Genomic DNA, 57,671 nt, shown 5'->3' with positions numbered 1-57,671 from the left:
GGGTCGTCGGTCAGAAAGGATGAACATGGGCGCCGCGCAAGGCACTCGAGAACCCTTGGCGGTCATCGGAATCGGGTGCCGATTCCCAGGCGGCGCCAACACCCCGCAAGAATTCTGGAACCTGCTGTGCAGCGGCACCGACGCGACATGCGTCGTTCCCGAAACACGTTGGAATGCCGACAAATATCACGATCCGAATCCCAAGAAGGTCGGCAAGATGGTCACCCGCCGCGGCGGGTTCCTCAGCGAAATAGACAAATTCGACCCCCAGTTTTTCGGAATCTCGCCACGCGAGGCGAACCTGCTCGACCCGCAGCAACGTTTGATGCTGCAGACGACGTGGGAGGCGTTGGAAGATGGCGGGTTACCGTTAGACGACTTGGCCGGCACCGACGTCGGTGTTTTCATCGGCGGCTTCACGCTTGACTACCAGCTGTTGCAAAACCAGGGTCGCACCAGCCGTTACCGCTTCAAGACCCATTCCGCCACCGGCATGATGATGACGATGCTGGCCAACCGGATCTCGTTCACCTTCGACTTCCGCGGTCCGAGCATGACGGTGGATACCGCATGCTCAAGCTCGCTGGTCGCGGTACACCTTGCAGCGCAGAGCATCTGGAACGGCGAATGTGATCTCGCGCTGGCCGGCGGTGTCAACATCATGGTGGGTCCCAACACGGCCATCGCCGAATCCAAGAGCGGATTCCTCAGTCCCGACGGGCGCTGCAAGGCATTCGACGAGTCCGCTGACGGTTACGCGCGCGGCGAAGGCGGGGCCGTTGTCGTCATCAAACCACTAGATCGGGCGCTCCGCGACGGCGATGAGATATACGCCCAGATCCTGGGAACCGCGGTATCGCAGGACGGCCACACCGACAGCATCACGGTTCCCAGCGAAGAGGCGCAACAATCCGCGATCACGACGGCCTTGCGGCGTGCGGGCGTTCACCCCAACGAGATCGGGTACGTCGAGGCGCACGGCACCGGTACCCCGGTCGGCGACCCGGTCGAGATGCAGGCGTTGGCAAACGCGTTGGCCGCGGACCGGCCGGCGACGCGTCCTCTCCTGATCGGATCGGTCAAGACCAACATCGGGCATCTCGAGGCCGGTGCCGGCGTTGCCGGGTTGATCAAGAGTGCGCTGGTGCTCAAACACGGGTACATCCCGGCGAACCTGCACCTGAAGCATCCCAGCGGGCGGATCCCGCTGTCGCAGATGAAGATCGACATTCCACGCATCGGCCGCGAGTTTCCCGCATGCGAACGGCGTCTGGCGGGGGTCAACTCTTTCGGGTTCGGCGGCACCAACGCCCACGTTGTGCTGGCTGAGCCGCCGGCCCGCACCGGGACGACCGTCGATGCTGAGCACCCGCCGCTGGCTGTGCTGCCCATCTCGGCGCGCAACGAGGAAGCGCTGCTGGCGACGGCACAGAACCTGGCGCAGCACCTCAGCGCTCATCCCGATCTGACGCTGGCCGATCTCGGCTACACCCTGGGCCGACGCCGCTCGCATCTGAACTATCGGCGTGCTCTCATCGCCGACAGCATCGCTGACGCCCGAGATCAGCTGCAAACCCTCGCAGACGGCGGGCAGATCGCGTCCCACCGCGTCCTGCCCACCACGCCGAAACTGGCCTTCGTGTGCACCGGCATGGGCCCGCAGTGGTGGAGGATGTGCCGGGGGCTGTTCGACGTCTATCCGGCCTTCACCGAAAGCATCCTGCGCAGCGATCGCGAACTGTCCCGCTACACGGATTGGTCGCTGGTCGAGGAACTTCTATCCCACGAGTCCGGCTCCCGGATGGCGCAGACAGCGATAGCGCAGCCGGCCAACTTCGCCATCCAGGTGGCACTGGCGGCGCAATTGGGTCGGTGGGGCATCAGACCCGACGCGGTGATCGGGCACAGCGCAGGTGAAGTGGCCGCTCATCACCTCGCCGGACTGCTGACCTTCGAGGACGCCATCCAGGTGATCTATCACCGCAGTCGCCTTCAACAACGCACCACCGGACTCGGTCGCATGCTGGCCGTCGGTCTCGGCGCCGACGTGCTGCTACAGACGCTGGACGACAAGGCGCGCGATGAGATCGGGCGTCGGGTCTCCATCGCGGCGATCAACAGCCCGTCAGCGGTGACCCTCGCCGGTGACAGCGACGTCCTGGACGACATCGCCGGCCAGCTCGACGACGCGAAGGCATTCAACAGGTTCCTCAACGTCCAGGTGCCGTACCACACGCATTACATGGATGCGGTGAAAGACGACCTGTGCAGCGCGTTGCAGGGGCTCTCCTCGGATGCCGGGACCATCCCGCTGTACTCCACGGTCACCGGTGAACTGCTGGAGCGCTACGCGGCCGGCGCCTCCTACTGGTGGCAGAACACCCGCGCCACAGTGCTTTTCGAGCCCGCGGCGCGCCGCATGCTGGAGGACGGATACACGCACTTCGTCGAGCTGGGCCCGCACCCCGTGCTGGCGTCCTCGCTCATCGAGATCGCCGGGAGTCAGCACGGCGATCGCAAGATGGACATCGTCGTCATGGCCGCCCAGCGACGCGACGACGACGATTCCCGCACGCTGATGAATTGCGTTGGCGCGCTGCACTGTCACGGCCACCCGATCGCGTGGGAGGCGCTCTACCCGGGCGGGGGAGCGCGACTGCTCAAGCTGCCCAGCTACCCGTGGCAATCCAAACGCTACTGGAACGAAACCCAGGAAGCCGTGGAGGATCTGCACTACAACCCGATCCATCCGCTGCTGGGGCAACCGGTAAGCGCCGTGCACCCGACCTGGGAGGTCGAGTTGAGCACGCACCTGGCGCCCTTCCTCGCGGACCATCAGGTGCAGGGCAGCACGATCGTGCCCGGCGCGGTGTTCGTCGAAATGGCGTTGGCGGCGGCGACAGCAACCTATGGATCCTCGGAGCACTGTGTCGACAACCTGGTGCTCAAACGTGCCCTCATCCTCGACGAAACCTGCGATCCGGTTCTCCGCACTACGCTCAACCAGGACACCGGCGCCCTGGAATTCGCCGCGTTCACCGCGACAACCGATGGGGAGCTGCAGTGGGCGATCACGGCGACCGCGGAATTGAACACTCGCCCCAGAACGTCCGAGTCCGACCGCAGTGATTCCGCGCAAGACGCCGACCTTGTCACCACTCTCAGCGGGGAGGAATTCTACGACCGCACGCGCGCCATCGGGTTCGCATACGGTGAGGCATTTCAAGCCGTCACGAAACTCACTGCCGGCGATGGCTGGGCCGCCGCCGCGATCGCGATTCCGGCACCGATCACCGCAGAAGTCGACCGATACGGATTCCATCCCGCGCTCATCGACGCGGCGTTCCAGGCACTGTTCGGCGCCAACATCGTCGGGCAGGACGCCGACGAGAGTCCCTACCTTCCCACCAGAATCCGCCGCAGCGCCATCTACGGCTCACCGCGGGAAGACATGACCGCTCACGTGCGCGTTGTCTCGGCCACCAGGGAACGCATCGAAAGCGACATCACCATCATCGACGGCGTCGGCGAGCCGCTTGCCGTCTTCAGCGGCTTCACCGTGGAATCCCTCACCGCTTCGTCTCGCATGTCGCCCGAACGTATCGACAAGGGTCTCTACGAGATTGTTTGGCAGGCAATCGAAGACACCGGATACGAGCTGGAGAGCGCGGCCCCCGAGCGCGGTTGGCTGGTCCTGGTCGACGACTCCGGCGTCGGTGCCGCGGTCATAGAACAGCTCCGTGGCCATGGCCAACGGGCCTGGGCGGTCGAACGCCGATCCGGCGCTGCGCTGACCGAAATCGACGGCGGGTACGTGGTGGATCCGCGGCGTCCCGAACAGCTGCGCCAACTGCTCGCCGCACACCTGCAACGGGCCGGTGATGTCGCCGGGTTGGTCGACTGCTGGCCGCTGGACATCACCGGACAGTCCGAAATCGACTACAAGATTGGTCTTTTCGCGATTCTGCAGCTCGTCAAAGCCTTCGCCGATCAGGACACGGTGCGGCCCCGGTTGTACGTAGTGACCGGCAACGCGCAACCGGCGCCGGGGACTACGACGCTAGCCGTCGACCAGGCCCCGGTGTGGGGGCTCGGCCGTGTCATCGGGCACCAGGAATTCGCCGATCAGTGGGGCGGGCTGCTCGACATCGACGACGCCGACGACCACGTCCAGAACGCCGCGCGCATCTGCCGGCACCTTCTCACCGACGATTCTGAGGACCAGGTGGCGATACGCGGCGGCACCACCTACGTTCCCCGGCTTCGCCTGTGCAGCAGCCTGACCAAACCGTTCCCCACCAAACTCACCAGTGCTGCCACCTACGTCGTCACCGGCGGAGGCGGCGCCCTGGGCCGCATCGTGGCCACTTACCTCGCCGAACGCGGGGCGCGCCACATCGCGCTGCTGGGCCGAAGCGAGATCCCGCCGCGGGAGCACTGGCCCGAGCTGGCCCAGGGCAGCGCGCATTTCGCGACGGTGGACACCATCCGCACCATCGAACGCCTTGGCGCTCAGGTGATCACCGCCAGTGTCGACATCACCGACGCCGACCAGGTGCAGACGTGGCTGAGCAATCACACCCGAGCCGGCGGTCGACCGGTCCGCGGGATCATCCACGCAGCGGGCTCAGTTGACGATCAACTCCTGGTCAACATGAGCGAAGCCGATTTCGCCACGGTGCTGGCGCCGAAGATCACCGGTAGCCGTGTGCTGCACGAGACCTTCCAGGGCTGCGATCTGGAGTTCTTCGTCATGTTCGGTTCCGCTGGTTCGGTCATCGCCTCACCCGGACAGGGCAACTACGCTGCCGCGAACGCGTTCCTGGACGCGTTCGCGCACTATCGGCAGGCCCGGGGGCTGCCCGCGCTCACCATCGGATGGGGCCCCTGGTCGGTGGGGATGGTCGAGGAGCTCAAGCTGGAGAAGGTATATGCCCAGCGTGGAATCGAACTCATCACCCCCGCCGCCGGCGCGCGGATACTCGACCGGCTGATCAACCAGCGGACGCCCAACGTCGTGGCCATCACTGCCGATTGGAGGCGGGCCCGCAGCGTCGGGCTCGGTGCGGGGCTGCCGCCGATGTTCTCGGAACTGGGAACGGCCGAGACGGCGGCGGATCCGGCGGATTCGGAATCGTCGATACTCCAGTTTCTCTCCGGGATTCCCGAAGCCGACCGGCTCGACGCAGTCGCCGGCCACGTCCGTCAGATCGCTGCTGTCGTCTTCGATCTCGCCGTCGGCGAGATCGGTCCTGACGACACCCTCAACGACATCGGCTTGGATTCGATGATGGCCATGGACTTCAGGGTGCGGGTCAATTCGATGTTCGCGATCGACCTGCCGGTGCTCGAACTGCTGCGGGGGGTGAGCGTCAACTCCCTCGCCGCCCGAATACTGGCAGAGCTGCATTTGCCGGGTGCCGACGCCGACGCGGTCTCCGATCAGGAGGCAGAACCGAGTACCGCTGACGACGAAGTCGATCGACTCATCGACCAGCTGTCCGAGGCTGAACTGCGACAGCTCCTGGCCGAACTCGAAGGAGGCGAGCAGGAGGCCGGAGGGACGCAATCGTGAGTGCGGCTGCGGGCACGTCTACCGATCAGTCGTCCGCGGTGCGCGTCCGCGGTTTGTCCAAGGCATACGGGAATATTCAGGCGGTACGCGAGCTGGACCTCGATGTCGGGTACGGCGAGATCTTCGCAATCCTGGGACCCAACGGCGCGGGCAAGTCGACCACCATCGAAATCCTCGAAGGCCACCGTAAACGCGATGCCGGCGAGGTGGCGGTGCTGGGCGAAGATCCCGGAACCGCCGGCAGGTCCTGGCGCGCCAAGATCGGCATAGTGCTGCAGGAGGCCAGCGACTTCGGCATGCTGACCGTGTCCGAAACCATGCACATGTTCGCGAAATGCTATGGCGAAGCTCGAGTTCCGCAAGAGGTGCTCGAACTCGTCGGACTCGGTGCGGTGTCGGGTTCGAAAGTGCGGACGCTGTCCGGCGGGCAACGCCGTCGCCTCGACGTCGCCCTCGGCATCATCGCCATGCCTAGCATGCTTTTCCTCGACGAACCGACGACCGGTTTCGACCCGGAAGCCCGACGGCAGTTCTGGGACCTCATCAGACTGTTGGCCGGCGACGGCACGACCATCCTGCTCACCACCCATTACCTCGACGAAGCGGCCACCCTGGCCGACCGCGTGGCCGTCATCGCCGAAGGAAGAGTGGTCGCAGTCGATTCGCCGACGAAATTGACCGGTTACGTGAAGTCCGCGGCGACGGTCCGGTGGATGGAGGGCGACCGGGTCCACGTGGAGGAGACCGATCATCCGACCGAGCTGATCAGACAGCGGTCCCGGGACGGAGTGGAATTGAGTCAGCTGACCGTTACCCGGCCGACGCTGGAAGACGCGTACCTGCAATTGATCGGCCGGGCATGATGGCCGTCGACCACACCAGACGCACCCGACCGACGAGACACCGCGCCGCTGAGTCCGATTCAGCGCTGCCGTCACCCGTGCGCATCGGATTGTCGCGCGTTGTCCCCGAACTCAAGATGTTCTACCGTCGCCCCGAACAGGTGGCACTGACATTTTCGATGCCGGCTGTCATCTGTATCTTGTTGGGGTCCATCTTCTCCGCGAAGCTGCCGGACAGCGATACCAGCACCGGCGCCGTGATCGCCGCCAGCATGCTCGCCTACGGCATTCTCTCGACATCGTTCATCAACCTGGGCATCAGCATCGCGGCCGACCGCGACACCGGCGCCCTGCGACGGCTTCGCGGGACGCCGACGACCGCGTCGTCGTATTTCATCGGCAAGATTCTGCTGGTTGCCGTCGCCAGTCTCGCCGAGGCCGTGGTGCTGCTCTCGGTGGGAGTGCTGATCTTCAAACTGCGGCTGCCCACAACCGTTTTCGGCTGGTTCACGCTGACCTGGGTGTTCCTGCTGGGTATCGTCAGTTGCTCGTTGCTAGGCATCTTCATCAGCAACTTCGCCAGTAATGCGGTCTCGGCGGCCGTCCTCACCAACGGCCCGGCGGTCGGGCTGCAGTTCCTGTCCGGAACCTATGTGCCGCTGATGGTATTGCCGGCGTGGATGCTGACCATCGGATCTGTCTTTCCGGTGAAATGGATGGCGCAAGGCTTCCGGTCGGTGCTGTTGCCGCAAAACATGGTGGTGTTCGAACCTGCCGGCAGCTGGGAGCACTGGCAGACGTTCTTCATCCTGACGGCATGGAGTATCGGCGGGTTGATCGCCTGCCTCGCCGTTTTCCGATGGTCCGACAAGAACTGAGCCAAAGCGATACCATCCACCGCTGGGCAGCGCTCCTGGGGCGCACACGGGATGGTAGGAGTGGCAGCGATGTCGGTTGTGGTCGCCGAGTTGCACGTGATCGCCTCAGCGGCGTCGGATCTGAGCCGCATCGGCGCGACGATCAGCACGGCCAACGCGGCGGCGGTACTGCCGACCACCCAGATTGCCGCCGCGGCGGCTGACGAGGTCTCCGAGGCGGTAGCCGACCTGTTCGGAACGTTCGCCCGCGACTATCAGGCCCTGGCCACGCAAGTGGCCGCGTTCCACGACGGAGTGGTCCGGGGACTTAACTCGGCGGCACGGGCCTACACCGATACCGAGGTGGCCGGTGCGACCCGGCTGGCGGACGGCGGCACCTCGGCTGCGTCTGCTCCCACGCTGGCCAAGCCGGCCCTGTCGCTCTACGGGCCGACGGCCCTGATCATGGGTCCCACCGGGAATCCGGTGCCCTCGGGCCATTACCTGCGTCAGGTCTACAACCTCTACATCCGGCCGTTCTTCCCGGGCGCGACGCCCTTCGGCTTGACCACACCCGAACAGTTCCAACCGTTCAGCGGCATTCCCAGCCTGACCTTCGACGAATCGGTGGCCCGCGGAGCGTCCATCCTGCACGGCGCGATCATGGCCGAATACGGCGCGGGACGAGACGCCGTCGTGCTGGGCTTCTCGCAAAGCGCCTCGGTGGCCACCATGGAAATGCGTCACCTGGCCAGCCTGCCGCCCGACCTGCGCCCGGGTCCGGATCAGTTGTCGTTCGTGTTGCTGGGTAATCCCAACAACCCCAACGGGGGCATACTGGCCCGTTTTCCCGACGTGCACCTTCAGCCCCTCGGCCTGACCTTCTCCGGCGCCACACCAGACAGCATCTACCCGACGACCGTCTACACCCGGCAATACGACGGCTGGGCCGACTTTCCGCAATACCCACTCAACGTCGTGTCCTCCGCCAACGCGATTCTGGGCATCTTCTATTCGCACGGCACTTACCAGGAGCTGACGGCCGCGCAAATCGCCGCAGGCACCGTTGCGCCGGTGTCTCCGACGGCTACCGACCTCACGTACATCCTGATTCCCACCGAGAATCTGCCGCTGCTCCAGCCGTTGCGTGGGGTGGTGCCCGAACCGCTGCTGGACCTCGTTCAACCGAACCTGCGGGTGATCGTGGAGCTGGGCTACGACCGCACCGGTTACGCGGACGTGCACACGCCGGCCGGCCTGTTTCCGACACAGCTTGATCCGCTGGCGGTGATCGGCGACTTCGCCCGAGGCACGGAACAAGGAGTCAACGACGCCCTGTTCGGTGTAGGACTGCCGCAGCTACCGAATCTGCCTATTCCGGAGCATCTTTCGTCGCCGATCGCGATCAGGGTGCCGGCCATACCCACCGACTTCCCGGTGCCGCCGCAGCTGACGCACGCCGTCAGCACCCCCCTGAACGACCTGGATCGATGGGTCAGCACCGTCATCGACGATCAGATCGATCCCGTCATCACCTCCAGCATTTATCAGTTCGGTGATTCACTGTCGGACGAGGCGATCCGTCATGGCGCCCCCGCGGCCGTGGTCAATGCCATCGAAATTGGCCGGCTGATAGCACCGGTTCTGATCGCCGGACCCGGGTATTTCGTCACCTCGGATCTGCACTACTTCGCCACCGGCGTCGATCATCTGGCGGCCGGTGACCTCGGCGGCTTCAACCGGTACCTGCAACTCATTCCCGCGACCAACGCGATGTTCGGTGTCTTCGGCGTCGGGATCGGGGCGGTAGCGGTCGGGTCGGCGCTGATTGGTCGGCCGTTCCCGTTCACGTCCTGATCGAAGGTGATGCCAGAAATGAAGCCTTCCCGCCTACGCCGCGGGCTGCAAGACTCTCATCTGCCATGGAACAATCGATCGAGGTCAGGCCATTGAAGAAAGGTTCGCGTATGCGTCGCCGCTCCGGCTCATCCACCCGCTCTGATCACCACTCGGCATCGGCCTAATTGATCCAACAGGGAGTCGAAATGACATTCATGCTCGCTCGCCGTAGCGCTGCGATATTGGGTTGTGCTGCGGCGCTTGCCTTCCCGACGGCGATTGCCAGCGCCGACCCGCCTGACCCGCACCAGCCCGACATGACGAAAGGGTTCTGTCCCGGTGGGCGCTGGGGTTGGGGCAACTTGGCGGTATGCGACGGCGAGAAGTACCCCGACGGGTCGTACTGGCACCAGTGGATGAAGACCTGGATGGTCGGTCCGCAGTTCTACTACGACTGCGTCAGTGGCGATGAGCCGATGCCCGGTCCGCCGCCACCCGGCGGCTGCGGCGGAGCGATTCCGCCCGAGGGGGCCGCGCCGGCGAACTGACCGCCGCGGTTCACAACGACGGCAGCTGGTCGAGTTCGACGATTGACGGCAGCGGTCGCCGCGGGTCGTCAATCACCACCGTCAACAGCTTCTGCAGGCGTTGAACGATGAGTTCCACGGCTGCGGGTGAGAATACCGAAGTACGGTATTCAACGACCCCACTGATTCCGGCGGCTTCGCCGGTATCCGTGAAGTGCTCGGCCAGGGACAACAGAAAGTTCATCCGCGCGGTCCCGGTGTGTACGGGAATCGGGGTGATGTCCAAATCGCCGAGTATCAGCTCCGCGGGTTTGTTGTTCTGCCACGCCAGCATGACCTGCGTCAACGGCCCCGGCGGGAACGAACGGGCGGCGTTGATCCGGTCGACGAGCATCCCGTAAGGCATGTCCTGGTGGTCGAATGCTTGCAAGCTGTGGTGCCGCACCTGATCCAACACACGTGCGAAGTCCATGTCGTCGGCCAACTCGACGCGTAGCAACACGGTGTTGACGAAGATGCCGACCAGGTCGTCGAGCATCGGGTGGCGGCGCCCGGCGACGGCAATGCCCACGACAACGTCGCTGCTGGCGGCCAGTTGTGAGAGCAGCACGGTCAAGCCCGCTTGAACGACCATGAAGCTGGTGGCATGGTGCTCACGCGCCAGCCGGTTCACCTGGCGGTGCAACGTCGCGGGCCACTGTACGACCGCCGTATCGCCATGGTTGTCATACGAAGTGGGGCCGGCGTCGGCCAGGGACAACGCGGAGGGTGCGGGCATGTCCGCGAGCGTCTGTTCCCAGTACCGAAGTTCGGCGGCGATCACGCTGTCGTCGTCCGCCGGATCACCTAGATGTGCACGTTGCCACAGCGCGTAGTCGATGTACTGGATCGGCAACGGCTCCCAGAGCGGCGCCTGCCCGGCCCTTCTGCTGCGGTAGGCCACGCTGAGATCGGCGGCCAGCGGGGCCAGTGACCAGCCGTCGACCGCGATGTGGTGCAGCACGAGAGCCAGCACGTGTTCGTCATCGGACCGTCGGTAAAGCCGGGCCGACAGGGGCAGCTCGGCAGCGACGTCGAATTGGTGGCGGGCTTGCGAGGCAACGGCTTCGGTGATCCGGTCCGGCGTCCAGCTGGTGGCATCGATGACCTCCCAGCGCAATTCGGTCTCTTCCACCGGCAGGACCATCTGGTGCGGTACGCCGTCGACGGCTGGGTAGATGGTTCGCAACGGCTCGTGGCGATGCACCAGATCGGTCAAAGCCAGTGCCAGTGCCTGCGTATCGAATTGGCCCCGCAACTCGAAAACCCAGGGTATGTTGAACACCGCAGACGGCCCCTGCGCTTGGATGACACTCCACATGCGTTGTTGGGCAAGGGATAAGGGGACGGTTTTCGGCCGCTCAACCTGCGCAAGCGATATCGGCGCAGCGGTTCCCGTGTTGACGTGCGGCGTCAACTGGGCGACGGTCGGGGCGTCGAACAACACCCGCACGGACACGTCCGCGGCCAGGGCGGTGTTGACCGCCGAGACCACGCGCATCGCCAGCAATGAGTCGCCGCCGAGGTCGAAGAACGACTGGTCCGTACCGACGCGCTCCAGGCCGAGGACCCGCGCAAAGATCCCGGCGACGATTTCCTCTACCGGCGTTGCCGGCGGCCGGTACCCGGCGGTGGTGTATTCGGGAACGGGCAGGGCGGCGACGTCGAGTTTGCCGTTGACGGTCAGCGGCAACTTGCTGAGCGCCATCACGGCCGCCGGAAGCATGTAATCGGGTAGATGGTCCCGGAGTCCGGCGCGGACCGCGTCGGGTTCGGCCTCGCCGGTGATATAGGCCACCAGGCGTTTCACGCCCGGACTGTCTTCGCGGGCGATGACGACGGCGTGCTCCACACCCGTCGACCGAACCAGGGCCGCGGTGATCTCGGCCGGCTCGATGCGGTAGCCGCGAATCTTCACCTGCTCATCGGAGCGACCCTGGTACTGCAGCTGTCCATCAGGACCCCAACAGGCCAGGTCTCCGGTGCGGTACATACGGCTTCCCGGCGCCGCGGCCCCAGCGAACGGGCACGCCACGAAGCGCGACGCGGTTAATCCCGGTCGACGCCAATACCCAACTCCCAGTTGGCTTCCGGCGACGTAGAGTTCCCCGACGACGCCCACCGGCACCTGCCGCAACCAGCGGTCCAACACGAAAATCGCCGTCGCCGGCAGTGGTCGCCCGATCGGCGCCACCCCCGACCCGGCGGTCAGCGGTGCGCTGACGGACACGCAGACGGTGCATTCGGTAGGGCCGTAGGCGTTCACCATCACCCGCCCGGGGCCCCAGCGGTCCACTACCTCGGCGGTGCAGACTTCACCACCGACAACCAGCGCTGTACCGGTCAACCCTTCGGTCGGCAACGCCGCAACCGCCGAGGGCGTCTGGGTCAGCGCCGTGACGTGCTCTGCCACGAGCAAGGCGTGGAACTCGTTGGGGGAGCAGGTGACGTCCTCGCCCACCACCACCAGTCGTCCGCCGCGCAACAGTGTGCTCCAGCGTGCACAAGCAGGTGTACATCTACGGTGCACTCGACACCGGCCCTACCGTGCTCACCCGGAACTTCGGGATGGCGTGGGGGGTGGGAGGGTGGCTGCTCACCCCGTTCCTGCAGAAGGCGGGCGGGGAAACCTTCGCGCGGTTGCGCGCGAGGGTGGCGGCCGAACTCACCACGACGTTCGCCAGTAAGTACACCCGGGAGGTGTCACTGGCGGGCATGCTGGCGCCCGATGCGTTCAACGAATACGTCAAGCGGGCAACCGGCGAGAAATTCCTGGTGACTCCGAACGCGTAGCCGAGGTCAGTCGGTGAAGTCGATCCGCACCGACACCGGCGTGGTCTCCAGTGCCTTCACCACGGTCGCGCCCAGGCGGCCGAACTGGCGGCCCCGGGCCACCACATCATCGTCGGGCCTAAGAGTCGCGACCCCGGTGCGCCACCGATTACCTTGCCGCACGCGCACATTCGGGTTGTCGACGATATTGCGTCCCCAGCCGGAACGGGTGCCGTGCTGGCAGATCAGCCACGCCCCGGCGTCGTCGAATTGCACGGACACCGGGACCCGACGCAGCTGTCCCGTCTTGCGACCGATGGTCTCGAGTTCGGTGGCCAGCGCGGTGCGCAGGCCCAGTCGGCTCAGGCCCTTCACCATCGGATTGAACACGTAGCGTCCGACGGCGCGTTCCCGCCGGAACTTCTGCAGGGTCTTGGGGTCGTGTGTGTCTGACATCGCGCCTCCGTCATTTATACCAATCGGTCTACCTGACATTAGTAGACCAATCGGTATACTGCAAGCAAGTGAACCCAGGACCCGGCGAGGAGACCATGACCGCCCGTGAGCGCCTGATCGACAGCGCCATCGAAATGCTGCGCCGGCACGGGGTGGCCGGCACCGGCCTGGCCGACCTGCTCGAGCACAGCGGCACCGCTCGCCGGTCGGTCTACGTAAACTTTCCGGGCGGCAAATCGGAACTGATGGCCGAGGCCACCCGAAAGGCGGGCCGGCTGTTCGATTCGGCGTTGGCGGGTGAGGCGCCCGGCAGTGATGTGCGGGCGTCTCTGGCGGCGTTCGTCAAGTCGTGGCAGGAGACGCTGCACTCGAGCGACTACACCGCCGGGTGCCCCGTCGTCGCTGCCGCACTCGGACGAACCGAGTCACCGGCAGCCGCAGATGCCGCCGGCGAGGCGTTCACCGCGTGGCAGCAGCTGATTGCCGAACGGCTGCGCGAAGAAGGAGTTGCGGTGGAAGAAGCGGCGGCGTTGGCAACCACCATCGTGGCCGCCGTCGAGGGCGCCGTCATCCTTTGTCGGGCCACACGTTCTACCGACCCTTTGGACCGGACCGCGCGGGTGCTCGACCGGTTGGTGGATCAGGGTTGATCGCCGTCCGCCACTCGTCGCAGGAGCACCACCGGGATCTGCCGGCTCGTGCGCTGCTGATATTCGGTGAAGTACGGATACATCTCGACCAGTCGCCGCCACAGCTGCGGACGCCGATCCGACGGGGCGAGGTGCGCCGCTACGTCGAATCGTTCATCGCCCACTTGCGCCACGGCACGGGGATTCGCCTGAAGATTGAGCCACCAGGCCGGGTCAGTGTCGCTGCCCGCGTAGGCGGCCGCAATCACGTACCGCTCGGCATCTCTGACATAGATCAGCGGAACCGTCTGCGGCTTACCGGTTTTGCGGCCGGTGACGGTCAGCAGCATGGTCGGATACTTGCGGTTCTGCGCCCGGCCGCGGGTCCATCGATACATCGCCGCGTGCAGGTTGCTGAACGCGCGGGTCACCGGCCGCATCGCCGGTCGGCTGAGTACGCGCCCGGCAGCGGAGAATGCTGCGGATGTCCGCGGCTGCTGAGCCAAGGACGAATCCTCCTCTCTTGCCAAACACAGCCTAATGTCGTTGACAGGTGGTGCGGCATCGACCGACAGGGGCAAGTGCGATGAAGTTCGGGATCTCAACATTCGTCAACGACGACAGCATCGATACGGTGTCACTGGCGCGGGCGATCGAGGAACGCGGATTCGAGTCGTTGATAATCGCCGAACACACGCACATCCCCGCGAGCCGCGAATCGGCCTACCCGCTCGGCGGGGAGCTGCCGAAAATCTACTACCGGACTCTGGACCCGTTCGTCACGCTGGCCGCGGCCGCGGCCGTGACGTCGACGATTGAGCTCTTCACCGGGATCGCGTTGCTCATCCAGCGGGACCCGATCATCACGGCCAAGGAGGCCGCCAGCATCGACCTGATTTCGGGTGGGCGCTTTGTGTTCGGTGTAGGCGCCGGTTGGAACCTCGAGGAGATGCGCGATCACGGCACCGACCCGAAGACCCGCGGCGCACTCCTGGACGAACGCATCGAAGCGATCAAGGCGCTCTGGACCGACGAACCCGCCGAATACCACGGCAAACACGTGGACTTCCCGCCGTCCTATATCCGGCCCAAGCCGGTGCGGAGGCCGCATCCGCCCATCTACATCGGCGGCAACTCCGACGCCACGATGAAGCGGGTGGTCCGGCACCAGGCCGGCTGGATTTCCAATCCCTTCCCGATCGAGGAAGTCACCCGACGCGTCGAGCAGTTGCGCGGCGCCGCCGGCCACGACGTCCCGCTGGCCATGTTCGGCACGCCCAATAATCTCGAATATTGGCGCGCTGCAGAGGATTTGGGCTTTGGGCAGCTGGGGCTGCTGCTGCCCACCAAACCGCGCGACGAGTCACTGCGGTTGCTCGACGACTATGCGGCCCGAGTCGCGCAGTACCGCGTCTGACATTCCCCGAGCAGACGCAGAAGCACCTCGGAGCACGTGTTCCAGTGTGCCTTTGCGTCTGCTCGCCCAACTGAAGGCGCGGAGCGAGTGACGGGATTCGAACCCGTGTGTACGGCTTTGCAGGCCGCTGCCTAGCCACTCAGCCACACCCGCGCGAACCCCTACCGTGCCAGTACGGACCGGCCGCGGCCCAGTGTTTGCCTCGGCCTGATCGCTACCTACCGGGCCGGCCGGTCGATCCGGGTGAACAACCGGTGGGGCAGGGGCCGGGCGCACCCAGGCACCAGTACGGAGACGGTGATGGCGACGCTCGGCGCGCACGTGGGCGGCGGGGTCGTCGGGTTCCCCGGGGAGTCGTCGCGAAACAGCCCCATGGTGCTGGCGCAATTCGACGGCTTCGGTGGCGGCGCTCACCCGTTGCCGGTGCTCCTCGCTCGAGAACTGGTGTCACCGAGTGCCGCGTCTGGGACCTCGCTGCTGTCGTTGCGGTCCTCGTCCGGTTGCACGGATGTTTTCGCTGGCCACGACAAACATCGTCCGAAGGCTGGCTATATGCCGCGCGCAGGTTTCTCGGGACAACCATCGGTCAGGTACCGCCGAGGCGGAGTTTGCAGACCGGTGTTGGCGGGTAGGAAAGCGGGTGCTGTGATTGAACGTGCGGCGCACGGGCACGACGCATCATCACTGAACCCGACGACGAAACCCGACGACTAGGCACGAAAACTATGAACAACGACCGGCGGGAGTCACCAGGCAGCGCGGGCGTGACCTGGTGAGCCGCATCCACGAACAGCTCGACGAGTTGGTGGCGGCCCGTGACCAGCTTCAACAGCTGGTGCGGGTCATTGTCGAAATCGGGTCCGATCTCGACTTGGACATGACGCTGCATCGCATCGTGAGCGGGGCGATGCAGCTGACCGGCGCCAGGTACGGATCGCTGGGTCTGCGGGCCAGCGACGGTTCCCTGTCCTCCTTCATCCACGAGGGGATGGGCGATACCACGTCGCAGCGCCTCGGTGGGCTGCAGGTCGGTGAGGGGATTCGAGTCGATGACCTCAGTGCCTATCCGCGGTCCGCTGGACTCCGGGCCGACGACCCGCCGATCCGGGCGCTGCTGGCGATACCGATCACCGTTCGGGCCGCCGATTTCGGCAACCTCTACCTCGCCGACGACCGGCCCGGTCGGGTGTTTTCCGATTCTCAAGAAGGCGCGGTGCGGGCGTTGGCCACGGCTGCGGCCGCCGCCATCGACAATGCGCGCCTCTTCGAGAGAGAGCGCGAATCGGCGAGATGGACCAACGCAAGCCGCGAGATCACCACTGCGCTGCTGTCCGGTGACCCGCAGACGGGGCCGCTGCAGCTGATCGTCAACCGGGCGCTGGAGTTGGCCGATGCCGAGCAGGCCATCCTGCTGGTGCCCGGCGAGCCCGACCTTCCGGCCCTTGAAGTCAACACGCTCGTCGTGGCCGCGACCGCGGGCCGCTACGCCTCGCAGGTGGTCGGCCAGCAAGTGCCGATGGACGCCTCCACCACCGGTGGTGTCGCGCGCCGCGGTCTGCCGCTGATCACCGATTCCTTCCAGTATCCGATCGAGGGGTTCACCGATGTCGGTGAGCGCTCGGCCATCGTCATACCGCTCATTGCCGACGAGGCGGTGCTTGGTGTGATCGCGGTCGCGCGCGGCCCGCAGCAGCCTGCCTTCGGCAGTGATTACCTCGAACTCGTCAGCGACTTCGCCCGGCACGCGGCGATCGCTCTGGCGCTGGCCGCAGGGCGCGAGCACGCGCTCAACCAGGAACTGGCACAAGCGGATACGGTCGATGAGGCGGTGCAAACCGCAGCTGAAGAACTGCGTCGGTTGTGGCGGGCGCGCCGCGTGCTCGCGGTCACCTTCCCGGCTCGCAGCGATGCCACCAAGTCGGTCGCCTACGGTGCGCCGCTGGTGGTCTCCGTCGGTGAGGCAGCACAGTGGGCGGACCTGCCGTCGGACGCGCGTCAATTGCTCATCTCCTTGCGCGACGGGGACCTGCTCACGCCCAACACCGCGCAGCCGGGAACGGCAGGCATCGCGCTGCGGCATCCCGAGGGTGTGCTCGTCGTATGGATCGATCTGTCCGAGCAACGACCGTTCACCCTCGAGGACCAGACCTTGCTGACCGTGCTGGCGGGCCGGCTCGGCCAGGGGCTGCAGCGGGTGCACCAAGTCGACCAGCAGCGCGAAACCGCGCTGGCACTGCAACACGCCATTCTGGGACCCGCTGAGTTGCCGCACGGCTTCGCGGTCCGGTATCAGGCCGCCAGCCCGCCCCTGCAGGTGGGCGGGGACTGGTACGACATCGTCGAGCTGGACGACGGCCGCATCGCGCTGATCGTCGGCGACTGCGTCGGCCATGGGCTGGCCGCCGCCACGGTGATGGGGCAGGTGCGCAGCGCTTGCCGCGCATTGCTTTTCGACAACTCCAGTCCCAGCGCCGTCCTGGCCGGCATGGACCGGTTCGCCGCGCGACTGCCCGGAGCCGCGTGTACCACCGCCGTCTGCGTGGTGCTCAATCCGGACACCGGTGAATTGGTGTACTCCAGCGCCGGCCACCCCCCGCCGATTCTCGTCGACGCCGACGGAACCATCCGAAAGCTCGACGACGGCCGCACGATCGCACTGGGTATGCGGCCGGGGTGGCCGCGGGCCGAAGCGCACGCGGTCATGCCGGCGCGCGCCACCTTGGCGCTTTACACCGACGGCCTGGTCGAGCGGCGCCGCGTACCGATAGAGCACGGCATTTCCCGCGCCGCCGCGTTCATCCAGGACGGCCGCGCCAGCGAACTCGACGGTTTGGCGACACAGATGATGTCCGGTCTCGCCCCCACCGACGGCTATCAGGACGATGTGGTCCTGATGCTCTATCGCCATCCCGCGCCACTGGAGATGACGTTCCCCGCCGACCCGGAAAACCTGGCGGCGTCTCGTTCGGCGTTACGGGATTGGCTGTCCCGCGCCCGCCTGAATCAGGAACAGGCGGCGAAGGTGCTGCTGGCAGCCGGAGAAGCTGTGGCCAATGCTATCGAGCACGGCCATCGCCACAGTCCCGGCGGCATCGTGACTCTCGGTGCGACGGCACTGGACGACGAGGTCCAGCTGACCATCACCGATACCGGCTCCTGGAAGATTCCCGAACCGGACTCCTACCCCCGACGCGGCCGGGGTATCAAGCTCATGCGCGCGCTCATGCACGACGTCACGATCGACTCCGACACCGCCGGAACCACGGTCCATCTATCCGCGAGGATCACCTGATGCCCACGTCGCTCACCCTGGACACTGCCCACGGCAACGACGGCGAACCCGTGCTGTTGGCCGTGGGGGAAATCGACTTGAGCAATATCGACGCTTTCGACCGGGCGCTGACCGCCGCCGCAACTGAGGCGGCCGGTGGCGACCGAAAACTCACGGTCGACCTCAGTGCAGTCGAGTACCTGGACAGCGCCGCAATCAACGCGTTGTTCAATCATGCCGAACACATCCACCTCATCGCTCATCCGCTGCTGATGTCGATTCTTTCCATGTGCGGCCTCACCGAGTTGGTGAGCACCGAACCCGCGGTGGCAGGACACTGAAACAGCCCGGGCGAGGGCGGTTTCTCCAATGCCTATGTGGATTCCCATCTTGGTGATGGCTCTGGCGGTAAGCCTGGAGCCGTTCCGGATCGGCATGACGGTGCTGATGCTGAACAGGCCGCGGCCGCTGCTGCAGCTGTGCGCCTTCTTGAGTGGCGGGTTCGCGATGGGCTTCGCGGTCGGCCTCGTCGTGATTTTCGTCTTCCGGCGGCGGCTGGCCGCTTCCACTGACCTCACTCTGCCCACCGTTCAGGTCCTGATCGGTGGGCTGGCCGTCGCGGTCGCCGCGATTCTGGCGGTCCGGGTCGCGGTCGACTACCGCCGTCGCCGCCGCCCGGAAACCAGCCCGGAAATGGGCGACGTGGCGAAGCGCGAAACCCAGCTGCAGAGGCTGCATGAGTGGCTTCGGCAGCTGTTGACCGGACGGCAATTGTGGGTCGCGGCGGTGGCCGGCCTGGGAATCGCGCTGCCCTCGGTGGACTACCTGGCCGCGCTGGCCGTCATCCTGGCATCCGGTGCCGCAGCCGCGAATCAGGTTGGGGCGCTGGTGCTGTACAACGTCGTCGCCTTCGCGTTGGTGGAGATTTCGCTTCTTGCCTACCTGCTGGCGCCGGCCACGACGCGCCGTTCTCTGGGCGCGCTGAACAGCTGGGTCGGCGCACGCCGCCGAATGGAAGTCGTCGGTCTGCTTCTCGTCGTCGGGATTGTCCTGATCGTCGTCGGCCTTGTGAGTGCTTGATTACCCTGTGGCAGAGCGCTATTCGAGGATGTAGTCCGCGGACCAGCACGTGCTTCGCGGGTCGGCCGGGCCGAGCGCCCCGTCTGGTCTGCAACGGTCCTGGATCGCAGTACCGATGCCGCATCAGGCAGATGCGGGCAACGACGGGCGCGGGCTCATTCCACGGGAATGTTCGGCACCACGGGTTGACCGATAGTGGGGTTGTATTGCGGGCAGTACGCGAGGGTTGCCGCATTGACGACGTTCAAGGCGGTTCCCTCGTCTCCCGCTACCGAACCGGTGCCCAGACCGATCGTTTCGACGCCGTTGCCGGCCACCACGATGTTGGCGGCTTGGAGATCGGTTTGACCCTGAGCTTTGGCATCGCAGACCTGTTGAGCCAACGGGATTATCGCCCGGGCTGCCGCCTCTGACGTCGGGGGGACGAATACGCGCGTCATGTAGTCGACGAAGAAGGTCTCGCCACTTCCCGGCCCAGGCTCCGCCGAGGCAGTCGGGGCCGTCGGGGCCGACGCGACCGCCGCAATCGCCACACCGGCCAGCACCCTGCTCATTTTGCCCGACACTGTTCCTCCTGGTCAGCCCGACTCGCATCGATCGCTTGCAGAAAGTAGCACCGCGAAAGCGTGAGCGGGCTCATTCCCGCGCCATTAGGGCCTCTCGCGTCGGTGAGATAGACTGTCAACAACGTTGGCCTTCCATTACTACTGCCAACACGTCGTGGAACGTTCCTCATCCCACCGGCGCCAGCCCGAAATTCGCGGCTCAGCGCGTCGCGTTCAGATGATCCGTGCACCAAGCACTACGGTCTCGCGGCGATCGATTTTGCCCACCGGCAATCTCGCCAGCTTGTGTCGGATCTTCGTGAATTCCTCACGACGAACCCGGCGCATCCGATGCCCGAAAGGCACCGAAAACAGTGACTTCACAAGAGACTACTGAGAAGAACTTCGCCGACCTCGGCGTGAGCGCACCGCTGGTCAGCGTGCTCGCCGCCGCCGGCATCACCGCCCCCTTCCCGATCCAGGTGCAGACCCTGCCCGATACACTTGCCGGCCGAGACGTTCTCGGTCGCGGCAAGACCGGCAGCGGAAAAAAGCTCGCCTTCTCGATTCCGTTGGTCAGCCGGCTCGCTCCGGCCAGGCGGCGAGCGTCACGGCCGTCGGGTTTGGTTCTGGCGCCCACCCGCGAGCTGGCCACCCAGATCACCGCCACGCTGGAACCGCTGGCGGCAGCCCGCAACCTGCGCGTCACCACCATCTTCGGTGGCGTCTCGCAGAATCGGCAGGTTGCCGCGCTGCAATCCGGCGTCGACATCGTGGTGGCCTGCCCGGGCCGGCTCGAGGACTTGATGAAACAGCGCCTTGTCAGCCTGGACGCGGTCGAGATCACCGTGATCGACGAAGCCGACCACATGGCAGATCTCGGGTTCCTGCCCGGCGTGACCCGCATCCTGGCCGCCACGCCGGCGGGCGGACAGCGGCTGCTGTTCTCCGCGACCCTCGACAACGGCGTGGACAAACTCGTCAACAGGTTCCTGCGCGATCAGGTGTTGCATTCGGTGGACGAGGTCAACGCTCCGGTAGCGGCGATGACCCACCACGTGTTCCACGTCGCCGGAGCGGAAGCCAAGAAGGAGCTCGTGCACCGGCTGGCCTCGGGCAGCGGACGCCGAATCCTGTTCATGCGCACCAAACATCACGCCCGTCGGCTGGCTAAGCAGCTGACCGATGCCGGTATCCCGTCAGTTGACCTGCACGGCAACCTTTCTCAGCCGGCGCGTGACCGCAATCTCGCCGCTTTCACCACCGGTCAGGCCAGGGTCCTGGTGGCAACCGACATCGCCGCGCGTGGCGTCCACGTCGACGAGGTCGAGCTGGTGGTGCACATCGATCCCCCCGCCGAGCACAAGGCGTACCTGCACCGGTCCGGTCGTACGGCGCGTGCCGGAAACGCCGGCGATGTGGTCACTTTGGTGCTGCCCGAGCAGCGCTCGGACACCCGGGCGCTGCTGCGTAAGGCGGGGATTTGTGTTGAACCGCAGCATGTGACCGCTGACTCCGCGCAGGTGCAGGCGTTGGTAGGCGAGGTGGCGCCGTACCGGGCTCCGGCTCCCAAAATCGCTGCGCCGCAATCCGCTAAGCCGGCCAAACGGCACGGGTCGGGGGCGGCCGGGCAACGACGTCGTCGGCGGCCCAGCGAGCTGCAACGCAGTGCTCGCTAGTCGCCGGTGTGGCCTGTGATCAGGAGGGCTCGCATTCCGGGACGGTGATGTTCTTCAGCTTCAGTTCGTCGCAATACGCCTGAAAATCCCGGCCTGCTGCTTCATCTTCGGCGATCTGGCTTTCCAGGCCACAGGTGTTGTTGTACAGGCAGGGATCTTCCGGCGTCGCGGTGATCGAGGCCGGTGCGTTGCTGAGAATCTGAGCTTCCGCCGCGCCGAAACTGACCGCGACGCCAGCGATTACCGCGGCAACCCAGATCAACCGGATTGGCTGGCGCGCGCGCCGAGGCTGCGACTGCGCAGGTGCTGACTTTTCCTCGAACATCTAGCACTCCTTGATAGTTGACGGGTCAATCTGAGGTTCCGGACGAGTTAGCGTCGTCGCCACGGCGCTAACTTTCGGGATCGTAGCTGCTCAGGCGTCAAAGCGCTTGTCATAATCGACCCTAATGAAACTATTGCAAATAACATATTTTTCGGTCGAGGGCGAGTTGACACGACCGGGCGCGATCAGAAGCGGATCAATCCCCGCAGATTCACCCCGGCGTGCAGGTCGGCGTAACCTTCGTTGATCTCCTCGAGCGCGTACTCGCGAGTGACGAGTTCGTCGAGCTTCAGCCGCCCGCAGCGGTAGAGGTCGAGCATCCGGGGGATGTCGCGACGTGGGTTCGACGAACCGAAAAGTGACCCGCGCACCTGCTTTTCGTACAGCGTGAGATCGAACAGCGACATCGCGACACTGGTGTCGGTCGGGTGGGGGATGGCGGTCATCACCACCCGGCCGCGTTTGCCGACCAGGCTCAAAGCCTGCGCCACATAGGCGCCTTCGGCGGAGTCGGTGCTGACGACGCAGACGTCGGCCAGTTGACCGCGGGTCAGAGCGGTGATCAGGGTAAGCGCCTCCTCCACCGTCGCCGCGGTGTGGGTGGCGCCGAATTCCCGCGACCGGTTTCGCTTGTACTCGATCGGGTCGAGCGCAACGATGACACGGGCGCCGGCGATGCGGGCCCCCTGAACCGCGTTCATGCCGATGCCACCGACACCCATCACCACCACGACGTCGCCCTCACCGGCCGCACCGGTGCGGACCATGCTGCCGTACCCGGTGGTGACCCCGCATCCGACGAGCGCCGCGGTGTCCAGTGCGGTGCCCGGATCGACCTTGATGACGGAAGCCATCGGGACCACCGTATACTCGGAAAACGTTCCCAGCAAACACATTTGGCCCAGATCCTGGCCCCTGGCGTGGAACCGGAAGGTGCCGTCGAGCTGCGGTCCGGCGATGATCGCCGCGCCCAGCACGCACAGGTTGCTCATGCCGCGCGCGCACGGTTCACAACGGCCGCACGCCGGGATGAAACTCAGCACCACCGAATCACCTTCGGCGATCTCGGTGACGCCAGGGCCGACCTCAACCACCGCGCCGGCGCCCTCGTGGCCGCCGACCACCGGCAATTGCATGGGCATGTCACCGGTGATCAGATGGTCGTCGGAGTGACACAGGCCGCTCGCGGTCAGCTTGACCAAGACCTCGTTCTGCTTAGGGCCGTCGAGGTCGACTTCTTCGACCTCCCACTTCTGGTGCAGGCCCCACAGCACCGCGGCTTTGGTCTTCATCGTTCCGGTGTCCAGGTCGCGGGCAGGCTGTTGATGCCGTTGATGAAGTTGGCCAGCGCATACTGCGGCTCGGGCGCCGAGATGTCGGGGATGCGGGTGTAGACCTCGGTCAGCAGTGCCTTGAGCATGGTGCGGGCCAGCGCGGCGCCGAGGCAGAAGTGTGGACCACCGCCGCCGAATGCGATGTGTGGGTTAGGGTTTCGCAGGATGTCGAAGGTGTGCGGGTCGGCGAAGACGTCTTCGTCGCGGTTGCCGGAGTAGTACCACAGCACGACCTTGTCGCCGGCCTTGATCTCCGCGTCGCGCACGGTGATGTCCTGGGTGGCGGTGCGGCGCATGTGGAGCAACGGTGATCCCCAGCGCAGCACCTCCTCCACCGCAGTGCCGACCCGGCCCTCGACGTCCTCGACCAATAACGCGCGCTGGTCGGGGAACTTCGACAGGGCGGCGATCGCGTGCGCCGAGGCATGTCGGGTGGTGTCGTTGGACGCCACGCCCATCAGGACGAAGAAGGCGCGCAGTTCGTCGTCGGTCATCTTCTTGCCGTCGAACTCCGCCTGCACCATCCAGGTCATCAGGTCGTCTCCCGGGTGGTCGCGCCGTTGCGGGATCAATTCCGATGCCACCGCATGCAGATCCAGCACCGCCCCCATGAACAGTTCTAGTTCGCCCTGCTCGCCGCGGATGTTCGGGTCGGTCCACCCCACCAGCCGCTGGGCCGCGGTGACCGCCTTGTCGCGCAGATCGCCTTCGGGCAATCCGAAGAAACTGCCGAAGATCCGACCGGGCAGTTTCACCGACACCAGTTGGACAAAGTCGCCCTCGCCCAGGTGAGCCATCTCGCTGACCAGATCGTGAGCGTGGCCGCGGATCCAGCTCTCCAGCCGGCGCACGTTCTTCGGCTTAAACGCCTCGGTCGTGATGCCGCGCAACTGGGTGTGCCGCGGGGCGTCCATCGCGATGAACGACTGCGCGATCTCGACCGCTTCGGGGGCGAAATCCTCCATCGTGATGCCCTGGGCTGAGGAGAAGATCTCCGGGTGGCGGCTGGCCATCCGGATGTCGTCCTGCTTGGTCAGCGACCAGAAGCCCCGATTGTTGAGCTCCGGAGGAAGCAGGTCTGATTCCGCCGGCCGGCTCCACGGCAAGGGGCTCTCCGCGCGCAGCACCGCGAATGCGGCGTCGCGCATTTCGGGGGGTTTGGCCCAGAACGCACGGGCGCTCAGGTCGATGTCCTTATAGGTGGGGTTCGTGGTGGGTGCGGTCATCCGTAAGTCCCTTTCTCGCCCGAGATAGCAACCATGCTGACCAGGGGGAAGCGGCTGCGGCACCGGCGCGCGTGCCAATCACTGGCCTGCGTGGGCCAACGGGTCAAGTCACCGGTGCGCGGAAAGTAGCGATCAGCCCGCCGCCATCGCGCGCGGCGAAGTCCACCCGACCGCCCATGGCCTCGACGATCTGCTGGACGATCCACAGGCCCAGACCGGCGGTGCCGCGCTGACCGCCGACGCTGACGTATTTCGTGGTCAGCTCACCCAGGCTGGCGGCCGGGACACCCGGACCGCGGTCGGCGACGGCGACCACCAACTCCTCGCCGTCGCGCCAGCAGGTGACGTCGACCGGTTCGCCTCGGCCGTGCCGGGCGGCATTCTCGAGTAGATTGGTCAGCACGCGCCGCAGCGCCTGCGCGTCCACCGCAACAGCCCCGACGTCGACCTTCAGTTGCAGCCGCGGCGGTGCCAGCTCCACCGCGTCGGCGGCGCCCAGGATCAGATCGGCGACGTCGACGCGGCGTACCTGGCCCGTCGTGAATGTCGGGCGGCGGCTCAGCGCGACGTCGGACAGGGCTTCGAGCATGTCGGCGATATGCCGCACGTGTCGAGCCACCAGCTGCAGACTGGTCCGCCGGTCACCGTCCGTCATCGGCGCTCCCGAGGTGAGCGCCTCGGTCAGCGCCTCCAAAGACGTTACGGGAGTCCGGAATTCGTGCACGAGGACCTGGAGCCCGTCTTGCTGGGATTGGTAGGAGCGCAGCAGACGGGCCCGCAGGTCACGTTCCTCCTCAGCGGCAGCATGTTCGGCTTGGGCTTCGACCAGCGCTGAGACCCGGGACCGATGTTCCCGTTCGGCGAGCGCGGACAACCCGGCGGTGATGATCGCGACGAACAGCAAGTACAGCGCCGACCAGCCTGCCAACAGCGCCGGCGCCGCGGTGACGGGCTGCCGGGGTGATGCCGTCAATGCCACCGGCACGTACGCTGCTCCCAAAAGCACTGCGAGCAAGAAGGTTTCGACCAGAGACAGCCGGGCCGCGGAGGCGATGACGGCCAGCGCCAGTACCGACACCACCGGGCTGTACACGCCGCCGCTCAACGCGATCAGTGCCAGGGTGAACGCGGCGTCGAACGCGGTCACCAGCCAGGCATAGCGGGTGCGGCGAACCTCCAACTGCGGGTGGGCCATCAGTGTGGCCGCATAGGCCATCGCCGCGCCGAGCACGACCACCGTGGCCGCAGCATGTTCGCGGACCCAGTATGGTCCGATCGCCAACAGCGCACCGATCGAGATCACCACGGCGACCCGTACCGCGACGACCGTGCGGGCCAGTCCGTAGTCCTCGGCCCCGACGTCCGCCCTGAGCTCATCGAGCGGTCTCACCTGGCTGACCATAGGGTTTGGTCTAGCATCACGGCAATGACCCGCTCGCCGTACGTGGTGGTCATCGTCGACGACCACGAGCTGTTCGCGCAGGGCCTGGCCCTGCTGCTCACCCGCGAATGGGGCGAATTGTTCACCGTAGGCGGCCAGACGACATACGTCGAGGAGGCGGCCGACCTGGTGGCCCGCTGCAAAGCCGACGTGGCGATCATCGACCTGTCCATGCCGCCGCTGGGCGGGGTAGCCGCGATTCGGCATGTCAAGGCCCGCCACCCGGGCACCCGGATACTGGCATTGTCCGGTACCGACGACCTGGGCCTGGCAGAAGAGGCATTGCGCGCCGGCGCCGACGGTTTCCTGCCCAAGACGGCGCGTCCGGAGGCGCTGGCCGGGCCACTGTGGACGGTTGCCGAGGGATTGCGGGTGATCGACGGTGCGCTGCTCGACGCCCTGTTGAGCAACACCCGCAAGCCGCCGTCGGCGCTGTCGGACAGCCTCAGTGTCCAGGATCTTCGGCTCTGGACGCTGCTGGCGACCGGCATGGAAACCGGTGACATCGCCCAGCGCATGCTGGTGTCGGAGCGCACCGCCAAACGGATGGTTGCCGCGCTGCTGCACAAGCTCGGGGTCGGCAACCGCATTGCGGCCGCCGCATTGGCCGGCCGGTTCGGGATTCTGGACGAGGCCGCCGAAACCAACCGGATCAGTTGAGCATTCGGATCGCCTGTGCTGGACACATCGCGGCCGCCTGAATAACCAACTGGCGCTGGGCCTCCGGCGGATCCGGGTCGAGCACGACCACCTGGTCGGCTCCGTCCGGCAGATCGAACACCTCCGGTGCGGCCAGCAGGCACTGGCCGTGGCCCTCGCACACCTCATAGTCGACGTTGACGTGCATGACACCTCCGGATTTCACGGTCGGGATCGAGTATCCGCACCGCAGCGACGCGATGGGCGGCCCACCCGCGCCACGAGTGGCCTGCGGGGGCCAGGTCACGACCGCGAGTTCAGCAGCTCGTTGATCTTCTTGAGCCGCTTGGTCACCAGCGTCCCGAGATCTACCGAGCGGTCCGGCGAACACGTGACGATCTCGGCGACGACGTTGGCTTTGGCCAGCACCGCGAATTCGCAAATCCATTGCTGGCCAGCTAGTTTGGTCGACCATTGGGCGGCCTCGGGCGGAGTCTGGGTCAACGGCGTCGGGTTCACCGTCATCTTGTGGCCGTCGTCGCCCCAGGCGGTGACCGGATGCTGACACCCGGTCACCGCCTTGCGAACCGCGTCGAGGAACGTCGCCGCGTCGAAGTCAGCGGGATAGGTGGCCGACACCTCCAGTAGTTGATGCTGGTCGGTCCGGTGGTCCTGCTGGGTGCGCGCCTCGCGCCCGGTGTAGTTCGTCGGGAACAGGGGATAGCGGCCGAAGGCGACGACGCCGTGGCAGTCGGCCGGATCCGCGCCGATGAACAGCGCGGACTGCATGTCGTCCTCGATGAGCGGACTCCCCGCCACCGCCGAGAACGACCCGGACCGCGTCAGCAGGTCCTCGAGCTGGGACGGTTGAATGGGTCCGCCGGACGTCGGACCTCTCGGTGCTGCCTGCGGCCTGCCGTCGACGACGCTGGTGCAGCCCGAGAGCGCAACGCAGCAGACAAGGAGGCATCGAATCACTCCCGAGTTGCGCACAATCCCAGCATCCACGACCCGCTCTCGAGGCGCGCGACGAGGTTGCTGCGCCGCGTCAGATGTCGCCGATGTTTGTCGCCCGGGTGATTTGGTGGGCCACGTCGACCAGCTTCATGTTGCGTTCCTGCGAGAGTCGTTTGAGCAGTTCAAACGCCTGAATGGCATTGATGTTGAACCGGGCCATCAGGATGCCCTTGGCCTGTCCGATGACGTCGCGGCTGGCCAGGGCACTCAGGAAATTGTCTTCGCGTCGCACGGTGTCCCAGGCCAGCGCCGCGTGGGTGGCCAGGACGTAGCCGATCTCCTCGGCCGCTTCGTCAAACGCGCCAGGTTCGTCGGCGTAAAGGTTCAGTGCGCCCATGGTGTGCTCGGAGGCGAATAGGCGAAACGACACGATCGACCGGACCGGCGCGGCAGCCAGTGCGTCTCGCTGGTAGCGCGGCCAGCGATTGTCTCCACTCAGATCGGTGATCCGGATGGTGTGCTGGTGCCAGGCTGCCACGAAGCAGGGGCCCTGCTTGTGCCGATCCTGGATCTCGTCGAGAAGTCTTGGGTAGTGGTGCGTCGACGCCGGTGTCTGAACCTCGCTGGACGGGGTCACGAGGGTGATTCCGGCGTACTGCGCCGCGTCAACGGCGTAGACGGCGTATTCGACCACGCGCTGTGCCACCGTGTCGGCCGCGGCCGGGGGACTATCGTGCAAACTTCGGGCAAGGTCGGCTATGCGGTGATGAACGTCCCTGCCACGGCCTTCCTCCGTCAGCTGTCTTCTCCCCATTCGGTCCCGCCGGATGCGCAATTTCGACGATATCGGAGCAGACTTCGCTGCTCAGGCCGCCAAGCGAACCTGAGCGTGACTTTTGCCTTCGCGTAGTGGACACTGAAGGACAAGATCGGCTCAACCACGATGCCGTGTGTTGTTGCCGACTGAATGGAACGTGGCGATGTCGACCGTTCTCCTTGACACCACTGATCTCACCGAAGCTGTGAACGGTATTTGTGCTGCCTATGAGCGAGTACAGCTGTTCCGCCAACCCGGCAGCGAGCTGGGGCGCACCCGCATCAGCCGAACGACCCTGGGGTCGCTCGCTGTCGACGAGATACAGCTGGGCTGCGAGCTGGGCTTTCGCTCGAATCCGCCCGACCGTATCTACCTGGCTCGGATGCGCTCCGGCACCTTCGTCTACGAGTGGATGAAGCACCGGCAGCTGATCTTCGGCCCCGACGACGTCGCGGCGTACGACGGCTCGGAGGGCGGCCCATTCACCGGCTGGGTCGCGCGCACCCACTGTGACGTCCTGTCCATCGACCGGTGCGCGCTCAACGAGGTGGCGACCGGACCGGGCGATGCACCCGTGCGGCTGACCGGGCTGGTGCCGGTCTCGCAGGAATCCAAGCGACACCTGCTGGGCGTCGCCGACTACGTCTGCCGGAGCGTGTCCGACGATCTGCAGGTCGTCTCAGAACCGTTGATCAGCAGCACGATTCGGCGTTATCTGGCGGCGAGCATGCTGGCCGCGTTCCCCAGCACCGCGGTGCTGGACACCACGGTCCAGGACCGCCGCGATAGCACGCCCCAATTGCTGCGCCAGGCAATAGCTTTCATCGACGACAACGCACACGCCGACATCTCGCTGACCGACATCGCCAACGCGATCTTCGTAACGCCGCGGGCACTGCAATACATGTTCCGCAACCACCGCGACTGCACCCCGACGGAGTATCTGAGGCAGGTGCGTCTGCACCACGCTCACCTCGAGTTGGTCGCGGGCAACCGCTACACCACCTCCGTGGGTGAGATCGCCCGCAATTGGGGGTTCGGCCACATGGGGCGCTTCGCCGCTTACTACCGGCAGCACTACGGCAAGAGTCCGCACGTGACCTTGCTCGAGTGAGTGCCACCGGAGGACGTTGACAGTGTCACGGTAACAGTGTCAGTATCGGTGCCATGCCGGAGCAGGCGGGCTGGACGCTGGACGAGTTGGTAGGGCGGGTCTGCGCCGCCCTGGCCGGTGCCGCGTATCCGGGATCGCCCAACGGGCGGGTCCGCGATTTACCCGACCGGCGCGCCGTGCGCTGGTATACGACGACTGGACTCGTCGACCGGCCGGTCATGCAGGGGCGCAACGCGATCTACCGCACCCGGCACCTGCTGCAGATCGTCGCCGTCAAACGGCTTCAGGCTCAAGGGTATTCGTTGGCCGAGATCCAGGCGACGTTGGCCGGAGCCACCGACGAGACCCTGCGGCGGCTCGCCGGTATGTCCGCAGAAACCACGACCGAGCCGGGTGCGCCGGCAGCGGTGCCGGCGGTCAAGGGCCGCCGGAGTCGATTCTGGGCCGAGCGACCTGCTGTTGAACCAACGATCGACAGCGCTGACACGGTCACGGCTCTCGCCGCAGTGAGCCTGCCCGGGGGGGCGATGTTGTTGTTGCCGGCGCGACCGGACGACAGCGACATTCACGCGATACGCGCGGCCGCCGCGCCGTTGCTGGAATTTCTGGCCGATCGCGGCCTGCTGTCCCTCGATGATCGGAGCCCGTTATGACAGTCCGCATTACGTCGACGACCGACGTTGAGGCGCAGTGCGCTACCGACGGCCCCAGCGTGGGCACGCTGCGTACCGAACGTGGGAAGCTCCCGCTGGATCGCATCGACGTACGGGCCGACATCACCGGGCTCACCAGCCAGATCGAAGTGACCCAGGAATTCGTCAATACCTTCGACGGACCGCTGGAGGCCAGCTACGTGTTTCCGCTGCCGGACCGAGCGGCGGTGACCGGCATGCGCATGACCGCGAACGGCCGCGCCGTGGCGGCCGCACTGGCCGAACGCGAATCGGCCCGGCGAGATTACGACCGTGCGGTCACTGCCGGCCGGCGGGCGTCGATCGCCGAGGAGGAGCGCCCGGATGTTTTCACCATGCGGGTCGGGAACATCCTGCCGGGCGAAAAGGTCAGCGTGGCAATCACCCTCGTCAGCCCGCTGACCTATGCCGACGGCGAGGCGACGTTCCGCTTCCCGCTGGTCGTTGCGCCGCGCCACATCTCGGGTGAACCTCTCGACGATGTCGCCGTCGGGGACGGATACGCCCACGACACCGACGCTGTGCCCGACGCCTCGCGGATCACGCCACCGGTGCTGCTGCCCGGCTTCGCACGCCCGGTCGCGCTGACCATCGACGTCGGCATCGACCCAGCCGGTCTGACCCTGTCCGAGGTCCGGTCCAGCCTGCCCACCGAACCCGCCGACGGCGGACGTATCCGGATTGTGCCTGGCCAGCGCGCCGACCGGGACCTCGTGCTGCGCCTGCGCTACGGCGCCGACGACATCACCGACTCGCTGCTGCTGATACCCGACGCCGACGGCGAGGAGGGAACCTACCAGCTCACGGTTCTGCCGCCGCCGTCCGGCGCGTCGCTCCGCCCCCGGGATCTGGTGCTGTTGCTCGACCATTCCGCGAGCATGGGCGGCTGGAAGATGTCGTCCGCGCGACGGGCTGCGGCGCGCATCATCGATACGCTCACCAGCGCCGACCGTTTCGCGGTGCTCACTTTCAACGACCGGATAGAGCGCCCGGCAGGGCTGCCCGGTGGGTTGATCGAGGCCACCGACCGCAACCGGTTTCGCGCGGTGGAGCACCTCGCCGGGGTCGAGTCCGAGGGCGGCAGTGAGCTATTGGCGCCGCTGCGGGCGGGCCTGGAGTTGCTGCGGGAAAGCCGTGACCGCGACCGGGTCGTCATCCTCGTCACCGACGGGCAGGTCGGCAACGAGGACCAGGTGTTGCGCGGACTCACCGCGGACCTGCGGCGGGTCCGGGTAGTTGCAGTCGGTGTCGACCAAGCGGTGAACGCCGGCTTCCTGAGCCGTCTGGCCACTGCCGGCGGGGGACACTGTGAGCTGGTGGAAAGCGAGGATCGTCTCGACGAGGCGATGGAAGCGATCCACCGTCGGGTCGCCGCACCCCTGGCGCATTCGCTGTCGGTGCATTGCGACGGCCTGAGCGTCATCGACAACACCACGACGCCGGCGCGGCTACCGGACGCGTTGGCAGGTGTGCCGCTGGTGGTGAGTGGGAGGTATCGGGGCGCCGCGGAGGGGTCGATGATCGTGCGCGGCAGGGACCGAAGCGGTGCTGAGTGGTCGGTCTCCGTTGCCGGTCAGTGTCGCGAAGCGCCGGCTTTGACTGCAGTGTGGGCACGGGCACACCTGCGCGACCTGGAGGACCGCTACGCCTCGGCATCGGGGAACAGTTCCGCAGCCGAGTTGGGGAAGCGGATCGTCGACACGTCGCTGCGATTCGGCGTGTTGTGCCGGTTCACCGCGTACGTCTCGCTGGACGGGCCGATCGTCGCCACGGGTGAATTGCCACACCGGGTCATGCAGCCGGTCGAGGCGCCGGCCGGTTGGGACCTTGGCCCAATCGAGTCCCCGGTCTCCGTTGCGGGCGGTTCGCGACCCAGCGTCAAGACGGCACAGGCGCGAACTGTCAAGCTGCGCAATGTGATTGTGGTGGCGGTGCTGGCCGTCCTGGTTCTGGGTGGGGGCTGGGTGTGGTCGGTCGGGCGGGGTGGTCCATCGATCGCGACCCGCGACGGTGTGGTGGGTGGCAAGTTGACCGAAACACCCGACCCACGCCGTGCCCCGGCGAGCGGCACGATCCCGGAGACCATGGGCGGTGGCATTGCCGACCAGAGCACCGTCAATCCGGCGCCGTTGGCGCCTCCGCCGGACGAAAACTTCAAACGCGACATCGTCACCAACGGGTCGCTGCGGCTGGTGGTCCGTGATCCCGGCGCCGTGGCCGAACGCCTCGTTGCCGCGGTGAATGATGCAGGCGGGCGAGTCGATTCGCGATCGGAGCAGTCGGGTGCGTCGTCGCCGGTGGTCGGCATCACGATGCGCATTCCGGCCGACAAGCTCGACGGGTTACTGGCCGACGCGAAGAAACTGGGGACCGTGCAGTCGATGTCGATCACCCACACCGACGTCACCACCCAACGCGTCGATCTCGACGCTCGTATCGACGCACTGCAGACCTCGGTCAGGCGCCTGCTGGAGCTGATGGGCAAAGCCGGCAATGTCGCCGACCTGCTCGCCGCGGAGTCCTCGCTGACGCAGCGCCAGGCGGAGCTGGATTCGCTCAAGGCGCAGCGCGGCACACTGCATGACGAGATCGACTACGCCACAATCACTGTCAACATTTCCGCGGAGTCGACGGTGTCGCACCCGGGCTTCTTCGGCGAGTTGGACCGGGGGTGGCACTCGGTGCTGGCGGCGGCACATGGCGGCCTGCTGCGGGCCGGATTCCTGGTGCCCTGGCTGGCGTTGTTGGCTCTGCCTGTGCTGGGTCTGGTGCTGGTGATGCGGCGGATGTCCGTAGCGCGTGCGAGCGGTGGTGCCGCCACGGAGGAGGACTGAGCGGCGCCCGACTTCTGTTTCAATTATTTCAATTGGATCGACGCGGGATAGAATGACGTCATGTCTCCTGTCAATGCGCTCGTCAGCCAGGTCGAGGAACGCGTCCGGCGTGACCCCGATTTCGCGAAGCTTCTCGACGCGCTGCTCGAGGCGCCGACGGTGCCGATGGAGGAACTTGAGCGCATCGCCGCCCGCACGCTCAACAACGAGCGGCGCGGCGCTGTGCTGAGCGATTTCCGGACCGGGGCGCTGCCGACCAAGGAGGTCCAGTCGCGGCTGGGTTACGAGACTCCGCAGGCCGTGCACGAATTGCGCCGGCGCGGAAAGGTGCTCGGCGTCACGGTCGGCAACAACACGTGGTTCCCGGGCTGGCAGTTCGACGGTGGCCGGTTGCGTCCAGATCTCCCACAGATATTGATCCTGCTGTCGCGGTTCACGTCCGACCCGGTGGTCGCCGATCGCATCATGCGGATCAAGCGCGAGGAGCTGTCGGGCGCGTCGATCTCGGAGGCGCTGCGCCGCAAGACGACCGCGAACACCGCCTGGCAGCTGCTCAACGCCGTCGGTGCCTAGTCTTCCCGGCGGATACCGGCGCTCGCTGCCGTTTCAGCGCCCGGCCGGCCTGGCAAGCCGAACGGTGCCTGCCGGCGTCCAATTGTGGCGAGTGGAAGCCGCCGAGCCCACTGACTGGACGTGGAACGGATTCCCGCAACCGCGCTTCCGGTTCGATCCGGTTTCAGGCGCGTTCCGCACCCGTTACGCCGCAACGGCTGCTGAGGGGGCGTTTCGCGAGCGCTACCGGGACACCGGCCGCACCATCCCGGCAGACCACGCATCGCAATACCTGATTCGACTCGTCTCGACCCGGCCGCTGCGGATTCTCGATCTGCGGACTCAGCGCAACCTCGATGCCCTCGATGTCGACGACCAGATCAGCACCGGCCAACGCGCGCGAGTGTGGCGGCAGTGCCATCACCTCGCCGACGCGGCCAGGCGCTGGTGGCCCGATCTGGACGCCATCGTCTACCGGTCGCGCACGACCCCCGAAACGTCGATCAACTACGCATTCTTCGCCCACGACGCGTTGGCCGCGCAGGTATGGTTCCTCGCGAGTCGAACCGACGTCCTGGTCGATCTGGTGCTGCGGCATGACTTCACGGTCAATTGGGAGATCTGATCCGACACCCCCGCCGGTGCCGGGTACCGTGCACGCACAGCCGTCCTGGTGAGGAGTACATGTCGGAGACAGATACGCCCGAGGCGCCCATGCACCAGCGGGTGCGCACCGCGTTGCGCGCCCTGGCCCGTGCGTCGGCCCCCCGTCCGGCCGCGGCGCGGCGGGCCGCCACGGACTTCGATAGACCGTTGCTGTCGGCGGTGGCAGCCGAGATCCGCTGGGCTTTCCATCCGCCGCGCACCTGGTTGTCCGGTGTTATGGCCAACCTGGTGCTCGCTGTGGTGTGGTTGCTGGTCCAGCCGTTGTCCGTCGTTCACGGCAATCACGTCACCCGCCACTTTCACCACTATCAGCTCGACTGGGTGGTCCTGGTCAGCACCTACTTCTCCTCCTTCGTGCTGGCCGATGTGACCACCACGAACCTGCTTGGCGGCGACCACTATCGGGTCGCGCAGGGCCTGTCCGACGGTGTCCCGCTGTGGCGGGTGCTGGTGATCAAGAACCTGGCGCTGATCGTGATCGTGGGACTGCCCACGTTGGCGGCGGCGGCGGCGCTCACGGTGTGGAAGGAGGGCGTGCCGCAGATGGCCATGACGATCCCCAACGTCGCGGTGCCCGTCGTGTCGTGGCTCGGCGTCGGCAATGTCATCTCGGTGCTGCACCCGGTGAGTGCCGAGCCGCTGCTCCGCCGGTGGCGGCAGCGGCGGAACCTGCGCCGCACGGCCGGCTGGCTGCTGGCTGTCACGCTGCCCTACGCCCTGTACTACGTCGCCGATCCGATGGGTGGGATCGAGCACCGCGTGATGTGGACGCAGATACCCGCGGCCATCGGACCGGTATTCGGCCGCGACACTAAGAGTTTCGTCCATCTCGCGATGGCTCTGGCGGTCTGGTTCATCGGAACCTTGGTGGCCGTGCTCTGGGGGCGCAAGCGGGGACTGCGGTTCGGTTAGTCCGGCGAACCCCTACCTACGCGCGGCCCCGGGTAGGACAATCGACCTGGCGTCCGGCGATCGCCGGACGCCGACACAGGGGAGGCGTGCAATGGTCAGATTCCTCCGGCGGTGCGCAATCGGCTCGGTCGTTCTCGCGTGCGGCGTGTTACCGGCATTCGTGGTGCCGGCAGTCAGTCGCGCGGACGACTGCGCTCCCGGTTGGGCGTGGAGCGTCCAGTTGAACGAGTGTGTGTTCGTGGCTCCCGCCGCGAACGGACCGGGCGGGCCGGGCCGCCCCGGTGGTCCCGGAGGCCCGGGCGGGCCCGGTGGTCCCGGGGGGCCCGGCGGCCCCGGCGGGCCCGGGGGGCCGGGGCGCGGACGCTAGATGGCGACACGCCAGTGAGCTCCTTCACACCGCGCATTCCGGCGAGTTATTACCCTAGCTAAGTGTTAAACTAGCTAAATAACTTTTCGGACGGATGCTGGGAGACAGGCGTGCCACGCACAGAAAACGACAGCTGGGATCTGGCCACCAGCGTGGGAGCCACGGCGACCATGGTGGCTGCTGCTCGGGCGATCGCGACCAACGCGGACAATCCCGTAATCCACGACCGGTTCGCGGAACCGTTGGTACGCGCCGTCGGTGTTGACTTCTTCACCCGATGGGTCAGCGGTGACCTCGTCGCGGCGGATGTCGACGACGACGAGTCGAACTGGAAGCTGGCGCACATGCCCGCCGCGATGGCCGCCCGGACCCGTTTTTTCGACTCGTTCTTCCACGACGCGACGCAGGCCGGCATCCGCCAGGCCGTCATCCTGGCATCGGGTCTGGACGCCCGTTCCTACCGCCTGAGCTGGCCGGACGACATGATCGTGTTCGAGATCGACCAGCCCGAGGTGATCGCCTTCAAGACGAGCACCCTGGCCCAACTGCAAGCGGCCCCGACGGTCGACCTGCGCATTGTCGCCATCGACCTACGGCAGGACTGGCCCACGGCGCTTCGCGGTGCCGGCCTGGACCCGGAGCGGCCCACCGCATGGATTGCCGAGGGTCTGCTCGGATATCTCCCGCCTGAAGCACAAGACCTGCTGATGGACAACATCACCGCGCTCAGCGCCGACGGCAGCAGGCTGGCGGTGGAAGCCATCCCGGCCCGACCCGAGCGCAATGTGGAACAGGCGCGGGCGATGATGCGCCGGTCCACCGCCAAGTGGCGCGAGCACGGGTTCGAGCTGGACTGGGAAGACCTGGGTTTCGAGGGCGAGCGTAAAGACGTGGCCGGGTATCTCGACGAGTTGGGGTGGCACTCGCAGGGAATCCCGATGAGCCAGTTGCTGGCCGACAACGGGCTCGAGGCCGTGCCGCAATCGCACGACTCAGTATCGATGGCCGACACCGTTTACTACGCCTCGGTTCTGCCTAAGTGAGCGCACCGCGCCGCACACTGAACAGCGCCGTGACGGGGATGTGGAGCGTCTTGTCGCCGGCCTACGACCTGCCGTTTCTTCAGCACTGGGTGTATCGGCCGCCGCATGACGAGGTGATCGCCGCGCTACGTGTCCATCAATCCCGCCGGGTCGCCGACATCGCTTGTGGAACAGGAATTCTCAGTGACCGCATCGAGCGGGAACTGCAGCCCGATGCGGTTCACGGCGTCGACATGTCCGACGGCATGCTGGCGCAGGCTCGCACCAAATCCGATCGGGTGCATTGGCTGCGAGGCTCGGCCGAGCAGCTTCCGTTCGACGACGGAACGCTCGACGCGGTCGTGACTACCTCGGCGTTTCACTTCTTCGACCAGCCAGCGGCGTTGCGCGAATTTCACCGTGTACTGGCACCGGGCGGGTTGGTGGCCGTCGCGACCCTGAGTGCACGACGGCACCTCCTTCAGCTTCCGAGTCACTGGAAGCCGCAGCACAATCCGCCGCCCGCGGAGATGCAGGCTTTGTTCGAGGAAGCCGGATTCACCGTCAGCGACCAGCACCGCATCCGTCGTCCGGTCTGGACCCAGATCATTTCGGACCTGATCACGGTAGGCACCAAAGGCTGAATTTGACGGCGACGATCGGCACCGGCGGGCGTAACGCGGCGGTCACGATAGGACGACAAGACCCAGAAATCTATGGGGGACCGATCACATCAGGTGTATCCGCGGAGGCAATCGGGTAGCCGACAAGCCGTGAGCGGTTCCACATCAAGCGATCCCGTCGGCATCGGTGAGGCCGACAGGTCGTCTCATGCCCACACGGGCACTGCGGACGCGCGCACCGTGGCCGCCTTCCGCCACGCTTTCGGCGAGTGGCTGGATCGGCATCTCCAGTTGGACGAGGAGCGGACGGCCGACATCGTGTTGGCCACCGACGAGGCGATGTCGAACTGCGCCGACCACGCTTATCGCGTCGTCGACCGCGCGGGCACCATGACGATGCAGATCACGTACTGCCCGCGCACCACCGAGTTGACGGTGGAGCTCGTCGACCACGGCCGCTGGCTGGAACCCGATTTCGAGGTCTCCAGCGTGCGTGGCCGCGGCATTCTGCTGATGCGTGCACTTTCCGATGACTGCATGATCAACGGAGGTAACGACGGCACCACCGTGTGCCTTCGGTTCTACGAGTGCCCGCCGAAAAGCTTCATGTTCAGCCAGGCTTGCTGAAGCGGGGTTTCAAGCACCGCGAATACGGCTAATCCTCGTCAGGTTCCAGACACGGGACTGCCAGTCCACAGCAGTGGGTCCTCTGAGGCCGAGGAGCGCGTCATGAGTCTTGCCGCCACCGAAGTGTTCGCCGCTCCCTTACGGTTGAGCGCTCGACTGGTCTCTGAGCTGGGGGCGGATACCAGCACCCTCCGCGCGGCGGTGCAGGGCTTCGACGCTGCCGTCATTGTCTATGTCGGTGGCGAGATCGACGCGTTGAACGACGACACTTGGCGGTTGCTGCTTTCGGAGGCTTCGGCGTTCGCCAGCGCGCCGCAACAGTTCATGGTCGACGTCAACAGCGTCGACTTCATCTCGTGCTCGTCGCTGCTGGCGCTGGCCGAGGAGGCCAACCGGTGCCGGGAACGCGGCATCGCGATGCGCCTGATCAGCACGCAGCCGTCGGTCGCGCGCACCGTCGCCGCGTGCGGCCTCAGCGACGTGCTCCCCGTGTATGAGAGCGCCCCACAGTGCTTGCAGCTGGTGGAGCACGGCCGCGAGCAGGCCAGCTAACCGTCGGGTCCGACTGCGCTGACCCGCACGGGCCGCGCTTGCGATGACCGTCAGGCTTGATTTGCGGTGACCGGCGTCGCCCGGCTTCGCCGCGCTCGCGATCACCGTCAGGGCCGGCGCAGGGCGACCACTGTTACGTCGTCGTCGACATTGTCCGAGGCCATCTGCGTCCAGATCCACGATGCCGGCGCGGTGTTGCCGCGGCCGAGTGTTTGAGCCAGCCGGTCCAGGCCATCGTCGATCGACTCGCCGCGCCGCTCCACCAGGCCGTCGGAGTAGAGCACCAACCCGTGGTTCGGCTCGACGGTGAACGCACTGTGCTCATACGTGACGCCCCTGACGCCGATGGGCGGTGACAGCCGAATCGGTGCCTGGTTCGCGCTTGGGGACGAATTCGTCAGGTACGGCTTCAGGTGGCCGGCGCAGGCGGCCTCGACCCACCCGGAGGCGAGGTCGACGCGTGCGGCGACGACGGTCGCGAAGGCGCTGGGCATCATGTGCAGGCAGAAGGCGTTCAACTGATCCAGTGCCTCGGCGGGGGTGGCGCCGGCGAACAACTGGGCGCGCAGGACGTTGCGTAGTTGCGCCATGGTCCCGGCCGCGGTAATGCCGTGTCCGGCGACATCGCCGATCAGCACGACCAATCGGCCGTCGCGCAGCTCGAACGCGTCGTACCAGTCACCGCCGACGTTGTCGCCGGCGGCCGGCTCGTAGTGCGCAGACAGGTGCCAGTCGGGCAGTTCGGGGATGGATTCGGGCAGCAGGCTGCGCTGCACCCGTTCGGCCACCCGCAGCGCGCCCCGGGTGCGGCGGTACAGCGACTCCACAAGGTGGCGCCGCAGCGACTCGGCAGACTCCATCTCGCTCAGGGTCCACGGTTCGCTGCGCTGGCGGACGATCTCGCGCCAGCGGTCGAATGACTTACGGGGGCTGAGGCGGACCTCGTCACCCTCGCCGACGACGGTCGTCTTATTGTGCGGATCGCCGCCCCAATCCACCGAGCGCAACACCTCCCGACGGAACCAGATGGCGCACTGCCCGTCGGGCAGATTGAGCGCGAGTGCGCCGGCCGCCAACTGCTGATCGAGGTCGAAGTCGGGCAACTCGTGGGAAAGGCAGTCGGTGCTGGCGATCTCGTCGCCCGCACCGCGCGCCCAGGCCGCGACCGCGGAGACGACCTGCGGCGGCGGAACCGAGCCGAGTGCCCGGTAGTCGTCCTGGATGTCGACGACGACGCCGTCGGCCTGCACCAGGTCCAGCAGGTCGGGTGCGCCGAGCAGCGCCGCGGACAGCGGTTCGCCGTCGTCCAGCGCCGCTGCGGTGAGTTTGGCCAGCACCGCCTGGGCGGACAGCCGCTTGTGCAGCTGGTCGCCCTCGAACCGGTCGACCAAGCGGAGCGACAGGGTCGATCCGAGGAACTCGGCCGCCGCCCGGGTGCCGAAGGGCGGCAGATGGGGGCCGGCGTAGTGGTGGCAGGCGATGAGCCCCCACAACCGACCGTGCCGCAGCAACGAGATCGACATCGACGCGTGCACGCCCATGTTCTGCAGATACTCGATGTGCATGGGCGAGACGCTGCGCAATGTGGCGTACGTGAGGTCCAGTGGATTCCCGGAGTCGGGGTCGACGGCCGGCACCAAGGGTGCCGGGGTGTAGTCGACGTCGTCGATCAGCCGTAGCCAGTTCTTCTCGTAGAGCGCCCGGGCTTGCGCCGGGATATCGGTCGAGGGGTAATGCAGACCGAGGAACGAATTGAGGTCTTCTCGCTTGCACTCGGCGACGACCTCGCCGTTGTAGTCCTCGTCGTAGCGATACACCATCACCCGGTCGAATCCGGTCAGGTCGCGCACCGCGCGCGCGGTGATGGCGTACAGCTCGGCAAGCGTATCGGCTCGGTTCAGCTCCTCCACCGAGCTGCGCACCGCCTGGTAGGTGTTAGGGAAGGAGAATGGCCGCTCGCCGTAGGCGACCTCGATCTCGACCAACAGGATGCCGCCGGGCTCACGGCGCAAGATGGCGTCGAAGGCGCGTGACTCCCCGGCGACGTCGATGTCACACTCGAGCGGGTTGCGCTGGCTCAGATCCCCGAAGGTCGATGCCGCCTGCTCGACCCGGGCAGCCTGCTCGTCGCCGATCAGAGCCGACAATGGGTGTCCTACGACGTCTTCAACTGAGCGTCCGAGCAGCTCGCCGACGTTGGCGCTGACTTGCCGGACCTCGTATTCGGGCTCGCGGACCACCGCAAGCACACCGCGCGGCTGAATGCTGCCGGGGATGTGAATGGGTTCGCGGGCGCAGTTGTCCAGGTCGACGGGGGTGCCGGCCGGGAGCAGGTCGGGTACCGCCTGACCGTCGGGATTCGATAGCGCGAGACGCCGCTGGCCGCTGCTCACAACGCTGCCGAATCGGTTCTGGATACCACCTGCTCGGCAGGGGACCGACGCTCAAGCACAGATTCTCCTGCGGCCCCGAACGGGGCGTCGCTTCTGTCGGCGGAAAAGAATTCAAGCGGATGCCCGCATCCGCGAAACTCAATCCGCGCAATATCGACGAAAGGCTGGGATCTCAACCTATAGACAATCTACGCATATTCGCGACGGCCCGCCACGTCAGCCGTGGGCGTTATACCTCTTTTGGTGCACCTTTTCGTGGACTGTCGCGAACACACCGAGCAGCGGTGGTTCGGCAAATATGCTGCAAATGAACGGCTTTGGTTGCTTGCAGGCGAAACTGGCGACTATTCGAGCCGATCGTGCGGGACAACGTCGCCGTCGGCAATCTCACACGGCTGCGGACCGTCGGTTAGCGCCGCCGTGCCGACAACCCGGCGAATTGCCGCAACCAGTCGAACCACGCTGTCATGCCTTCGCCCGTACGCGCGCTCACCGGCAGAATCGTCGCGGTCGAATTCACCTGGCGAACATGGTCTATATAGGTCTCGACGTTGGCGTCCAGATGCGGGACCAGGTCGATCTTGTTGAGCAGCACGACGTCGACCGACCGGAACATGACCGGGTATTTCAGCGGCTTGTCCTCGCCCTCGGTAACCGAGTACACCATCGCCTTGGCGTGTTCGCCGACGTCGAATTCGGCGGGGCAGACCAGGTTACCGACGTTTTCGATGATCACCAGATCCAGTTGCGGCAGGTCGAGTCCCTGCAAGGCGCGATTGACCATCGGGGCGTCCAGATGGCACTCGCCGCCGAACCCGTTGTTGGTGTTGAGCAGCGACACCTGGGCGCCGCGTCCGCCCAGTTTGGCGGCATCGAGATCGGTGGCGATATCTCCCTCGATCACTCCCACGGCCAGGTCGCCGGTCATTTCGTCGAGGGTGGCGGCCAGCACGGTGGTCTTGCCGGAGCCCGGTGAGCTCATCAGGTTCAGGGCGCGGATGCCGTTGCTCTCGAATGCCGCGCGGTTGATGTCTGCGCGGGAATCGTTTTCGGCGAAGATCGACTCCAGCACCTCGATGCGTTGCGAACCGGTCGCATAGCCACTGTGGTCACCGTGGTCACCGTGGCTGTGATCACCGTGGTCGTGGTCGTGGTCGTGGTGTTCGTGGCTGTGCACCGTGCCGTCGTCGTGCCGGTGGAATCTACCCATTCGCCTGACCTTTCATGACACCTGAACCGAGGTGACCAGGAATTCGTTGCCGCGGACTACCTCGACGTCGGCACTCTCGCACTGCGGGCAGCACACCGACCACCGCGACTCGATCTGCGACCGTTGGCCGCAGCCACGGCAGTCCACCTCGGCGGCGACGAATTCGAGTTCCAGGGCGGTGTCCATCATCGTCTCATCGAGGTGCTGACACACCAGCGACCAGCAGAATTCCAGCGACTCGGGTACCACCTGGCGCAGCGCGCCAACCTGGACCCGGACCACGTCGACGTGACGGCCTGCCGCGTGTGGCTTCACCACGCCCGCGATGGCATGGCAGAGCGACAACTCGTGCATTACACCATGCTGCCCTCTCAGAGTTATCGGTGTCGCGAAGATTGAGTGCGGAAAAACGCAGACTTTGTGTGCGAAATTGTGATTGTCGGCATATTTGTCCAGGTCTACCCTGAGCGAGACCGCCCGTGCCGCCAGCCCTGCGGGCCCGGGGGTCCATCGCTGCTCAGGAGGTTGGGGTGGGCAGTCCAAGTGACACGTTGACGAGCGTGCGGCTGCGACTCGACATCGCGGGAGTGGTCCAGGGCGTCGGATTCCGTCCCGCGGTTGCGCGTATCGCAGCGCGGCACGGGCTCTCCGGCTGTGTCTACAACGACTCCGGAGCGGTGCACTGCGAGCTGGAGGGGCCGGTTGAGGCGGTCGATGCTGCGGCCCGGGCCATCGCCACCGATCATCCGCCGATGGCCCGGATCGATTCGATCCGGACCACCCCGGTGGCGCCGATCGGCGACTCCGGTTTCCGCATCGTCGGCAGCCGCAGTGGCGACGACCGCCGCACCCTGGTGCCGCCCGACATCGCCATCTGCGACGACTGTCTGCGGGAACTGCGCGATCCCGACGACCGCCGCTACGGGCACCCCTTCATCACCTGCACCAACTGCGGCCCGCGTTATACGGTCATCACCGATCTGCCCTACGACCGGCCGGCGACCACGATGGCGCAGTTCCCGATGTGTGCTCGGTGCGAAGCCGAGTACCGCAACCCGCTTGACCGCCGCTTCCATGCCCAGACCATCGCCTGCCCGGACTGTGGGCCGACCCTGGCCTGGCACGGCCCCGGCGCCGGCGGCGACCCGCTGGGTGCGGCCGTTGCCGCCATCGATGACGGACTTATCGTCGCGGTCAAGGGAATCGGCGGTTTTCACCTGGCATGTCGCGCCGACAATGCTGCCGCGGTCTCCGAGTTGCGGCGACGGAAAACTAGGCCCGCCAAGCCATTTGCCGTCATGGCGGCTAATGTCGGTGCGGCTGAATCCATCTGCCGGGTCGACCGGGCGGCGGCCAACCTGCTGAGGTCGCCGGCTGCGCCGATTGTGCTGTTGCCCGGGCGGGACGGTTCGGTGCAGGCAGCGGTGGCCCCGGGCTTGTCCGAAATCGGGGTGATGTTGGCGTACTCGCCGCTGCACCACCTGCTGTTCGATCGGCTGGGTCCGGTGCCGCTGGTGTTGACCTCGGCCAATAGCGGCGGGTCACCGATCGTCTTCCGCGATGCCGATTTGAACTGGATCGACGGCCTGGCTGATGCGGTGCTGACTCATGACCGGCCGATCCACGTGCCGTGCGAGGACTCGGTTCTCGCGGTCGACGCCGACGGTGGTGTGGTGCCCATCCGGCGCTCGCGCGGCTATGCGCCCCTGCCCGTCTCGGTACCCGTGACGACGACGCGGACGCCGATCCTTGCCACCGGCGGCGATCTCAAGACCACCTTCTGTCTGATGTCTCCCGACGGGCATGCACACATGTCGTCGCATCTGGGCGACATGGCCGACCCGCGCACCCAAACCTGCTTCGAATCCGCATTGGACCATCTGGCGTTCATGACCGACAGTTGTCCGGGCTTGATCGCCTGCGACCTGCATCCGAACTATGCGACCACCACGTGGGCGCGCAGGCAGGGCCGGCCGATACTGCAGATCCAACACCACCACGCTCACGCGGTGTCGCTGCTCGCCGAGCACGGACGGCTCGGAACGCCGATGCTTGCCGTGGCATTCGACGGCACCGGTTACGGCACCGACGGATCCATCTGGGGTGGCGAATTTCTGATGGTCACCGATCCCGCGTCGTTCACCCGGGTGGGCCACGTCAAGCCGTTCGCTCTACCCGGGGGTGACGGGGCAGTGCGCCGGCCCGGCCGGATCGCGCTGGATCTGTTGCACCGGGCTCGGATCGACTGGGCGCCAGGCATTGCGGCGGTCGACGGCTTGAGCGATCAGGAGCGCTATGTGCTGGGCCAGCAGATACCGCGCGGCATCGGCTGTGTGGCCACCAGCAGTATGGGCCGCTTGTTCGACGCGGTGGCCAGCCTGCTCGGCGTCTGTCAGGACGTCACCTACGAGGGACAGGCGGCGGTGGAACTCGAGCACCTGGCCCGCCGGGGCCGTGCGGTGCCACTGGAGTTCGCCGTGGCCACAGGGGTTCTGGACCCGGTTCCGCTGATCGTCGGATTGGTGCGCGGGTTACGCAGGGGGACTCCGGCAGCCGATCTGGCGGCGGGATTTCATGCCGCGGTGATCGCTGCGACGGTGCAGGCGGTTGGCCAGGCGGCGGCGGGGATCGGCACCGTCGGGCTGACCGGTGGTGTCTTCGTCAACCGGTTACTGCGTGAAGGATTGCGCAACAAATTGACGGACATGGGATTTGAAGTGCTGACGCATGCGGTGCTGCCGTGCAACGACGGTGGTCTCGCGTTGGGTCAGGCCGTGATTGCGGCACAGCGACAAGAAAGGGGGACCAGCGTATGTGTCTCGGAATTCCCGGCAAGGTAGTCGACACCTGGGAGGAGGCGGGGACGCGGATGTGCACCGTCGACTTCGGTGGCACCACCAAGACGGTGTGCCTGGCTTACCTGCCCGACATGCAGATCGGCGAATACACCATCGTGCACGCCGGATTCGCGATCACCCGGCTCGACGAGGCCTCGGCCCAGGAGACCCTGCGCATGTTCGACGAACTCGGGGTGCTCGACGAGGAACTGGCCGGCGACCAGGGACAGAGTAGGAGGGAACCGGCATGAAGTACCTGGACGAGTTCCGTGACCCGACGGCCGCCCGCACGCTGGTCGACCACATCAAGAGACGCGCCACCAAGACCTGGACCATCATGGAAGTCTGTGGCGGACAGACGCATTCGATCATCCGCAACGGAATCGACCAATTGCTGGAGGGCGCGGTCGAGTTCATCCACGGGCCCGGCTGCCCCGTCTGTGTGACGCCGCTGGAGATGATCGACCGGGCCCTGGAGATTGCGGGGCGTGACGACGTCATCTTCTGTTCCTTCGGTGACATGCTGCGGGTGCCGGGTAGTCGTCAAGACCTGTTCGGGGTCCGCGCCCGGGGTGGCGACGTGCGGATCGTCTATTCGCCTCTGGATGCAACCCGGGTGGCCGCGGACAACCCTGACAAAGAGGTGGTGTTCTTCGGGGTCGGCTTCGAGACCACCGCGCCGGCCAACGCGATGGCGGTGGTGCATGCCCAGCGCCTGGGGCTCACCAACTTCTCGATGCTGGTCTCGCACGTGCTGGTGCCGCCGGCGATGACGGCCATCCTGAGTTCGCCGACCAACCGGGTCGAGGGTTTCCTGGCGGCCGGTCACGTCTGCACGGTGATGGGCACCGGTGAATACGGTCCCCTTGTCGAGGAATTCCACGTTCCCATCGTGGTCACCGGATTCGAACCGCTGGACCTGCTGGAGGGCGTGCGTCAGGTGGTGGATCTGCTCGAGGCCGGAACTGCGGAGTTGCGCAACGCGTATCCCCGCGCGGTGACCGCCGCCGGCAACACCGTCGCCCAGCAGACTCTCGCCGACGTCTTCGTGGTCACCGACCGGCAGTGGCGGGGGATCGGCATGATCCCCAAGTCGGGGTGGACATTGTCGCCGCGCTACGCGCAGTTCGATGCCGAGCTGAAGTTCGGCGTCGGGCACCTGCGGGTCGCCGAGTCCGCGGAGTGCCGCAGCGGGGAAGTATTGCAGGGATTGCTCAAACCCAATGAATGCCCGGCGTTCGGGAAGACCTGCACGCCACGCACGCCGCTGGGCGCCACCATGGTGTCCAGCGAAGGCGCCTGCGCCGCCTACTACCAGTTCCGGCGGTTGGAAGCGTCCGCGCATGCCTGAGCCGCCCGTCGCGATCGACCCCGCCGACTGGGTATGCCCGCTGCCGCTGCGTGAGACTAAACGCATCGTGCTGGGCCACGGTGGCGGAGGGGTGCTGTCCGAGGAACTCATCGAGAACCTGTTCCTGCCCGCATTCGGCGGTGTGCCCGGCGCGGCGCGTGATTCGGCGCTGCTCGATGTCGCCGGCGGGCGCATCGCACTGACCACGGATTCGTATGTGGTGCAACCGCTTTTCTTCCCCGGCGGCAATATCGGGGACTTGGCGGTCAACGGCACCATCAACGATCTGGCGTGCAGCGGGGCCCAGCCCTTGGGGCTGACGGCCGGCTTCATCCTGGAGGAGGGGCTGGAACTCGATGTGCTCGGGGCCGTCGCCGAAACCATGGGCAAGGCTGCCGCGACAGCCGGGGTCGGCATCGTCACCGGCGACACCAAGGTGGTCGCCAAGGGAAGTGCCGACGGCCTTTTCGTCAATACCGCCGGGGTGGGTGTGGTCCCACCCGGGGTGCAGATCGGGCCGGAACGGGCTCACCCCGGCGACCACATCATCGTCTCGGGCAACGTCGGCGAGCACGGCGTGGCGATCATGAGCGTGCGCGAAGGCATCGACTTCGGCACCGTGGTGACCACCGACAGCGCTCCACTGCACCGTTTGGTCGCCGCCATGCTGGGGGCCGGGGGAGCTGCCGTACACACGCTGCGCGATCCCACCCGGGGTGGACTGGTGGCTTCGGTCGTCGAGATCGCGCGCGCCGCATCGGTGGGGATCGAACTTGATCTGGCGGTGATTCCCGTTCCGGAAACGGTGTCCTCGGCCTGCTCATTCCTGGGGCTGGACCCGCTGCAGGTGGCCAACGAGGGCAAGATGGTGGCGTTCGTCGACCCGGCGCACAGCGAAGTGGTACTCGAGGCGATGCGGGCACGACCCGAAGGTGCCGATGCGGCAATCATCGGCCGCGTCGTCCGGGAGCATCCGGGTATGGTGGTCGGCAAGACGCCGTTCGGAACCACGCAGGTGATCGAACGCCAACTGGGTGAACAGCTTCCGCGGATCTGCTGAGGGGCGGGACTTCGGCCCGAAACTGAATCCCACGACGCGGCACCGCGATCGAGCGTCGTGCAGTTCACTCTCGATTGGTTGGACCCGCCCACCAGCGTTCATGCACCTCGCGGCAGCCGTCGGTCAGCAGCTGCCCCGGCTGATCGAACCCCGATCGCACCGCGGCGGCACCGGTGAAATCCTGATCGACGGTGTAGCCGTTGGTCACCACCAGTGTGGCCAGCCCGGCCGTGCGTGCCGCCCGTAAGCCGATTGCTGAATCCTCTACGGCCAGAACATTTTCGGCCGGCAAAGCCAGCCGCCCCAGCGCCATCAGGTAGGCCTGCGGGTCGGGCTTGAGCCGGTCGACGTCGTCGCCGGTGACGATCACTTCAGCGACGCCGTCCCCGACCACGTGCCGAACCAGTGGCTCCACCCATCGCCGACGTCCGGTCGTCGCGATGCCCACTCGGACACCGGACCGGTGCAGGTCGGCGATCAGCTTCGACAGGCCGGGGCGGGCGCAGATCGCTCCGTTGAGAACGCGCACGGTGAACAGTGCGGTCTTGGTGCGGTGGACGTCCTCGGCCAACCGGCCGGCGCGGGTGCCGAACCCCCGCGCCCGCAGGTCATGGGTGATGCGGCGGCGCCCACCCGCGATCGCCAACAGGCGGCCGTAGGCCTCGGGCGTCCAGACGATGTCCAGGCCGTGTTTGGCGAACGCGTCGTTGAACGCCAGCCGATGACCGTTGCGCTCGGTATCGGCCAGCGTCCCGTCGACGTCGAAGATGACGGCTTGCAGCGCCACGTGTCACCCGGATGCTCGCGCGATGCTGTACAGCGCCGCCTCGGCGACGGCGGAGGCGGTCAGGCCCAGGTGTGCGGCCACCTCCGGTCCCGGCCCACTCGCGCCGAACCGGTCGATGCCGATCACCGTGTCACAGGGCCGAGCCAGCGCCTGCCAGCCGGTGCTCACCCCGGCTTCGATCCACACCACCGGCAGATCGGGCAACGCCGAGATCCTTTCCCGCCACATCACGGAGACCACGATCGCGGCTATCCCTCTCTCGCCCAACAATTCTGCGGCCTGCAACGCCAGCGTGACCTCGGAACCACTGGCGGCCAGCATCACGTGCGGCGTGTCAGCGACCGGACGCACCACCCGCATGCCGTACTGGCGGACGTCGTCGCACCCGAATCCGCCGAGCTCCGGCAGGTCCTGCCGGCTGAGCACCAGAGCCGTCGGACCGTCGATGTTTTCGGCCGCGATCTGCCAGGCCAGTGCGGTCTCGGCCGCATCGGCCGGCCGCAGCACAGTCAGTCCGGGAATGAGCCGCAACGATTCCAGCTGCTCGATCGGTTGATGCGTGGGACCGTCCTCACCGACATGCACCGAGTCGTGGGTGAACACATACACCACCGGTAGCTTCATCAACGCCGAAAGTCGCAGCGCCGGGCGCAGATAGTCGGCGAACACCAGGAAGGTGCTGCCGAATGGGCGTAGGCCGCCGTGCAGGGCGATGCCGTTCATCACCGCCGCCATTGCATGCTCCCGGATCCCGAAATGAATTGTGCGACCGGTGAAGTCGTCCCGAGTTACGTCCCCGCCGGGGATGGCGGTGTTGGTCGAGGCGGCCAGGTCCGCTGAGCCGCCGACCAAGCCGGGATAGACCGCGGCAAGTGCGTTGAGCGCCTTGCCGGAGGCCTTGCGGGTGGCTGACTTTCCGCCCGCCGCGGCTCCGTCTGCCAATGGGGTCAGCACCGACAGGTCGTCGGCAACCGGAACGCAGTCCAACGGGAAGTCCGCGGACAGCTGCGGGTGGTCCACCTGCCAGGCGGCGTGCGTCCGGGCCCACTGCGCGTGCGCCGCGGCGCCGCGAGCGGCCACCACCGCGGCGGCCGCGCCGACCGCGAGCGGCACATGGAACTGTTCGTCGGGCCAGTCCAGGCGGGACCGCATCGCCTGCAGCACGCCCGCACCCAGCGGACTGCCATGGGCTTTCGAGGTGCCCTCAACTCCCGGAGCGCCATAGCCGATGGTGGTGCGCACCCGGATGAAGGTGGGCCTGCTGTCACCGTCAGACGCCTCGGTGAACGCCCTGTCGAGGGCGGGCACGTCGTTTCCGTCTGCGACGCTGAGCACCCGCCAGCCATACGCCGCGAACCGGCCCTCGACGTCGTCGGTGCAACTCTGGGAGGCCGGTCCGTCGATGGTGACGTCGTTGTCGTCGAAGATCACGATCAGCCTGCCCAGGCGCAGCCGTCCGGCCAACGAGGCTGCCTCGTGGCTGATGCCCTCCATCAGGTCGCCGTCGCCGGCGAGCACCCAGGTGCGGTGGCCGACGACCGTGTGTTCCTCGGTGTTGCACCGGGCCGCGAGCATCCGCTCGGCCAGCGCCAGGCCGACCGCGTTCGCAATGCCCTGTCCCAGTGGCCCAGTCGTGGTCTCGACACCCGGAGTGTGACCGTACTCGGGATGCCCCGGCGTCGACGAGCCGAGCTGGCGGAACCTGCGCAGCTGACTGACCGGCAGGTCGTAGCCGAAGACGTGCAGCAGGGCATACAGCAGCATCGAGCCGTGGCCCGCGGACAACACGAACCGATCGCGGTCCGGCCAGCGCGGGTCGGCTGGGTCGTGGCGCAGGTGCCGCGACCACAGCGTCCAGGCCAGGGCGCTGGTGCCCAGCGGCAGCCCCGGGTGCCCGCTGTTCGCGGCTTGCACACCGTCAGCGGCGAGGAACCGCAGGGTGTTGATCGCCAGACGATCCAATTCGTCGGTGCGGGTGGATGTTTCGTTGACAAGCGGTGCGATGGTCATTGGGTCACCAGTCTTTCGTCGAATTGGCGGGCGGCGGTGCGGAGCGCCTCGGCGCGCTCGGGCATGGAGCCGGCGAACAGCGCGGACCCGGCGCAGAATACGTCGGCGCCCGCTGCCGCGGCCCGGCCGATCGTGGACGGTCCGATACCGCCGTCAACTTCGAGTTCGACATTCAGCGCGCGGCCGTCGATTTCGGCTCGGGCGGCGGCGATCTTGGGCTCCATGCTGGCTAGGTACCGTTGCCCGCCGAACCCTGGGTTGACCGTCATGATCAGCAACAGGTCGGTGATGTCGAGCACGTCGACGACCGCGGCCAGGGGAGTGGCGGGGTTGAGCGCCACGCCGGCGCGGGCGCCGAGTTCGCGGATGCTCGACAGCGTGCGGTGCAGATGCCGGCACGCCTCGGCATGCACGATGACGATTCCGCAGCCGGCCTCCACCCACCGCGGCAACATCGGGTCGGGATCCTCCACCATCAGGTGCGCCTCGAAACCCATCGTCACCAGGTCTCGGCAGGCGGCGATCACGTCGGGACCGAACGTCAAGTTCGGCACGAACCGGCCGTCCATGACATCCCACTGGATCCGGTCCACGCCGGCATGCTCGATCTCGGCGACATCGCGGCCGAGTTCGGCGAAGTCGGCCGGAAGCACCGACGCGACCAGGACTGGGCTCGTCACCTGACACCACCTCCCTTTCACTGGTCAAACTAAGGTGGCTCACGGTGAAATGAATCCCCCATCGCGGGGGGAATTCGGGGGGGGCAAATGCCGCCGAGTGCGATCCTGGCGGTGAGCCACCGGCGTGTCCTGTCGTGCAATTCACGCTCGGCGTCGAAAACAAGGTGACGCTAATCCCCTTCGCCTTTAAGGTTGATCCATGACGGTGGTTACCGCTGCGCCCGTACGCGTCGTATTGGTCGATGACCATGAAATGGTCATCGAGGGTCTCAAAGCCATGCTCGCGTCTTTCAAAAACCGGGTGCGGGTGGTCGGGGAGGCGATCGGCGCCGAGAACGCGATCGCAGTCATCGAGAGCCTGCAGCCCGACATCGTGCTGTGCGACGTACGGATGCAGGGCGCCAGTGGCCTCGATCTGTGCCGCGCTATCCGGGAACGCAACCCGGCCTCCAAGGTGATCCTGCTGTCGGTCTACGAGGACGAGCAGTACCTCTTCCAGGCGTTGCGCGTCGGGGCGTCTGGTTATCTGTTGAAGGGCATCAGCAGCGACGAACTGGTGCGCCAGCTCGAGTACGTGCAAGGCGGTTCGACGGCCATCGATGCCGGCTTGGCGGCCCGCGCCGCCGACACCGCCGCACGACTGCAGCGCGATGAGTTCTGGCCGGGAGCGCGTCAGGGCCTGAGCCAGCGTGAAAGCGAGATCCTCTCGTTCGTGGTCGCCGGCCTGTCCAATCGCGGCATCGCCGGCAAACTCGTCATCGGCGACGAAACGGTGAAGAGCCATCTGCGCTCCATCTACCGCAAGCTTGGCGTCAATGACCGCACCGCGGCGGTGGCAGTCGCACTGCGCGAAGGTATCTACCAGTGAACGTGCGCGGGCTGGTGGACGCCGACCGCGAGGTCGCGCTGCTGCTCGACATCGTGGCCGCGACCGGCAGCGGGCCGGCGGTCGAGCCGGTGGCCGCCGCCGTCGCCCGGCTGATCACCACCGCCACCGCATCCGATGTGTGTTTCGTGCATGTGCTCGACGACTCCGGCGGGTCGCTCACACTCGCCGGCGCCACACCCCCGTTCGACGACTACATCGGGCAGGTGCAGCTGCGGCTGGGCGAGGGTGTCTCCGGCTGGGTGGCCCAGCACCGCGAACCTGTCGTCATCACCAGCGGCAAGGACGAGGACCCCCGGTATGTGCCGATCGCGGCACTGCGCGGCTCTGATTTCACCTCGATGGCGTCGGTACCGATGGAGACCGGACCGGGACGGCTGGTCGGCGTGCTCAACGTGCACACCGTGGCCCGTCGTGAGTTCACCGAACGCGACATCCAGCTGCTGTTGGCTATTGGGCGGCTGACCGCCGGCGCGCTCGATCAGGCCCGGGTGCACCGACAGCTGGCGGCCAAGGAGCGGGTGCACGGAAACTTCGCCGAACAGGTGATCGCCGCGCAGGAGTCCGAGCGCCGGCGATTGGCCGGCGACATCCACGACGGCATCAGCCAGCGACTGGTCAGCCTGAGTTACCGGCTCGACGCGGCCGCCCGCGCCGTCGAGATCGACGACTCCGCGGAGGCCACCGAACAGCTGGAGAAGGCTCGCGACCTGGTCGATCTGACGCTGGCCGAGGCGCGCTCGGCGATCGGCGGGCTGCGGCCGCCCGTCCTCGACGACCTGGGCCTGGCCGGCGGGCTGGCCAGCCTCGCCTCGACCATCCCCGAGGTCGATCTGGACCTGGAACTGGCCGACCAGCGGCTCTCCGAGCATGTCGAGGTGGCGCTGTACCGCATCGCGCAGGAGTGCCTGCAGAACGTGGTCAAGCACTCCAAGGCGATGACGGCCAGGGTGCGTTTCGCCGTCAGCGACGGCGAGGCTCGCCTTGAGGTCGCCGACGACGGTGTGGGCTTCACGCCGTCTCCGGGCCGGGCGCCCACCAGCTACGGGATGCTGTCGATGACAGAACGCGCGGAGCTGGTCGGCGGGCGGCTGTCGGTGCGGTCCACGCCTGGATCGGGAACCACGGTCACCGTGACGGTGCCGCTGTCGGTTCAGGCCGGCTGAAGCTGACCGCGTAGTCGCAGCGCCGCGGCATTCGCGTTGACGTGGCCGGACAGCGCATCCTGGGCAGCACCGATCTTGTGCTCGTCACCACGCCACGCCGTCAGCGCGGGCGACACCAAGGCTCGGCCGAACGAGAACGTCAGCGGCCATGGTGTGCGGTGCGCCTGCAGCGCGGCGAGGTTTGCTGTGGCACGCTCGGGCGACTGGCCCCCGGACAGGAATGCCACGCCGGCCAGATCGCCGGGCCAGGCCCGCAGCACCGACACCGTCGCCTCGGCCACCTGCTCCGCGGTGGCCTGCACCGGGTGAGCCTCGCCCTCGATCACCATGTTGGGCTTCAGGACGATGCCGGCCAGGTCCACCCTCAGCAAGTTGAGCTGCTGACGGACGGCGGCGTGCACGCTGGCGGTCACCTCGGCGCACCGCTCGATGCTGTGGTCGCCGGTCATCAGCACCTCGGGTTCGACGATCGGCACGATGCCGGCCTCCTGGCAGGCGGCGGCGTAACGGGCCAGCGCATTGGCGTTGCAGGTGATCGCGCCCCAACTCGGGGTGTTGTCGCTGATGGTGAATACCGCGCGCCACTTGGCGAACGCGGCACCCATGGCCGCATACCGCGCCAGCCGGGCCGGCAGGCCGTCCAACCCTTCGGTGACGGTCTCGCCGGGCAGGCCGGGACAGGGCTTGGTGCCGGTATCGACCTTGATGCCGGACAGCATCCCGAGGTCGCGGACGGCCTGCGCGAATGGTCGCCCGTCGCTGAACACCTGGGTGAGTGTTTCTTCGCAGAAGATGATCCCGGAGACCCCGTCGGACAGCCCTGGTGTGCTGCTGAGGATCTCCCGGTAGGTGCGCCGACTGTCGGCGGTCGCGGTGACGCCCGCCTGTTCGAGGCGACTGGACATGGTCGCGATGCTCTCGTCGGCGGCCAGAATTCCCTTGCCGGGCGCGGTCATGGCCTGGGCGATCTTCCTGCATGTGTTCATGGCGCACACCGTAGGAACGAAGCAGGCTATCGGTCCTCACCCGATCGGTGGAACCTGCGGGGGTAGGCGTGAAAGTTAACTATTTAGTTCATGATTGATGGTCTATTCTCGATAGACAGCTTCAGTATCGCGCTGACACGATTCGAGCCATGACACAGAGATGGAACGCGGGAGTCATCCCGTACGCAGAAATGGGCTACTGGCAGCCGGACTATGTTCCGAAGGACACCGACGTGTTGTGCGCCTTCCGGATCACGCCGCAGGAGGGGGTGCCCCCCGAGGAGGCCGGGGCCGCTGTCGCCGGCGAATCGAGCACCGCGACCTGGACGGTGGTGTGGACCGACCGGCTCACCACCTTCGAGCACTACCAGGCCAAGTGCTACCGCGTCGACGCGGTGCCGAACACGCCCGGGCAGTGGATCGCCTGGATCGCCTATGACCTCGATCTGTTCGAGGAAGGTTCGATCGCCAATCTGACCAGCTCGATCATCGGCAACGTGTTCGGGTTCAAGCCGCTCAAGGCGCTGCGCCTGGAAGACATGCGGATTCCCACCCATTACGTCAAGACCTTCCAGGGCCCCGCGCACGGCATCGTGATGGAACGCGAACACCTCGGCAAGTTCGGCCGGCCGCTGCTGGGCGCCACCACCAAGCCCAAGCTGGGACTGTCCGCCCGCAATTACGGCCGGGTCGTCTACGAAGCCCTGCGCGGCGGGCTGGATTTCACCAAGGACGACGAGAACATCAATTCCCAGCCGTTCATGAGGTGGCGCGACCGCTTCCTGTTCTGCATGGAAGCCGTTAACCGGGCGCAGGCCGCGACCGGCGAGATCAAGGGCCACTACCTCAACATCACCGCCGGAACCATGGAGGAGATGTACGAGCGGGCTGATTTCGCCGCCGAACTGGGCTCGGTGATCGTGATGATCGACCTGACCATCGGCTACACCGCGATCCAGTCGATGGCCAAATGGGCCCGCAAGAACGGCGTCATCCTGCACCTGCACCGCGCCGGACACGGCACCTACACCCGGCAGAAGACCCACGGCGTCAGCTTCCGGGTCATCTCGAAATGGATGCGGCTGGCCGGTGTCGACCACATCCACGCCGGCACCGTCGTCGGCAAGCTCGAAGGTGACCCCAACACCACCGCCGGCTTCTACGACACCCTGCGCCTGGACAGCGTCAAAGCCGACCCGGTCAAGGGGCTCTACTTCGACCAGGAGTGGGCATCGATGCCCGGTGTCATGCCGGTCGCCTCCGGCGGTATCCACGCAGGCCAGATGCACCAGCTCATCCACTACCTGGGCGAGGACGTGGTGCTGCAGTTCGGCGGCGGCACGATCGGCCATCCGATGGGCATCGCCGCGGGTGCCGAGGCCAACCGGGTCGCGTTGGAAGCCATGATCAAGGCCCGCAACGAGGGCCGCGACTACTACCACGAGGGTCCCGAGATCCTCAAGAAGGCCGCCTCTCGCAACCGGGCGCTGGACACCGCGCTGGCCACCTGGGGCGACATCACCTTCAACTACGAATCCACCGACACACCCGACGTCGTCGCGACGCCGACCCGGGTCTGAACCGTGGCGATCGCGAGCGCGGCGTGAGCCGGGCGAAGCGGGTCGCCACTATCAAACCGTGGCGATCGCGAGCGCGGCGTGAGCCGGGCGAAGCGGGTCGCCACTATCAAACCGTGGCGATCGCGAGCGCGGCGTGAGCCGGGCGAAGCGGGTCGCCACTATCAAAGAAACCAAGGAGCTTCACCGTGCGAATCACCCAGGGCACCTTCTCCTACCTGCCCGACTTCACTGACGAGGAGATCACGGCGCAGATCAACTACGCGCTCGACCACGACTGGCCGCTGTCGGTGGAGTTCACCGACGACCCGCACCCGCGCAACATCTACTGGGAGATGTGGGGGCTGCCGATGTTCGACCTCAAGGACGCGGCCGGCGTGCTGCTCGAGGTGAACGCCTGCCGGGCGGTCAACCCGAACAGCTACATCCGCCTCAACGCGTACGACGCCAGTTTGGGCCGGCAGACGACGGCGCTGTCGTTCATCGTCAACCGGCCGGCCGAAGAGCCCGGCTTTCGCCTGGACCGCGCCGAGCGGGCGAACCGGCAGATCGGCTACAGCACGTTTGCGTATGCCACCGCGCGGCCGAGCGGACAGAGGTACGAACCGTCATGACCGCCTTCGGCTACCGTCCGGCTCTCGCCGAACCCGAGCCCGAGCCCGAGCCTCTGGGCCCGGATGCCGTCGTCGACCTGGCGGCGGCCCGGGCCACCTCGGGGGTCGACGAGGTGTTGTCGGGGTTGGACCGCGAGCTGGTGGGCCTGGAGCCGGTGAAGACCCGGATCGCCGAGATCGCGGCGCTGCTGCTGGTCGACCGCATGCGGGAGCGCTTCGGCGTGCGGGCCGCGCAGCCCACCCTGCACATGTGCTTCACCGGCAACCCGGGCACTGGAAAGACCACCGTAGCGATGCGGATGGCTGACCTGTTGCACCGGCTCGGCTACCTACGCCGCGGACATCTGGTGAGCGTCACCCGGGACGACCTGGTCGGCGAATATGTGGGCCATACTGCGCCGAAGACCAAGGACGTGATCAAAAGGGCGATGGGCGGGGTGCTGTTCATCGACGAGGCGTACTACCTCTACAAGGTCGAGAACGAACGCGACTACGGCGGTGAAGCCATCGAGATTCTGCTGCAGGTGATGGAGAACAACCGCGACGATCTGGTCGTGATTCTGGCCGGCTACGCCAACAAGATGGACCAGTTCTTTTCCGCCAACCCGGGGATGCAGAGCCGCATCGCACACCACATCACGTTCCCGGACTACACGGTCGGCGAGCTGGAGGACATCGCGGGGCTGATGGTCGACGGGCTGGGCTACCGGTTCTCCGACGAGGCCCGGGCAGTGCTGCACCAGTACCTGCACCGGCGCCGGGACCAGCCGTGGTTCGCCAATGCGCGTAGTGTGCGCAACGCTCTGGAACGGGCCCGGTTGCGGCACGCGCGCCGGCTGCTGGCCGGCGACACACCGGTGGGCCTGGCGGAGCTGACCACGATCGAAGCGGTTGACCTGTTGGCCAGCCGGGTGTTCGAGACCCGGGAGAGCGCGTGACCACCAACGCGCGGTTGCGGGCCCTCGTCGAGGTGGCCGACACCGGCTCGGTGCGGGGCGCCGCCGAACGCCTGGTGGTGACCGAGTCGTCGATCTCTTCAGCGCTGCGCGCATTGAGCCAGGACATCGGGATCACGCTCGTCGACCGGCACGGCCGCGGCGTGCGGCTGACGCCCGCGGGTCTGCGCTATGTGGAGTACGCGCGGCGCATCCTAGGCCTGCACGACGAGGCGATCCTGGCCGCCCGCGGTGAGGCCGATCCGGAAAACGGTTCGATCCGGTTGGCCGCGGTGACGTCGGCAGGGGAGCTGCTGATCCCCGCGGCGTTGGCGTCGTTCCGGGCCGAGCATCCCGGGGTGGTGCTACATGTCGAGGTGGCAGCGCGCAGCGCCCTGTGGCCGATGCTGTCCCGGCACGAGGTGGACCTGGTGTTCGCGGGACGCCCGCCCGAGGAGCTGCGGAACAAGGTGCGGGTGCGCGCGATCAGCCCCAACACGCTGATTGTGGTGGGCTGCCCGTCGATGGCCGACGGGTTCGTTCCAGCGGCGGCCACCTGGTTGCTGCGCGAACAGGGGTCGGGCACCCGCTCGACGCTGATGACCCTGCTCGAAGACCTGGACGTCGCGCCGGCGCAGCTGGTGCTGGGATCCCACGGCGCGGTGGTGTCGGCGGCGGTTGCCGGCCTGGGTGTGACACTGGTGTCGCGGCAGGCGGTGCTGCGCGAGCTGGACTCCGGCACACTCGTCGAGTTGCCCGTGGCGGGCACGCCGATCAAGCGGCCCTGGCACGTCGTCAGCCAGCCGACCCCGCCGATGGCCACCGAGCTGCTGATCGAGCATCTGGTGGTCCACCAGGAACTGGGCTGGCGGCAGGTCAGCGCGGTGCGGCGGGCGTCCTAGGCGAGCCCGCATGCCGGGAAATCACACAGGTCACTCCTGCACCCGCGGA

49 protein-coding genes, 1 tRNA gene and 2 pseudogenes are annotated in these 57,671 nt (G+C 66.6%); 33 read left to right on the top strand and 19 right to left on the bottom strand.

Features of this window, described 5'->3' with window-relative positions:
* Window positions 1-25 precede the first annotated feature (25 nt).
* The 5 genes from JX552_RS19960 to JX552_RS19940 all read left to right on the top strand — a co-directional run bounded on the left by JX552_RS19960 (window position 26) and on the right by JX552_RS19940 (window position 9,661).
* Window positions 26-5,575 (top strand): type I polyketide synthase, encoded by a 5,550-nt coding sequence (locus tag JX552_RS19960; RefSeq protein ID WP_205873656.1) that lies wholly within the window; start codon window positions 26-28, stop codon window positions 5,573-5,575.
* Entirely contained in the window at window positions 5,572-6,438 is an 867-nt protein-coding gene (locus JX552_RS19955) for an ABC transporter ATP-binding protein (RefSeq protein ID WP_205873655.1), read from the top strand. The genes JX552_RS19960 and JX552_RS19955 overlap by 4 nt, the downstream gene beginning before the upstream one ends.
* Complete coding sequence (locus JX552_RS19950) at window positions 6,438-7,295, top strand: ABC transporter permease (protein WP_205878572.1); 858 nt, start codon at window positions 6,438-6,440, stop codon at window positions 7,293-7,295. The genes JX552_RS19955 and JX552_RS19950 overlap by 1 nt, the downstream gene beginning before the upstream one ends.
* A gap of 69 nt (window positions 7,296-7,364) precedes the next feature.
* The gene (locus tag JX552_RS19945) at window positions 7,365-9,131 is read left to right on the top strand and encodes a PE family protein (RefSeq protein WP_205873654.1); all 1,767 of its coding nucleotides are present in this window, start codon (window positions 7,365-7,367) and stop codon (window positions 9,129-9,131) included.
* Window positions 9,132-9,319: 188 nt separating this feature from the next.
* Window positions 9,320-9,661, top strand: coding sequence for a hypothetical protein (locus JX552_RS19940; RefSeq protein WP_205873653.1), 342 nt, complete (start codon window positions 9,320-9,322; stop codon window positions 9,659-9,661).
* Window positions 9,662-9,671: 10 nt separating this feature from the next.
* Here JX552_RS19940 and JX552_RS19935 read toward each other — a convergent pair.
* Window positions 9,672-12,176: pseudogene (locus tag JX552_RS19935) on the bottom strand (condensation domain-containing protein); the annotation flags it as partial.
* Here JX552_RS19935 and JX552_RS19930 point away from each other — a divergent pair.
* Window positions 12,173-12,472: pseudogene (locus tag JX552_RS19930) on the top strand (NADH oxidase); the annotation flags it as partial. The pseudogenes JX552_RS19935 and JX552_RS19930 sit on opposite strands and share 4 nt — an antisense overlap.
* A 6-nt stretch (window positions 12,473-12,478) precedes the next feature.
* Here JX552_RS19930 and JX552_RS19925 read toward each other — a convergent pair.
* The gene (locus tag JX552_RS19925) at window positions 12,479-12,907 is read right to left on the bottom strand and encodes a nitroreductase/quinone reductase family protein (RefSeq protein WP_205873651.1); all 429 of its coding nucleotides are present in this window, start codon (window positions 12,905-12,907) and stop codon (window positions 12,479-12,481) included.
* A gap of 95 nt (window positions 12,908-13,002) precedes the next feature.
* Between JX552_RS19925 and JX552_RS19920 the strand changes: the two genes are divergently transcribed.
* Window positions 13,003-13,557 (top strand): TetR/AcrR family transcriptional regulator, encoded by a 555-nt coding sequence (locus tag JX552_RS19920; RefSeq protein ID WP_205878571.1) that lies wholly within the window; start codon window positions 13,003-13,005, stop codon window positions 13,555-13,557.
* On the opposite strand, the gene JX552_RS19915 is transcribed toward JX552_RS19920, so the two are convergent.
* A complete protein-coding gene (locus JX552_RS19915) occupies window positions 13,548-14,042 on the bottom strand; it encodes a nitroreductase family deazaflavin-dependent oxidoreductase (protein WP_205873650.1) in 495 nt (164 codons plus the stop codon). The two genes, JX552_RS19920 and JX552_RS19915, sit on opposite strands and share 10 nt — an antisense overlap.
* Before the next feature lie 80 nt (window positions 14,043-14,122).
* Here JX552_RS19915 and JX552_RS19910 point away from each other — a divergent pair, with 80 nt between their 5' ends.
* Window positions 14,123-14,953: an LLM class F420-dependent oxidoreductase gene (locus tag JX552_RS19910; RefSeq protein ID WP_205873649.1), complete on the top strand. Its 831-nt coding sequence runs from the start codon at window positions 14,123-14,125 to the stop codon at window positions 14,951-14,953.
* Window positions 14,954-15,035: 82 nt separating this feature from the next.
* Here the strand turns inward: JX552_RS19910 and JX552_RS19905 are convergent.
* Window positions 15,036-15,106: transfer RNA gene (locus tag JX552_RS19905), tRNA-Cys, on the bottom strand.
* A 619-nt stretch (window positions 15,107-15,725) separates the two neighbouring features.
* Here JX552_RS19905 and JX552_RS19900 point away from each other — a divergent pair.
* The 3 genes from JX552_RS19900 to JX552_RS19890 are packed head-to-tail and all read left to right on the top strand — an operon-like array spanning window position 15,726 to window position 19,304.
* A complete protein-coding gene (locus tag JX552_RS19900) occupies window positions 15,726-18,245 on the top strand; it encodes a SpoIIE family protein phosphatase (protein WP_431195872.1) in 2,520 nt (839 codons plus the stop codon).
* A complete protein-coding gene (locus JX552_RS19895; protein WP_205873648.1) occupies window positions 18,245-18,565 on the top strand; it encodes an STAS domain-containing protein in 321 nt (106 codons plus the stop codon). The genes JX552_RS19900 and JX552_RS19895 overlap by 1 nt, the downstream gene beginning before the upstream one ends.
* 34 nt (window positions 18,566-18,599) lie before the next feature.
* On the top strand, window positions 18,600-19,304 hold the full coding sequence (locus JX552_RS19890; RefSeq protein ID WP_205873647.1) for a GAP family protein: 705 nt from the start codon (window positions 18,600-18,602) through the stop codon (window positions 19,302-19,304).
* Between the two features lie 155 nt (window positions 19,305-19,459).
* Here the strand turns inward: JX552_RS19890 and JX552_RS19885 are convergent, their stop codons facing one another.
* Window positions 19,460-19,870 carry a DUF732 domain-containing protein gene (locus JX552_RS19885; protein ID WP_205873646.1) on the bottom strand — a complete coding sequence of 137 codons (411 nt, stop codon included), beginning with the start codon at window positions 19,868-19,870 and terminating at the stop codon, window positions 19,460-19,462.
* 353 nt (window positions 19,871-20,223) lie between these two features.
* Here JX552_RS19885 and JX552_RS19880 point away from each other — a divergent pair, with 353 nt between their 5' ends.
* A complete protein-coding gene (locus JX552_RS19880; RefSeq protein ID WP_205873645.1) occupies window positions 20,224-21,528 on the top strand; it encodes a DEAD/DEAH box helicase in 1,305 nt (434 codons plus the stop codon).
* 19 nt (window positions 21,529-21,547) lie between these two features.
* Here the strand turns inward: JX552_RS19880 and JX552_RS19875 are convergent, their stop codons facing one another.
* From JX552_RS19875 to JX552_RS19860, 4 genes are all read right to left on the bottom strand, one after another.
* Window positions 21,548-21,853: a hypothetical protein gene (locus JX552_RS19875; RefSeq protein ID WP_205873644.1), complete on the bottom strand. Its 306-nt coding sequence runs from the start codon at window positions 21,851-21,853 to the stop codon at window positions 21,548-21,550.
* 185 nt (window positions 21,854-22,038) lie between these two features.
* Window positions 22,039-23,145 (bottom strand): NDMA-dependent alcohol dehydrogenase, encoded by a 1,107-nt coding sequence (locus JX552_RS19870; protein ID WP_205873643.1) that lies wholly within the window; start codon window positions 23,143-23,145, stop codon window positions 22,039-22,041.
* The gene (locus JX552_RS19865) at window positions 23,142-24,413 is read right to left on the bottom strand and encodes a cytochrome P450 (RefSeq protein WP_205873642.1); all 1,272 of its coding nucleotides are present in this window, start codon (window positions 24,411-24,413) and stop codon (window positions 23,142-23,144) included. Before JX552_RS19865 ends, JX552_RS19870 begins: the two co-directional genes overlap by 4 nt.
* Window positions 24,414-24,516: 103 nt before the next feature.
* On the bottom strand, window positions 24,517-25,803 hold the full coding sequence (locus JX552_RS19860; protein ID WP_241010639.1) for a sensor histidine kinase: 1,287 nt from the start codon (window positions 25,801-25,803) through the stop codon (window positions 24,517-24,519).
* 36 nt (window positions 25,804-25,839) lie between these two features.
* On the opposite strand from JX552_RS19860, the gene JX552_RS19855 reads away from it, so the two are divergent.
* A complete protein-coding gene (locus tag JX552_RS19855; RefSeq protein WP_205873640.1) occupies window positions 25,840-26,514 on the top strand; it encodes a response regulator transcription factor in 675 nt (224 codons plus the stop codon).
* Here the strand turns inward: JX552_RS19855 and JX552_RS19850 are convergent.
* The 3 genes from JX552_RS19850 to JX552_RS19840 form a co-directional block, all read right to left on the bottom strand.
* Window positions 26,507-26,800 (bottom strand): ferredoxin, encoded by a 294-nt coding sequence (locus JX552_RS19850; RefSeq protein WP_346779284.1) that lies wholly within the window; start codon window positions 26,798-26,800, stop codon window positions 26,507-26,509. The two genes, JX552_RS19855 and JX552_RS19850, sit on opposite strands and share 8 nt — an antisense overlap.
* Entirely contained in the window at window positions 26,797-27,471 is a 675-nt protein-coding gene (locus tag JX552_RS19845) for a sensor domain-containing protein (RefSeq protein ID WP_205878568.1), read from the bottom strand. Before JX552_RS19845 ends, JX552_RS19850 begins: the two co-directional genes overlap by 4 nt.
* Window positions 27,472-27,541: 70 nt before the next feature.
* Window positions 27,542-28,264: a GAF and ANTAR domain-containing protein gene (locus JX552_RS19840; protein ID WP_205873639.1), complete on the bottom strand. Its 723-nt coding sequence runs from the start codon at window positions 28,262-28,264 to the stop codon at window positions 27,542-27,544.
* 166 nt (window positions 28,265-28,430) lie between these two features.
* Between JX552_RS19840 and JX552_RS19835 the strand changes: the two genes are divergently transcribed.
* The 10 genes from JX552_RS19835 to JX552_RS19790 all read left to right on the top strand — a co-directional run bounded on the left by JX552_RS19835 (window position 28,431) and on the right by JX552_RS19790 (window position 38,228).
* Entirely contained in the window at window positions 28,431-29,381 is a 951-nt protein-coding gene (locus tag JX552_RS19835; protein ID WP_205873638.1) for a helix-turn-helix transcriptional regulator, read from the top strand.
* Between the two features lie 53 nt (window positions 29,382-29,434).
* Window positions 29,435-30,034, top strand: coding sequence for a MerR family transcriptional regulator (locus tag JX552_RS19830; protein ID WP_241010636.1), 600 nt, complete (start codon window positions 29,435-29,437; stop codon window positions 30,032-30,034).
* Entirely contained in the window at window positions 30,031-32,907 is a 2,877-nt protein-coding gene (locus JX552_RS19825; protein ID WP_205873637.1) for a DUF4349 domain-containing protein, read from the top strand. Before JX552_RS19830 ends, JX552_RS19825 begins: the two co-directional genes overlap by 4 nt.
* Window positions 32,908-32,967: 60 nt before the next feature.
* Window positions 32,968-33,480: a hypothetical protein gene (locus JX552_RS19820; RefSeq protein WP_205873636.1), complete on the top strand. Its 513-nt coding sequence runs from the start codon at window positions 32,968-32,970 to the stop codon at window positions 33,478-33,480.
* Window positions 33,473-34,084, top strand: a complete 612-nt coding sequence (locus JX552_RS19815) for an RES family NAD+ phosphorylase (protein ID WP_205873635.1) — start codon at window positions 33,473-33,475, stop codon at window positions 34,082-34,084. Before JX552_RS19820 ends, JX552_RS19815 begins: the two co-directional genes overlap by 8 nt.
* Window positions 34,085-34,173: 89 nt before the next feature.
* Complete coding sequence (locus JX552_RS19810; protein WP_205878567.1) at window positions 34,174-35,037, top strand: hypothetical protein; 864 nt, start codon at window positions 34,174-34,176, stop codon at window positions 35,035-35,037.
* Window positions 35,038-35,514: 477 nt separating this feature from the next.
* Complete coding sequence (locus tag JX552_RS19805; protein WP_205873634.1) at window positions 35,515-36,447, top strand: SAM-dependent methyltransferase; 933 nt, start codon at window positions 35,515-35,517, stop codon at window positions 36,445-36,447.
* Complete coding sequence (locus tag JX552_RS19800) at window positions 36,444-37,070, top strand: class I SAM-dependent methyltransferase (RefSeq protein WP_205873633.1); 627 nt, start codon at window positions 36,444-36,446, stop codon at window positions 37,068-37,070. The genes JX552_RS19805 and JX552_RS19800 overlap by 4 nt, the downstream gene beginning before the upstream one ends.
* Window positions 37,071-37,199: 129 nt before the next feature.
* Window positions 37,200-37,676: an ATP-binding protein gene (locus tag JX552_RS19795; protein WP_205873632.1), complete on the top strand. Its 477-nt coding sequence runs from the start codon at window positions 37,200-37,202 to the stop codon at window positions 37,674-37,676.
* Between the two features lie 102 nt (window positions 37,677-37,778).
* Window positions 37,779-38,228, top strand: coding sequence for an anti-sigma factor antagonist (locus JX552_RS19790; RefSeq protein ID WP_205873631.1), 450 nt, complete (start codon window positions 37,779-37,781; stop codon window positions 38,226-38,228).
* A 107-nt stretch (window positions 38,229-38,335) separates the two neighbouring features.
* Here JX552_RS19790 and JX552_RS19785 read toward each other — a convergent pair whose 3' ends face one another.
* The 3 genes from JX552_RS19785 to JX552_RS19775 all read right to left on the bottom strand — a co-directional run bounded on the left by JX552_RS19785 (window position 38,336) and on the right by JX552_RS19775 (window position 42,185).
* The gene (locus JX552_RS19785; RefSeq protein ID WP_205873630.1) at window positions 38,336-40,621 is read right to left on the bottom strand and encodes a SpoIIE family protein phosphatase; all 2,286 of its coding nucleotides are present in this window, start codon (window positions 40,619-40,621) and stop codon (window positions 38,336-38,338) included.
* Window positions 40,622-41,030: 409 nt separating this feature from the next.
* A complete protein-coding gene (gene hypB, locus JX552_RS19780; RefSeq protein WP_205873629.1) occupies window positions 41,031-41,831 on the bottom strand; it encodes a hydrogenase nickel incorporation protein HypB in 801 nt (266 codons plus the stop codon).
* A 12-nt stretch (window positions 41,832-41,843) separates the two neighbouring features.
* Entirely contained in the window at window positions 41,844-42,185 is a 342-nt protein-coding gene (locus tag JX552_RS19775) for a hydrogenase maturation nickel metallochaperone HypA (protein WP_205873628.1), read from the bottom strand.
* A gap of 176 nt (window positions 42,186-42,361) precedes the next feature.
* Between JX552_RS19775 and hypF the strand changes: the two genes are divergently transcribed.
* From hypF to hypE, 4 genes are read left to right on the top strand one after another with little or no spacing between them, the layout of a single operon-like run.
* Window positions 42,362-44,671: a carbamoyltransferase HypF gene (gene hypF, locus JX552_RS19770; protein WP_241010635.1), complete on the top strand. Its 2,310-nt coding sequence runs from the start codon at window positions 42,362-42,364 to the stop codon at window positions 44,669-44,671.
* Window positions 44,644-44,919 (top strand): HypC/HybG/HupF family hydrogenase formation chaperone, encoded by a 276-nt coding sequence (locus tag JX552_RS19765; protein WP_205873627.1) that lies wholly within the window; start codon window positions 44,644-44,646, stop codon window positions 44,917-44,919. Before hypF ends, JX552_RS19765 begins: the two co-directional genes overlap by 28 nt.
* Window positions 44,916-46,019, top strand: a complete 1,104-nt coding sequence (hypD, locus tag JX552_RS19760; protein WP_205873626.1) for a hydrogenase formation protein HypD — start codon at window positions 44,916-44,918, stop codon at window positions 46,017-46,019. The genes JX552_RS19765 and hypD overlap by 4 nt, the downstream gene beginning before the upstream one ends.
* Window positions 46,012-47,079 (top strand): hydrogenase expression/formation protein HypE, encoded by a 1,068-nt coding sequence (hypE, locus tag JX552_RS19755; protein ID WP_205873625.1) that lies wholly within the window; start codon window positions 46,012-46,014, stop codon window positions 47,077-47,079. The genes hypD and hypE overlap by 8 nt, the downstream gene beginning before the upstream one ends.
* A 64-nt stretch (window positions 47,080-47,143) precedes the next feature.
* Here the strand turns inward: hypE and JX552_RS19750 are convergent, their stop codons facing one another.
* The 3 genes from JX552_RS19750 to rpe are packed head-to-tail and all read right to left on the bottom strand — an operon-like array spanning window position 47,144 to window position 50,556.
* Window positions 47,144-47,866: an HAD-IA family hydrolase gene (locus JX552_RS19750; protein ID WP_205873624.1), complete on the bottom strand. Its 723-nt coding sequence runs from the start codon at window positions 47,864-47,866 to the stop codon at window positions 47,144-47,146.
* Window positions 47,867-47,869: 3 nt separating this feature from the next.
* Entirely contained in the window at window positions 47,870-49,876 is a 2,007-nt protein-coding gene (gene tkt / locus JX552_RS19745) for a transketolase (protein ID WP_205873623.1), read from the bottom strand.
* Window positions 49,873-50,556: a ribulose-phosphate 3-epimerase gene (gene rpe, locus JX552_RS19740; protein WP_205873622.1), complete on the bottom strand. Its 684-nt coding sequence runs from the start codon at window positions 50,554-50,556 to the stop codon at window positions 49,873-49,875. Before rpe ends, tkt begins: the two co-directional genes overlap by 4 nt.
* A 199-nt stretch (window positions 50,557-50,755) precedes the next feature.
* Between rpe and JX552_RS19735 the strand changes: the two genes are divergently transcribed.
* Window positions 50,756-51,424 carry a response regulator gene (locus JX552_RS19735; protein ID WP_205873621.1) on the top strand — a complete coding sequence of 223 codons (669 nt, stop codon included), beginning with the start codon at window positions 50,756-50,758 and terminating at the stop codon, window positions 51,422-51,424.
* 2 nt (window positions 51,425-51,426) lie between these two features.
* Window positions 51,427-52,608, top strand: coding sequence for a GAF domain-containing sensor histidine kinase (locus tag JX552_RS19730; RefSeq protein ID WP_431195994.1), 1,182 nt, complete (start codon window positions 51,427-51,429; stop codon window positions 52,606-52,608).
* Here JX552_RS19730 and JX552_RS19725 read toward each other — a convergent pair.
* Entirely contained in the window at window positions 52,596-53,594 is a 999-nt protein-coding gene (locus tag JX552_RS19725; RefSeq protein WP_205873619.1) for a class I fructose-bisphosphate aldolase, read from the bottom strand. The genes JX552_RS19730 and JX552_RS19725 overlap by 13 nt on opposite strands.
* Window positions 53,595-53,743: 149 nt before the next feature.
* Here JX552_RS19725 and JX552_RS19720 point away from each other — a divergent pair, with 149 nt between their 5' ends.
* From JX552_RS19720 to JX552_RS19705, 4 genes are all read left to right on the top strand, one after another.
* Window positions 53,744-55,174, top strand: a complete 1,431-nt coding sequence (locus JX552_RS19720; RefSeq protein ID WP_205873618.1) for a form I ribulose bisphosphate carboxylase large subunit — start codon at window positions 53,744-53,746, stop codon at window positions 55,172-55,174.
* Between the two features lie 185 nt (window positions 55,175-55,359).
* On the top strand, window positions 55,360-55,785 hold the full coding sequence (locus JX552_RS19715) for a ribulose bisphosphate carboxylase small subunit (protein ID WP_205873617.1): 426 nt from the start codon (window positions 55,360-55,362) through the stop codon (window positions 55,783-55,785).
* Complete coding sequence (gene cbbX / locus JX552_RS19710) at window positions 55,782-56,723, top strand: CbbX protein (protein WP_205873616.1); 942 nt, start codon at window positions 55,782-55,784, stop codon at window positions 56,721-56,723. The genes JX552_RS19715 and cbbX overlap by 4 nt, the downstream gene beginning before the upstream one ends.
* Window positions 56,720-57,622 (top strand): LysR family transcriptional regulator, encoded by a 903-nt coding sequence (locus JX552_RS19705; protein ID WP_205873615.1) that lies wholly within the window; start codon window positions 56,720-56,722, stop codon window positions 57,620-57,622. The genes cbbX and JX552_RS19705 overlap by 4 nt, the downstream gene beginning before the upstream one ends.
* Window positions 57,623-57,671: the final 49 nt, after the last annotated feature.

This window comes from Mycobacterium gordonae, assembly GCF_017086405.1.
In the GTDB taxonomy this organism is placed as follows: domain Bacteria; phylum Actinomycetota; class Actinomycetes; order Mycobacteriales; family Mycobacteriaceae; genus Mycobacterium; species Mycobacterium gordonae_D.
This window is presented reverse-complemented; position numbering and strand designations above follow the sequence as displayed.

Excerpts from the sequence above, each read along its gene's own strand:
- tkt (WP_205873623.1), bottom strand. The coding sequence starts at position 49,876 with ATGACCATCGCACCGCTTGTCAACGAAACATCCACCCGCACCGACGAA.
- JX552_RS19960 (WP_205873656.1), top strand. The coding sequence starts at position 26 with ATGGGCGCCGCGCAAGGCACTCGAGAACCCTTGGCGGTCATCGGAATC.
- JX552_RS19875 (WP_205873644.1), bottom strand. The coding sequence starts at position 21,853 with ATGTTCGAGGAAAAGTCAGCACCTGCGCAGTCGCAGCCTCGGCGCGCG.
- cbbX (WP_205873616.1), top strand. The coding sequence starts at position 55,782 with ATGACCGCCTTCGGCTACCGTCCGGCTCTCGCCGAACCCGAGCCCGAG.
- hypE (WP_205873625.1), top strand. The coding sequence starts at position 46,012 with ATGCCTGAGCCGCCCGTCGCGATCGACCCCGCCGACTGGGTATGCCCG.
- JX552_RS19790 (WP_205873631.1), top strand. The coding sequence starts at position 37,779 with ATGAGTCTTGCCGCCACCGAAGTGTTCGCCGCTCCCTTACGGTTGAGC.
- JX552_RS19810 (WP_205878567.1), top strand. The coding sequence starts at position 34,174 with ATGCACCAGCGGGTGCGCACCGCGTTGCGCGCCCTGGCCCGTGCGTCG.
- JX552_RS19830 (WP_241010636.1), top strand. The coding sequence starts at position 29,435 with ATGCCGGAGCAGGCGGGCTGGACGCTGGACGAGTTGGTAGGGCGGGTC.
- JX552_RS19895 (WP_205873648.1), top strand. The coding sequence starts at position 18,245 with ATGCCCACGTCGCTCACCCTGGACACTGCCCACGGCAACGACGGCGAA.
- JX552_RS19940 (WP_205873653.1), top strand. The coding sequence starts at position 9,320 with ATGACATTCATGCTCGCTCGCCGTAGCGCTGCGATATTGGGTTGTGCT.
- JX552_RS19775 (WP_205873628.1), bottom strand. The coding sequence starts at position 42,185 with ATGCACGAGTTGTCGCTCTGCCATGCCATCGCGGGCGTGGTGAAGCCA.
- JX552_RS19840 (WP_205873639.1), bottom strand. The coding sequence starts at position 28,264 with ATGGGGAGAAGACAGCTGACGGAGGAAGGCCGTGGCAGGGACGTTCAT.
- JX552_RS19820 (WP_205873636.1), top strand. The coding sequence starts at position 32,968 with ATGTCTCCTGTCAATGCGCTCGTCAGCCAGGTCGAGGAACGCGTCCGG.
- JX552_RS19920 (WP_205878571.1), top strand. The coding sequence starts at position 13,003 with ATGACCGCCCGTGAGCGCCTGATCGACAGCGCCATCGAAATGCTGCGC.
- JX552_RS19925 (WP_205873651.1), bottom strand. The coding sequence starts at position 12,907 with ATGTCAGACACACACGACCCCAAGACCCTGCAGAAGTTCCGGCGGGAA.
- JX552_RS19950 (WP_205878572.1), top strand. The coding sequence starts at position 6,438 with ATGGCCGTCGACCACACCAGACGCACCCGACCGACGAGACACCGCGCC.
- JX552_RS19735 (WP_205873621.1), top strand. The coding sequence starts at position 50,756 with ATGACGGTGGTTACCGCTGCGCCCGTACGCGTCGTATTGGTCGATGAC.
- JX552_RS19835 (WP_205873638.1), top strand. The coding sequence starts at position 28,431 with ATGTCGACCGTTCTCCTTGACACCACTGATCTCACCGAAGCTGTGAAC.
- JX552_RS19765 (WP_205873627.1), top strand. The coding sequence starts at position 44,644 with ATGTGTCTCGGAATTCCCGGCAAGGTAGTCGACACCTGGGAGGAGGCG.
- JX552_RS19945 (WP_205873654.1), top strand. The coding sequence starts at position 7,365 with ATGTCGGTTGTGGTCGCCGAGTTGCACGTGATCGCCTCAGCGGCGTCG.
- JX552_RS19855 (WP_205873640.1), top strand. The coding sequence starts at position 25,840 with ATGACCCGCTCGCCGTACGTGGTGGTCATCGTCGACGACCACGAGCTG.
- JX552_RS19865 (WP_205873642.1), bottom strand. The coding sequence starts at position 24,413 with ATGACCGCACCCACCACGAACCCCACCTATAAGGACATCGACCTGAGC.
- JX552_RS19725 (WP_205873619.1), bottom strand. The coding sequence starts at position 53,594 with ATGAACACATGCAGGAAGATCGCCCAGGCCATGACCGCGCCCGGCAAG.
- JX552_RS19870 (WP_205873643.1), bottom strand. The coding sequence starts at position 23,145 with ATGAAGACCAAAGCCGCGGTGCTGTGGGGCCTGCACCAGAAGTGGGAG.
- hypD (WP_205873626.1), top strand. The coding sequence starts at position 44,916 with ATGAAGTACCTGGACGAGTTCCGTGACCCGACGGCCGCCCGCACGCTG.
- hypB (WP_205873629.1), bottom strand. The coding sequence starts at position 41,831 with ATGGGTAGATTCCACCGGCACGACGACGGCACGGTGCACAGCCACGAA.
- JX552_RS19720 (WP_205873618.1), top strand. The coding sequence starts at position 53,744 with ATGACACAGAGATGGAACGCGGGAGTCATCCCGTACGCAGAAATGGGC.
- JX552_RS19910 (WP_205873649.1), top strand. The coding sequence starts at position 14,123 with ATGAAGTTCGGGATCTCAACATTCGTCAACGACGACAGCATCGATACG.
- JX552_RS19825 (WP_205873637.1), top strand. The coding sequence starts at position 30,031 with ATGACAGTCCGCATTACGTCGACGACCGACGTTGAGGCGCAGTGCGCT.
- JX552_RS19890 (WP_205873647.1), top strand. The coding sequence starts at position 18,600 with ATGTGGATTCCCATCTTGGTGATGGCTCTGGCGGTAAGCCTGGAGCCG.